Annotated in this window: 53 protein-coding genes and 1 pseudogene (1 of these 54 cut by a window edge); 38 read left to right on the top strand and 16 right to left on the bottom strand. The window is 64.6% G+C overall.

Going from position 1 to position 54,960, the window contains the following annotated elements; genetic code table 11:
* From SE92_RS16105 to SE92_RS16095, 3 genes and pseudogenes are all read left to right on the top strand, one after another.
* Window positions 1–290, top strand: a pseudogene (locus SE92_RS16105) (FAD binding domain-containing protein); the annotation flags it as partial.
* Between the two features lie 2 nt (window positions 291–292).
* Complete coding sequence (locus SE92_RS16100; protein ID WP_063196645.1) at window positions 293–2,584, top strand: xanthine dehydrogenase family protein molybdopterin-binding subunit; 2,292 nt, start codon at window positions 293–295, stop codon at window positions 2,582–2,584.
* Between the two features lie 60 nt (window positions 2,585–2,644).
* Window positions 2,645–3,109, top strand: a complete 465-nt coding sequence (locus tag SE92_RS16095) for an FKBP-type peptidyl-prolyl cis-trans isomerase (RefSeq protein ID WP_036013901.1) — start codon at window positions 2,645–2,647, stop codon at window positions 3,107–3,109.
* 114 nt (window positions 3,110–3,223) lie between these two features.
* Here SE92_RS16095 and SE92_RS16090 read toward each other — a convergent pair whose 3' ends face one another.
* Window positions 3,224–3,442, bottom strand: coding sequence for a CsbD family protein (locus SE92_RS16090; protein ID WP_063196644.1), 219 nt, complete (start codon window positions 3,440–3,442; stop codon window positions 3,224–3,226).
* Window positions 3,443–3,570: 128 nt separating this feature from the next.
* On the opposite strand from SE92_RS16090, the gene SE92_RS16085 reads away from it, so the two are divergent.
* From SE92_RS16085 to SE92_RS16075, 3 genes are all read left to right on the top strand, one after another.
* On the top strand, window positions 3,571–4,083 hold the full coding sequence (locus SE92_RS16085; RefSeq protein WP_063196643.1) for a cupin domain-containing protein: 513 nt from the start codon (window positions 3,571–3,573) through the stop codon (window positions 4,081–4,083).
* 122 nt (window positions 4,084–4,205) lie between these two features.
* Complete coding sequence (locus tag SE92_RS16080) at window positions 4,206–4,634, top strand: VOC family protein (protein ID WP_063203564.1); 429 nt, start codon at window positions 4,206–4,208, stop codon at window positions 4,632–4,634.
* Window positions 4,635–4,675: 41 nt separating this feature from the next.
* Entirely contained in the window at window positions 4,676–5,164 is a 489-nt protein-coding gene (locus SE92_RS16075; protein WP_063196642.1) for a VOC family protein, read from the top strand.
* 154 nt (window positions 5,165–5,318) lie between these two features.
* Here the strand turns inward: SE92_RS16075 and SE92_RS16070 are convergent, their stop codons facing one another.
* Window positions 5,319–6,470 carry a hypothetical protein gene (locus SE92_RS16070; protein ID WP_063203563.1) on the bottom strand — a complete coding sequence of 384 codons (1,152 nt, stop codon included), beginning with the start codon at window positions 6,468–6,470 and terminating at the stop codon, window positions 5,319–5,321.
* A gap of 2 nt (window positions 6,471–6,472) precedes the next feature.
* Window positions 6,473–7,174 carry a FecR family protein gene (locus SE92_RS16065; protein WP_063196641.1) on the bottom strand — a complete coding sequence of 234 codons (702 nt, stop codon included), beginning with the start codon at window positions 7,172–7,174 and terminating at the stop codon, window positions 6,473–6,475.
* 51 nt (window positions 7,175–7,225) lie between these two features.
* Here SE92_RS16065 and SE92_RS16060 point away from each other — a divergent pair, with 51 nt between their 5' ends.
* Together SE92_RS16060 and SE92_RS16055 are read left to right on the top strand one after the other, a co-directional pair.
* Complete coding sequence (locus SE92_RS16060; RefSeq protein WP_063196640.1) at window positions 7,226–8,656, top strand: phospholipid carrier-dependent glycosyltransferase; 1,431 nt, start codon at window positions 7,226–7,228, stop codon at window positions 8,654–8,656.
* A 97-nt stretch (window positions 8,657–8,753) separates the two neighbouring features.
* Window positions 8,754–10,703, top strand: coding sequence for a hybrid sensor histidine kinase/response regulator (locus SE92_RS16055; protein WP_063196639.1), 1,950 nt, complete (start codon window positions 8,754–8,756; stop codon window positions 10,701–10,703).
* Window positions 10,704–10,751: 48 nt separating this feature from the next.
* Here the strand turns inward: SE92_RS16055 and SE92_RS16050 are convergent, their stop codons facing one another.
* Window positions 10,752–11,393, bottom strand: coding sequence for an OmpA family protein (locus SE92_RS16050; RefSeq protein WP_063196638.1), 642 nt, complete (start codon window positions 11,391–11,393; stop codon window positions 10,752–10,754).
* Window positions 11,394–11,822: 429 nt separating this feature from the next.
* Here SE92_RS16050 and SE92_RS16045 point away from each other — a divergent pair, with 429 nt between their 5' ends.
* Together SE92_RS16045 and SE92_RS16040 are read left to right on the top strand one after the other, a co-directional pair.
* Window positions 11,823–12,077, top strand: coding sequence for a hypothetical protein (locus SE92_RS16045; protein ID WP_063196637.1), 255 nt, complete (start codon window positions 11,823–11,825; stop codon window positions 12,075–12,077).
* Window positions 12,078–12,191: 114 nt separating this feature from the next.
* Complete coding sequence (locus SE92_RS16040) at window positions 12,192–13,358, top strand: winged helix-turn-helix domain-containing protein (protein WP_063196636.1); 1,167 nt, start codon at window positions 12,192–12,194, stop codon at window positions 13,356–13,358.
* A gap of 85 nt (window positions 13,359–13,443) precedes the next feature.
* Here SE92_RS16040 and SE92_RS16035 read toward each other — a convergent pair whose 3' ends face one another.
* Entirely contained in the window at window positions 13,444–13,872 is a 429-nt protein-coding gene (locus tag SE92_RS16035) for a ribosomal maturation YjgA family protein (protein ID WP_063196635.1), read from the bottom strand.
* Window positions 13,873–13,950: 78 nt separating this feature from the next.
* Between SE92_RS16035 and SE92_RS16030 the strand changes: the two genes are divergently transcribed.
* The 10 genes from SE92_RS16030 (at window position 13,951) to SE92_RS15985 (ending at window position 28,119) form a co-directional block, all read left to right on the top strand.
* Window positions 13,951–15,282, top strand: coding sequence for an MFS transporter (locus tag SE92_RS16030; RefSeq protein WP_063196634.1), 1,332 nt, complete (start codon window positions 13,951–13,953; stop codon window positions 15,280–15,282).
* A 242-nt stretch (window positions 15,283–15,524) separates the two neighbouring features.
* Window positions 15,525–16,631, top strand: coding sequence for an efflux RND transporter periplasmic adaptor subunit (locus SE92_RS16025; protein ID WP_063196633.1), 1,107 nt, complete (start codon window positions 15,525–15,527; stop codon window positions 16,629–16,631).
* Between the two features lie 178 nt (window positions 16,632–16,809).
* The gene (locus SE92_RS16020) at window positions 16,810–19,947 is read left to right on the top strand and encodes an efflux RND transporter permease subunit (protein WP_063196632.1); all 3,138 of its coding nucleotides are present in this window, start codon (window positions 16,810–16,812) and stop codon (window positions 19,945–19,947) included.
* Between the two features lie 34 nt (window positions 19,948–19,981).
* Window positions 19,982–20,581, top strand: coding sequence for a TetR/AcrR family transcriptional regulator (locus SE92_RS16015; RefSeq protein WP_063196631.1), 600 nt, complete (start codon window positions 19,982–19,984; stop codon window positions 20,579–20,581).
* 143 nt (window positions 20,582–20,724) lie between these two features.
* Window positions 20,725–21,348: a flavin reductase family protein gene (locus SE92_RS16010; protein ID WP_063196630.1), complete on the top strand. Its 624-nt coding sequence runs from the start codon at window positions 20,725–20,727 to the stop codon at window positions 21,346–21,348.
* Window positions 21,349–21,637: 289 nt separating this feature from the next.
* Window positions 21,638–23,905 carry an acyl-CoA dehydrogenase gene (locus SE92_RS16005; RefSeq protein WP_063196629.1) on the top strand — a complete coding sequence of 756 codons (2,268 nt, stop codon included), beginning with the start codon at window positions 21,638–21,640 and terminating at the stop codon, window positions 23,903–23,905.
* Window positions 23,905–25,188: an acetyl-CoA C-acetyltransferase gene (locus SE92_RS16000; protein ID WP_063196628.1), complete on the top strand. Its 1,284-nt coding sequence runs from the start codon at window positions 23,905–23,907 to the stop codon at window positions 25,186–25,188. Before SE92_RS16005 ends, SE92_RS16000 begins: the two co-directional genes overlap by 1 nt.
* A 2-nt stretch (window positions 25,189–25,190) precedes the next feature.
* Window positions 25,191–27,287, top strand: coding sequence for a 3-hydroxyacyl-CoA dehydrogenase NAD-binding domain-containing protein (locus tag SE92_RS15995; protein WP_063196627.1), 2,097 nt, complete (start codon window positions 25,191–25,193; stop codon window positions 27,285–27,287).
* Window positions 27,288–27,294: 7 nt separating this feature from the next.
* Window positions 27,295–27,705: an acyl-CoA thioesterase gene (locus tag SE92_RS15990; protein ID WP_063196626.1), complete on the top strand. Its 411-nt coding sequence runs from the start codon at window positions 27,295–27,297 to the stop codon at window positions 27,703–27,705.
* A 222-nt stretch (window positions 27,706–27,927) separates the two neighbouring features.
* Window positions 27,928–28,119, top strand: a complete 192-nt coding sequence (locus SE92_RS15985) for a hypothetical protein (RefSeq protein ID WP_063196625.1) — start codon at window positions 27,928–27,930, stop codon at window positions 28,117–28,119.
* Between the two features lie 126 nt (window positions 28,120–28,245).
* On the opposite strand, the gene SE92_RS15980 is transcribed toward SE92_RS15985, so the two are convergent.
* Both SE92_RS15980 and SE92_RS15975 read right to left on the bottom strand, forming a co-directional pair.
* On the bottom strand, window positions 28,246–28,638 hold the full coding sequence (locus SE92_RS15980) for a nuclear transport factor 2 family protein (protein WP_063196624.1): 393 nt from the start codon (window positions 28,636–28,638) through the stop codon (window positions 28,246–28,248).
* Between the two features lie 356 nt (window positions 28,639–28,994).
* Entirely contained in the window at window positions 28,995–29,447 is a 453-nt protein-coding gene (locus tag SE92_RS15975) for a nuclear transport factor 2 family protein (RefSeq protein ID WP_063203562.1), read from the bottom strand.
* A 154-nt stretch (window positions 29,448–29,601) separates the two neighbouring features.
* Here SE92_RS15975 and SE92_RS15970 point away from each other — a divergent pair, with 154 nt between their 5' ends.
* Together SE92_RS15970 and SE92_RS15965 are read left to right on the top strand one after the other, a co-directional pair.
* The gene (locus SE92_RS15970) at window positions 29,602–30,288 is read left to right on the top strand and encodes an HAD family hydrolase (protein ID WP_063196623.1); all 687 of its coding nucleotides are present in this window, start codon (window positions 29,602–29,604) and stop codon (window positions 30,286–30,288) included.
* A 91-nt stretch (window positions 30,289–30,379) separates the two neighbouring features.
* Entirely contained in the window at window positions 30,380–31,225 is an 846-nt protein-coding gene (locus tag SE92_RS15965) for a DeoR/GlpR family DNA-binding transcription regulator (protein ID WP_063196622.1), read from the top strand.
* Here the strand turns inward: SE92_RS15965 and SE92_RS15960 are convergent.
* Together SE92_RS15960 and SE92_RS15955 are read right to left on the bottom strand one after the other, a co-directional pair.
* On the bottom strand, window positions 31,222–31,644 hold the full coding sequence (locus SE92_RS15960) for a type II toxin-antitoxin system VapC family toxin (RefSeq protein ID WP_063196621.1): 423 nt from the start codon (window positions 31,642–31,644) through the stop codon (window positions 31,222–31,224). The genes SE92_RS15965 and SE92_RS15960 overlap by 4 nt on opposite strands.
* Window positions 31,644–31,895 carry a type II toxin-antitoxin system Phd/YefM family antitoxin gene (locus SE92_RS15955; protein ID WP_063196620.1) on the bottom strand — a complete coding sequence of 84 codons (252 nt, stop codon included), beginning with the start codon at window positions 31,893–31,895 and terminating at the stop codon, window positions 31,644–31,646. The genes SE92_RS15960 and SE92_RS15955 overlap by 1 nt, the downstream gene beginning before the upstream one ends.
* Window positions 31,896–32,183: 288 nt before the next feature.
* On the opposite strand from SE92_RS15955, the gene glpD reads away from it, so the two are divergent.
* The 7 genes from glpD (at window position 32,184) to SE92_RS15920 (ending at window position 39,828) form a co-directional block, all read left to right on the top strand.
* Window positions 32,184–33,734 (top strand): glycerol-3-phosphate dehydrogenase, encoded by a 1,551-nt coding sequence (gene glpD / locus SE92_RS15950; RefSeq protein ID WP_063196619.1) that lies wholly within the window; start codon window positions 32,184–32,186, stop codon window positions 33,732–33,734.
* Window positions 33,731–34,807 carry an ABC transporter ATP-binding protein gene (locus SE92_RS15945; RefSeq protein ID WP_063196618.1) on the top strand — a complete coding sequence of 359 codons (1,077 nt, stop codon included), beginning with the start codon at window positions 33,731–33,733 and terminating at the stop codon, window positions 34,805–34,807. The genes glpD and SE92_RS15945 overlap by 4 nt, the downstream gene beginning before the upstream one ends.
* Before the next feature lie 12 nt (window positions 34,808–34,819).
* Entirely contained in the window at window positions 34,820–35,905 is a 1,086-nt protein-coding gene (locus SE92_RS15940; protein WP_063196617.1) for an ABC transporter ATP-binding protein, read from the top strand.
* On the top strand, window positions 35,905–36,807 hold the full coding sequence (locus SE92_RS15935; protein ID WP_063196616.1) for a carbohydrate ABC transporter permease: 903 nt from the start codon (window positions 35,905–35,907) through the stop codon (window positions 36,805–36,807). Before SE92_RS15940 ends, SE92_RS15935 begins: the two co-directional genes overlap by 1 nt.
* Window positions 36,807–37,613: a carbohydrate ABC transporter permease gene (locus tag SE92_RS15930; protein WP_063203561.1), complete on the top strand. Its 807-nt coding sequence runs from the start codon at window positions 36,807–36,809 to the stop codon at window positions 37,611–37,613. The genes SE92_RS15935 and SE92_RS15930 overlap by 1 nt, the downstream gene beginning before the upstream one ends.
* 10 nt (window positions 37,614–37,623) lie before the next feature.
* Window positions 37,624–37,953: a DUF2160 domain-containing protein gene (locus tag SE92_RS15925; protein ID WP_063196615.1), complete on the top strand. Its 330-nt coding sequence runs from the start codon at window positions 37,624–37,626 to the stop codon at window positions 37,951–37,953.
* 132 nt (window positions 37,954–38,085) lie between these two features.
* Window positions 38,086–39,828: an ABC transporter substrate-binding protein gene (locus SE92_RS15920; protein ID WP_063203560.1), complete on the top strand. Its 1,743-nt coding sequence runs from the start codon at window positions 38,086–38,088 to the stop codon at window positions 39,826–39,828.
* A 90-nt stretch (window positions 39,829–39,918) separates the two neighbouring features.
* Here the strand turns inward: SE92_RS15920 and SE92_RS15915 are convergent, their stop codons facing one another.
* The 3 genes from SE92_RS15915 to SE92_RS15905 form a co-directional block, all read right to left on the bottom strand.
* Complete coding sequence (locus SE92_RS15915; RefSeq protein ID WP_063196614.1) at window positions 39,919–41,019, bottom strand: alkene reductase; 1,101 nt, start codon at window positions 41,017–41,019, stop codon at window positions 39,919–39,921.
* Between the two features lie 179 nt (window positions 41,020–41,198).
* Window positions 41,199–41,702, bottom strand: coding sequence for a DUF1993 domain-containing protein (locus SE92_RS15910; protein ID WP_063196613.1), 504 nt, complete (start codon window positions 41,700–41,702; stop codon window positions 41,199–41,201).
* 171 nt (window positions 41,703–41,873) lie between these two features.
* The gene (locus tag SE92_RS15905) at window positions 41,874–43,175 is read right to left on the bottom strand and encodes a lytic murein transglycosylase (RefSeq protein ID WP_063196612.1); all 1,302 of its coding nucleotides are present in this window, start codon (window positions 43,173–43,175) and stop codon (window positions 41,874–41,876) included.
* Window positions 43,176–43,361: 186 nt separating this feature from the next.
* On the opposite strand from SE92_RS15905, the gene htpX reads away from it, so the two are divergent.
* Entirely contained in the window at window positions 43,362–44,309 is a 948-nt protein-coding gene (gene htpX, locus SE92_RS15900) for a zinc metalloprotease HtpX (RefSeq protein WP_063196611.1), read from the top strand.
* A gap of 135 nt (window positions 44,310–44,444) precedes the next feature.
* Complete coding sequence (locus SE92_RS15895) at window positions 44,445–45,086, top strand: tetratricopeptide repeat protein (protein WP_198172653.1); 642 nt, start codon at window positions 44,445–44,447, stop codon at window positions 45,084–45,086.
* Between the two features lie 171 nt (window positions 45,087–45,257).
* On the opposite strand, the gene SE92_RS15890 is transcribed toward SE92_RS15895, so the two are convergent.
* Window positions 45,258–45,611 (bottom strand): hypothetical protein, encoded by a 354-nt coding sequence (locus SE92_RS15890; RefSeq protein WP_063196609.1) that lies wholly within the window; start codon window positions 45,609–45,611, stop codon window positions 45,258–45,260.
* A gap of 164 nt (window positions 45,612–45,775) precedes the next feature.
* Window positions 45,776–46,576, bottom strand: a complete 801-nt coding sequence (locus tag SE92_RS15885) for a hypothetical protein (protein WP_063196608.1) — start codon at window positions 46,574–46,576, stop codon at window positions 45,776–45,778.
* A gap of 382 nt (window positions 46,577–46,958) precedes the next feature.
* Here SE92_RS15885 and SE92_RS36665 point away from each other — a divergent pair, with 382 nt between their 5' ends.
* The gene (locus SE92_RS36665; RefSeq protein ID WP_027575542.1) at window positions 46,959–47,252 is read left to right on the top strand and encodes an antibiotic biosynthesis monooxygenase; all 294 of its coding nucleotides are present in this window, start codon (window positions 46,959–46,961) and stop codon (window positions 47,250–47,252) included.
* A gap of 178 nt (window positions 47,253–47,430) precedes the next feature.
* Here the strand turns inward: SE92_RS36665 and SE92_RS15875 are convergent, their stop codons facing one another.
* A complete protein-coding gene (locus SE92_RS15875; protein ID WP_063196607.1) occupies window positions 47,431–48,876 on the bottom strand; it encodes a helix-turn-helix domain-containing protein in 1,446 nt (481 codons plus the stop codon).
* A 231-nt stretch (window positions 48,877–49,107) separates the two neighbouring features.
* Here SE92_RS15875 and SE92_RS15870 point away from each other — a divergent pair, with 231 nt between their 5' ends.
* The 3 genes from SE92_RS15870 (at window position 49,108) to SE92_RS15860 (ending at window position 51,731) form a co-directional block, all read left to right on the top strand.
* The gene (locus SE92_RS15870) at window positions 49,108–50,742 is read left to right on the top strand and encodes an isocitrate lyase (RefSeq protein WP_063196606.1); all 1,635 of its coding nucleotides are present in this window, start codon (window positions 49,108–49,110) and stop codon (window positions 50,740–50,742) included.
* Window positions 50,743–50,771: 29 nt separating this feature from the next.
* The gene (locus SE92_RS15865; RefSeq protein WP_036013800.1) at window positions 50,772–50,981 is read left to right on the top strand and encodes a DUF4170 domain-containing protein; all 210 of its coding nucleotides are present in this window, start codon (window positions 50,772–50,774) and stop codon (window positions 50,979–50,981) included.
* A gap of 195 nt (window positions 50,982–51,176) precedes the next feature.
* Entirely contained in the window at window positions 51,177–51,731 is a 555-nt protein-coding gene (locus SE92_RS15860; RefSeq protein WP_063196605.1) for a hypothetical protein, read from the top strand.
* A gap of 165 nt (window positions 51,732–51,896) precedes the next feature.
* Here the strand turns inward: SE92_RS15860 and SE92_RS15855 are convergent, their stop codons facing one another.
* Window positions 51,897–52,793, bottom strand: coding sequence for a metallophosphoesterase family protein (locus SE92_RS15855; protein ID WP_063196604.1), 897 nt, complete (start codon window positions 52,791–52,793; stop codon window positions 51,897–51,899).
* 92 nt (window positions 52,794–52,885) lie between these two features.
* Here SE92_RS15855 and SE92_RS15850 point away from each other — a divergent pair, with 92 nt between their 5' ends.
* The 3 genes from SE92_RS15850 to SE92_RS15840 form a co-directional block, all read left to right on the top strand.
* Window positions 52,886–53,377, top strand: coding sequence for an NUDIX domain-containing protein (locus SE92_RS15850; RefSeq protein ID WP_063196603.1), 492 nt, complete (start codon window positions 52,886–52,888; stop codon window positions 53,375–53,377).
* A gap of 200 nt (window positions 53,378–53,577) precedes the next feature.
* Window positions 53,578–54,513, top strand: a complete 936-nt coding sequence (locus SE92_RS15845; protein ID WP_063196602.1) for a glycosyltransferase family 2 protein — start codon at window positions 53,578–53,580, stop codon at window positions 54,511–54,513.
* A 56-nt stretch (window positions 54,514–54,569) separates the two neighbouring features.
* Window positions 54,570–54,960, top strand: partial view of a GNAT family N-acetyltransferase gene (locus SE92_RS15840; RefSeq protein ID WP_063196601.1) — the 5' portion only. Its footprint extends 128 nt past the window's final position; only the first 391 of its 519 coding nucleotides appear in the window; it begins with the start codon at window positions 54,570–54,572; the stop codon falls past the right edge of the window.

The raw sequence follows: 54,960 nt of genomic DNA, 5'->3' as shown, positions 1-54,960 counted from the left end.
GGCAGTCCTATGAGTTCGCGCTGTCGTCGGCTGCGGTCGCCCTCGACGTGCAGGACGGCGCGGTCAGGGACGCGCGGATCGCCCTGGGCGGCGTCGCCACCGTGCCCTGGCGGGCGCGCGAGGCGGAGGCGGTGTTGAAGGGGCAGAAGTTCGATGACGGCCTCGCACAGCGGGTTGCCGACGCCGCGTTTGCGGACGCCAGGGGACGCCGGCACAACAGCTTCAAGATCGCGCTCGGCAAGCGTGTGGTGGCGCGCGCGCTCCAGCAGGCCGTAACGATGGAGATCTGATCATGACCGCTGCAGCTCCCGAGCCGAAGACGAACATGGGCCAGCCGGTGCCGCGCTATGACGCGGCTGCAAAGGTAACGGGGCGCGCCACCTATGCGTCCGACATGCCGCTGGACAATCCGGCCTATGCATTCCTGGTCACCAGTGCGATCGCCAAAGGTCGCATCGACAGTTTCGATCTCGATGGCGCCAAGCGTGTCCGCGGCGTGATCGACATCGTCACCCACGAGAATGCGCCGGAACTGAAGGAGTCGAAGCTGTTCAGCAATGGCGGTTATGCGGGCACGACGATCCAGCCGCTGAAGTCGGCCGAGATCGCCCATGACGGAGAGATTATCGCTGTTGTCGTTGCGGAAAGCTATGAGGCTGCGCGCGAGGCGGCCAACCGGGTCAAGGTCAGCTACACCGCCACGGCCCCGAGCGCGACTTTCGACTCGCCCGGCACCACCACGGCGGCGGCGAAGGGGCAGAATGCCCAGTTCAAGGAAGACCCTGAAGTCGGCGATTTCGCCAAGGCGTTCGAGGAAGCCGAGGTCAAGCTGACCGCCGCCTACGAAACGCCGGCGCAGCACCACAATCCGATGGAGCTGTTCTCGACGAGCTGCGTGTGGATGGGCGACAACCTCGTCATCTACGAGGGGAGCCAGTTCGTCCATGGGCTGAAGCACGGCGTTGCCGAGCAGCTCGGCATCGATGCCGACAAGGTGCGCGTGGTCAATCCTTACGTCGGCGGCGGCTTTGGGTCTCGCGGCTCGATGACGCCGCGGACCGCGATCATCGCCGGCATTGCCAGGCGCTTGAACCGTCCGATCAAGCTCGTCCCGACCCGCGATCAGGGCTTCACCATCGCGACCTATCGCGCCGAGACTCGGCACGAGATGAAGCTCGGCGCGAGCCGGGACGGTAAATTGGTGGCGCTCAGGCATGAGGGGGCCGAGATCTCCTCTCGCGCGGACGCCTATTGCGTCGGCGGCACCAAGACGACGGCGCGCCTCTATGCCTGTCCGAACGTCGCCAGCCTGGTGTCGATCGTGCGTGCGGATCGCAGCACCCCCGGCTTCATGCGCTCGCCGCCGGAGGTGCCGTATCTGTTCGCGCTGGAGAGCGCGATGGACGAGCTCGCGGTGAAGCTGAACTTGGACCCGGTCGAGCTGCGCCGCCTCAACGACACCACCAACGAGCCGATCGGCGGCAAGCCCTATACGTCCCGCTCGCTGATGGCCTGTTTCGATGAGGCCGCCAAGGCGTTCGGCTGGGCCCGGCGCTCGCCTCAGCCGAAATCGATGTCGGAAGGCGACTGGCTGATCGGCTATGGCTGTGCCGCCACCTGCTACCCGACGCAGATGGGGCCGTCTGCTGCGCGCGTGCGCCTGCAGCGTGACGGCCGTACCCGGGTCGAGATCGCCGGTCACGAGATCGGCACCGGTGCCTACACGGTGATCGCGCAGACCGCGGCCGAGCGGCTCGGCGTGCCGCTCGAGAAAGTCGCCGTCTTCATGGGCGATAGTGATCTGCCGCCGGCGCCGGTTGCCGGCGGATCGAATTCGACCGCGAGCACTTGTTCGGCGGTGATGATGGTATGCGATCAGATTCGCCAGCGCCTGTTCAAGGCGGTGATGCCGAGCCAAAGCCTGACCGACCGGGCCAAGGAGACCGTGGGTCTTGGCCAGACGCCGGCAACGCAAGCGGCGAAGGGCGACCGTCCGCTCGACCTGGAGAAGGCATTTGATGCGCTCGGGGTCGGCGTCGTCGAGGAATATGGTGAGTGGAAGCCGGAAGGCGCGCCGCTGGATTCCTTCCGCGCCATGCACAAGGGGCAGGTGCGGCTGGTCGGCGGTCATGCCATGAAGGATCAGATCGCCTACGCCTTCGGTGCCGAGTTCGTCGAAATCCGCGTCAACCGCTTCACGCACGAGATCCGCTGCCCCCGTCTGGTCGGCGCCTTTGCGGCAGGCCGCATCATGAACCCGCGCACCGCGCGCAGCCAGCTGATGGGCGGCCTGATCTGGGGCATGTCGTCGGCGCTGCTGGAGGCCACGGAAATCGACGAGCGCAATGCGCGGTACGTCAACGACAATCTGGCCGACTATCTTTTGCCTGTGAATGCGGACGTCGCCGGCGTCGAGGTGATCATGCTCTCCGAGCAGGACGATCGCATCAACCCGATGGGCGTCAAAGGGCTCGGCGAGCTTGCAAATGTCGGCACCAATGCCGCGATCTGCAACGCGATTTATCACGCCACTGGTCAGCGCATCCGCAAGCTCCCGGTCCGGCTGGAAAATATCGAGGTGTGAGGGGTGGAAACGGCGACGGCGTTGCGCTAGACACCTCCCGCCTCAAACGGAAGGTGTTTTATGCAGCGTTTTCAGCGCGCACTCCTCGCCCTGATGTCGGCACTCGCGATCACCGTGATCGCCAGCGTGTCGCATTTCGTTTCCACCACGGCCTCGGCCCAGACCGCAGGAAAGACCATGACCACAGCTTCAGGCTTGCAGATCATCGACTCCACCGTCGGCACCGGCGCCTCGCCGCAGCCGGGCCAGATCTGCGTAATGCACTATACCGGCTGGCTCTATGAGAACGGCCAGAAGGGCAAGAAATTCGATAGCTCCGTCGATCGCAAGGAGCCGTTCGAATTCCCGATCGGCAAGGGCCGCGTCATCGCCGGCTGGGACGAGGGCGTTGCCTCCATGAAAGTCGGCGGCAAGCGCACGCTGATCATCCCGCCGCAGCTCGGCTACGGAGCTCGCGGCGCCGGCGGCGTGATTCCGCCGAATGCGACGCTGATGTTCGACGTGGAATTGCTCGCGGTGAAGTGACGGCGCAGCCGACATCTTCTTGCCTGGCCAAGCCCGGCCATGACGGATAGAGGTCGATCCAAACAAAAAGACCGGCCTTGCGGCCGGTCTTTTCGCATTTCGATCTTGCTCGCGTCATTCCGTCGCGCGCTTGGCCGCCGCCGCGGCGCGATCGATCGCTTCCTTCGCGGCGTCCTTGGCATCGCCCATGGCCTGCTGGCCCTTGCCCTTGACTTCCTGGACGACGCCTTCGCCCTTCAAGCGCTCGGAACCGGTGGCTTCACCGATGCCCTGCTTGGCCTTGCCGATTGCTTCGTTCGCGTTGCCCTTGATCTTGTCGGTGGTGCTGCCCATGAAACTCTCCTTTTCATCTGGTCGTGTAGTCAACGTCCCGGGGCTACGAGGGTTCCAATTTTGGTATGGCTCGCGGGCGCGGCTTCGGGTTAGTTTGCCGCGCACGGAACCAACAGAAAGCAAGTCCCATGACCGGCCATGACCATTCGCATTCTCACCATGACCACGATCATGACGATCGCTGGAAACATGACGGCGTGCGCGTCATTCCCGGCAACCAGCTCGATACCAACGTGCCCTCGACGGCAGGCATGGACCGCGCGGCCGCGATCAATTTCGCACGCGTCGGCGCGCAGAAATTGTGGGCGGGCACTGTCAGCATCAAGCCGGATGCCAAGACCGGCGCGCATCACCACGGCCATCTCGAAAGCGTCATCTATGTCGTGAAGGGCAAGGCGCGGATGCGCTGGGGCGAGAGCCTGCAATTCACGGCGGAGGCAGGCCCCGGCGATTTCATTTTCGTCCCGCCTTACGTGCCCCACCAGGAGATCAACGCCAGTCCGGACGAGGTGCTGGAATGCGTGCTGGTGCGCAGCGACGGCGAGGCGGTGGCGATCAACCTCGACATCGAGCCAATCGAGAAGCCCGAGACCGTGCTGTGGATCGACCCGGTGCACCGGGACCCGAACGAGAAGAAGTAAGGCTGCCTCAAGGGGCGGTGCGACCGAACCCCGCAGATCGGGGGCCAAAATATAGTCGGAAGCCGTGTCGGGTGGCCGTCGGGCCATACGTCCTTGGGCAGAACCCGCCCAAGGAGCTGCCGATGCCCAGGATGATTTTCCTCAATCTGCCCGTGACCGACCTCAAGCGTGCGACCGCCTTCTATGAGGCGGTCGGCGGGATCAGAAATCCGCAATTCAGCGACGACACGGCGAGTTGCATGGTCTTTTCCGAGACCATCTACGTGATGCTGGCGACCCACGACAAATTCCGCCAGTTCACGCCGAAGCCGATTGCGGATGCCAAGACCTCGAACCAGGCGCTGTTCTGCCTGTCCGCCGACAGCCGGAACGAGGTGGACGATCTTGTCGGCAGGGCCGCGGCCGCGGGCGGGGTCGCCGATCCCGGTCCGAAGGACGAATACAGCTTCATGTACGGCCGCAGCTTCGAGGATCCGGATGGCCACATGTGGGGTGTGAACTGGCTGGACATGGCAGCGGTGCCCACGCAGCCCTGCATGACGAACGCCTGATCGAAGCCCGCCAACATTGAAAGCTGAAGAGGAGACGCTCCATGCCCAAGCTCGTGCCCTGCATGTGGTTCAACGGCGATGCCGAGGACGCCGCGAAGTTCTACACCTCGCTCGTGCCGAATTCCGAAATCTCGCATGTTCAGCGCAATGTGTCGGACGGCCCGTCCGGCAAGACGGGCTCCGTGCTCGTCGTCGAGTTCACGGTGGCCGGCCAGCCTCTGGTCGCGCTCAACGGCGGGATGAAGATGGAATACACCCACGCCATCTCGCTGATGATTCATTGCGACGACCAGGCACAGGTCGATCACGTCTGGAATGCCTTCCTCGCTGATGGCGGCAAGGCAGAGCAGTGCGGCTGGCTCAGGGATCGCTGGGGCGTGGCCTGGCAGGTGGTGCCGAAGGTGATGTTCGAGTTTCTCACCAGCCCCGACAAGGCCGCCGCCGCGCGCGCGATGCAGGCGATGATGAAGATGGTGAAGCTGGATGTCGCCGAACTGCGTCGGGCGTTCGAAGGCAAGTCGGCGGCGTAACGCCGACACCGGTGCCGTAGGGTGGGCAAGGGCGCTCTTGCGCCGTGCCCACGATCTGTTTCCGATTGCGAGAGGTCGTGGGCACGCTTCCGCCTTCGCTCTTCGAGCTACGGCGGACAAGTCGCTTTGCCCACCTACGAGACTACGCCCGCCGCTAATAATTGATCCGCAACCCCACGCCGCCATGAATGGTGTTGCCGACAGGCTGCGGGCCCAGCGTGCCGTTGGCGAACAGATCGACGATCCAGCCCTTCTGCACGCGGAAGCCGAGGCGGCCGCCATATTCGAACCAGCCCTGGTTGCCCATGGTCGGGACCACCATGCCCTGGCCGGTCACGGTGGCGACGATGCCGCTGCGGCTCGCGAACGACTGCACCCAGCCGCCGTTGATGTTGGTCTCGATGTTGCTGCCGAACAGATGTGTCCATTGCCCGCCGATCTTGACGAGGCTGGTGCGGTCGGTGCCGGTCGCGATGCTGGCGTCGAACGGATTGAACGCCACGGCGCTATCGGTATAGCCCGACACGCGTTGCCAGAGCTGCCAGACCTCGATCGAGGCTGCGACCTCGTCGCGCGGTGACACGCGGCTCATCCAGCCGGCGCGGCCGTAGACCGCGTAGTTCGAGGCGTTGGTCGAACTCGTCACGCTCACCGGACCGAGACTGGTGTTGTAGCTGCGGGTGTAGCGCGCCTTTTCCCACGGTGTCAGGATGGTGCCGACGTCGAAGAACGGGCGCGAGGAGCCCCAATCGGTGAAGTCGTAGCGCAGCGCGAAGGCGCCGATCGGCGCGCTCGTGATCTTGTAGCCGCCCTCGTTGTACTGCGTGTAGGCGATGCCGGCGAGCAGCGACAGATTGTTGGTGAGCTCCTTGCGGCCGTGGATGCCCGCCGAGAACGAGCCGGCCGAGCCGAACGCGCTGATGCAATCGCTGCAATTGACCTGCTCGTTGACACCTAGCAGCACCGTGCCGAGCACCCGGTTGGTGATCATCTGGTTGAAGCGCTGGCCCGCGAGCCCGCCGATCGAATTGCCGCTGGAATCGGCGCCGGTCGGTGTCGGACTCGACGACGGATAAGGACTGGGCGAGGGATAGGGGCTCGGGGAAGGGGACGGCGTCGGGGTGGGTGACGGATAGGGCGACGGGGAATAGGTCGGGGAGGGAGAGGGATTGGGTTCACCGCACCCGGACTCGCACTCCGCCGCCTGCGCCGCCGCCGGCCGCGCATTGAATGTGACAAGCGCAAGCGCTGCGGTAGCGCTCAGCGTAGCGGCAAGGATGAGGCGCTTGACGTCGAACTTCGCCATCGTCAGCGCCCGCACAACATGCCGTCGTCATGGACGGCGGGCGTGATGGTCGGCGAGGCGTCGGCGTACTGGTTGACCGCGCACAGTCCGGCACTGGCGGCGCAGTTGGCGGCGAATGTCCAGGACGGCGTGTTGGTCTTGGTGATGCTGACCTTGCCGCCGGTCGAGGTGATGATCGCGGTGTCGCCCGGCTGGGTCAATTGCACGCATTGAGAGTTCGTCGTGCAGACGCTGGCCGCGCCGTCCTGCAGCACGACCACGGAGCGGCCGCGCTGCGAGAGGATGTCGAGCGTGGTACCGCGCACGCCGATGGTCGCAAGCGGCGTCGTGATCTTGTAGGCGGTCTTCTCGGAATGTCCGGTGACGAAACGGAATGCGCCCGTGGTCATGCGGATCGCGACATCGCGATAGCTGTGTTCGTCGTTGAAGACGGTGCGGTCGAGCTTCAGCGTGGCCCTGGGGCCGAGCGACAGATTGGTGCTGTCGGCCATCACGAAGCGCGCCGCGCTGTCGGCGCCGGTGCGCACGGTCTCGTCGCGCAACATGCTGTCGCCGACACTGATCGGCGTCGAGGTCGCGGCGACGCGCACCACTTCGTTCTGGATCACGACGGCTTCGCCAACGCGCGTCTGTGCCTGCGCGCAAGGCGCCGCGCACAGAGCGGCCGACAGCAGTGTGGGGAAAAGCAGGAAACGCAAATTCATTTCGCAACCGATCGATATGTCCCTGATCGTACCGGATCGCGCGCGCTTCTGATGTGGCGGAATTATCACAAGCGGCGCAGGACGTGCGCTAAGCTTAGTGACAGTTGCGGCAGAATGCGTTCAATGAAAATCGCGATCTGTTTTTTTGTCCGCGGTGACGCAAATTTGCCACGCAAAACATCCCCACAGCAGCCGCTTGAATCCGCAGCGGTTCCGAAGATGTCGCGGAGCGCAGTCATTGCTGTCGCAATTTTCCTGGTTGCCCATCTCGCGCTGCTGATCGGACTGACGACGCCGGACAAGTTCGTCTTCGACGAGGTGCATTACGTGCCGGCGGCGCGGCAGATGCTGGCACCAATGATGTCGCAGCCGATGCTCAATCCGATGCATCCGCCGCTGGCCAAGGAGCTGATCGCGGCCTCGATCGCGACGTTCGGCGACAACGCGCTCGGCTGGCGCTATCCCGCGACATTGTTCGGCGCTTTGGCGATCGTCGCGATCTATCTGTGCGGCCTCGCGCTGTTCTCCGCGCAAGGGCCTGCCATCGCGGCGGCGCTGATCGCCGGGTTGAACCAGATGCTGTATGTGCAGGCGCGCATCGCCATGCTCGATATCTTTGCGCTCGGTTTCGGTCTGCTCGCGATCGCCGCTTTCATGCACGGTTTTCGACGGGAACGGCCGCAGCCGCTGTTCGCGCTCGCGGGCGGCCTGTTCGGTCTCGCCGCGGCCTGCAAATGGAGCGGCCTATTTCCGCTCGGCGTCTGCATCGTCATCGTCGCGGTGATCCGTCTGATGCAGGGCTGGCGCACGCTGTTCGCCGACGCCAAGCCGGACGACTGGTATCGGCCGGACCTGTGGCCCGGCTTCAAGCTGCATCATGTCGTGCTGTGCTTCGCCGTCTTGCCGGCGGTGACGTATCTTGCCGCCTTCGTTCCGCTCTACGGCGCGTCGCTGCCGGACCTGATCGAGGCGCAGCGCCGGATCTTCGCCGACAACACGACGACCGCAATTGCCGGCCACACCTATATGAGTTCGTGGCCGTCCTGGCCGCTGCTCGCCCGTCCCGTCTGGTTCCTGTTCGACAAGAGCGCTGAGGATAACGTCTCCGCGATCGTCTTTCTCGGCAATCCGCTGGTGTTGTGGCCGGCGCTGATTGCGCTCGCCGTGGTGCTGCGCGACTTCATGGTGGCGCGACGCTGGGATGCCTTCCTGATCGCGGCGTTCTATTTCGGGCCCTGGCTCGCCTGGGCGTTGCTGCCCCGCACACTCGGCTTCATCTACTACTACCTGCCGGCGGCGACCGCGGCGTCGCTCGCCCTGGTCTATGTGCTGCGCCGGGACGGCCTGCCGCGCTGGCTGTTGTGGGCCTATGTCGGTGTCGCTGCGGCCGGCTTCGTGGTCATGCTGCCGGTCTCCGCAGCCTTCGTCGGCACCACGATGCGGACCTTTGGCCGCCTGATGCTGTTCCAGAACTGGATCTAGTGCCCGCTGGCGTGCATACGCTTGGTCGAAATGTCTTGCCTGAATCAATCAGTGCGTGTGGACTGGCCCGACTCGATCAGACTCGGAGCGTCCACCGTTGAACACGGAAGACCGCAGCGCCAGGCCGGGCCATCCCAACGCCGACTGGCTGCGTGCCGTCGTCGACACCGCAGTGGACGGCGTGATCCTGATCGATGCGCGCGGCGGTGTCCTGATGTTCAACCCGGCCTGCGAGAAGCTGTTCGGCTATGCCGCCGACGAGGTCATCGGCCGGAACGTCAAGATGCTGATGCCGTCGTCCCACCGCGACGCCCATGATGGATATCTTCAGAATTACCACCTCAGCGGCGAACGCAAGATCATCGGCATAGGCCGAGAAGTGGTGGGCCGGCGCAAGGACGGCTCGACGTTTCTGATGCATTTGTCGGTCGGCGAGAGCAAGCAGGTCGCCGGTGATTCGATCTTCGCCGGCATCATTCACGATCTCACCGAACGCGAGCGCGTCGAGCGCGAGCTGCGCGAGAGCGCTGCGCGGTTGCGGGCGGTAGTCGACACCGCCGTTGACGGCGTGATCCTGATCGATTCCGACGGCATCATCCTGAAATTCAATCCGGCCTGCGAAAGGCTGTTCAAATACGAGGCCGACGAGGTGCTCGGACGGAACGTTCGGGTGCTGATGCCGGAGCCCTACCGTTCCGAGCATGACGGCTATCTCCGTAATTTCATCGCGACCGGCGACAAGAAGATCATCGGCATCGGCCGCGAAGTGCTGGGCCGGCGCAAGGACGGCACGACCTTCCCGATGGACCTTTCGGTCGGCGAGGCCAAGCAGGACGGCTCGTCGATCTTCGTCGGCATGATCCACGATCTGAGCGACCGCAAGCGTACCGAGGCGCAGCTCATGCAAGCCCAGAAGATGGAGGCGGTCGGGCAGCTCTCCGGCGGCATCGCCCACGACTTCAACAATCTCCTCACCGTGATCGTCGGCAATGCCGAATTTCTGGCCGAGCAATTGGTGGGGCGCGGGGACCTGAAACGCCTCGCTGACGACATCTGTAGCGCCGGCGAACGCGGCGCCGAGCTGACGCAGCGCCTGCTCGCCTTCAGCCGCAAGCAACTGCTGCGGCCGGTCGAGACCCAATGCGACAAGCTCGTCGAATCCATGCATAAGCTATTGCGGCGGACGCTGCGTGAGGACATCGAAATCGCCACGCAGGCCGATCCCACGCTACGGCCCGCTTTTGCCGATCCCGCGCAGCTCGAATCGGCGCTGCTCAATCTCGCGCTGAACGCCCAGGATGCGATGGCGTCAGGGGGACGCCTGACCATTTCGGCCGCCAATGCCTCGCTCGATACGGGTGACCACAACCTGCATCCCGACGTCGGGCCAGGTGAATATGTCGTGATCGCCGTGACTGACACCGGCTCGGGCATGCCGAAGCGGGTGCTGGAACACGCGTTCGAACCCTTCTTCACCACCAAGGAGGTCGGCAAGGGCAGTGGGCTCGGGCTCAGCATGGTCTACGGCTTCGTCAAGCAATCCAACGGCCATGTTACGATCTACAGCGAGCCGGGCTTGGGAACGACCGTGCGGATCTATCTTCCGGCCATGCTGACCAAGTCGCAGGGCGTGCCGCTGGCGGTCGAGAAGGAGGTGCCACAGAGCGGTTCGGAAATCGTGCTGGTCGTCGAGGACGATCCGTTCGTCCGGTCCTATGCGGTCATGAGCCTGGAGAGCCTGGGCTACAAGGTGATTTCCGCCGTCGACGGCAAGGAGGCCTTGCAGACGCTTGCCGCAACGCCGCATGTCGACCTGCTGTTCACCGACGTCGTCATGCCCGGAGGCGTCAACGGATGGGAACTCGCCGGCCTCGCCCGCAAGGAGAGGCCCGCGCTGCACGTGCTGCTGACCTCCGGCTACGCCCTCGAAACGCTGGCCGCGAACGGCCACGTCCGACAGGGGGCCCTGATTCTGGAAAAGCCCTACCGCAAGGCCGAGCTCGCGCGGCTGGTCCGGGAGGCGCTCGCCGGGCCGGTGCCGGTTTGAGCGACGGTCCGCCTGCCGGAGAGACGGCAGGCGGTGGTCGTCATCAGATCATTTCGACGCGGTCTTGGTGTCCATGTTCACGACCTGGACGCGGCGGTTGATCGGGTCGGCGCCGTTGGCGGTATCCTTCAGCTTGGTCTCGCCATAGCCGACGGTGACGAGGTCGGTGCCGTTCAGGCCGTAATTCTGCACCAGATACTTCTTGATGGTGTCGGCGCGCCGTTCGGAGAGGCCTTGATTGTACTCTTCTCCACCGGTCGCGTCGGTATGGCCGGCGACCACGAAGGTCGAGCCCTTGAGCGCCGGATCGGACAGGGCCTTGCCGAGCGCCTGCACCGAGGCCATCGAGGTCTTGGCGATATCGGCCGAGTTGTAGTCGAACTGGATCTCCAGGTCGATCTTCGGCTTGGTCGCGGCGAGCTCGGCGATCTGCTCGCGCTCGCCGGTCGAGAGCGACCGGGTCGAGCGGTTGCGCACGGTATTCAGGAAGGTCGCTTCCTTGGCCTGCACGGTCGTGTCGGCCTGCGGACCGACGGACAGGCCGCGGGTTGCCGGCTTCGGCTTCAGTGCATCCAGGATCTGGCCAGTGGTGACATTGCTGTCGCCGGCCAGAGCCAGGCCCGCCGTCATCGACAGCGCGGCGGAAAGGGTTATCGCTTTCAGTCCAAAGAATTTATCGAAACGGGTCATTGTCGTATCCTCGCTGTTACGCCTGATAGCGATTTGATGCTGCGAGCATAGGTCGGGTTCAAAAGCCCCGATGTGATCTTGGTCACGCTGGCTAAAGCGCTTTCAGGCTCGTTTTCGCGTATTTCCCGGCGTTCCGGGCGCGGACCGGCGCGATTTGCGGCCGCTCCGGCGGCGGCGCTGATCGTCCCAATAGCAGTGGTCGCAGTCTCCGCGGGATAGGTTCACACGGCGGCGGGCCTGGTGTGTCCTGGATCACGTTGAGGTGCACGGGCTCGCACCGAAACCTCTGCGAACGGATCGTCGCGCTGAAGCGCCCTTCACTGCATCGCAGCAAGAAAATTGTCTTCTCCGCGAAACGCCGACGCGAGAGAATACGTAATTGCGAAGGCCGGCATGACGCCGGTTTCGTTTTACGGAGGAGACTTTTCGATGAAGATCTTGCTCACCGCCGCAGCCTTTGTCGCGTTCACCCTTTCGCTGTCCCCGGCGTCCGCTGCGATGATGGCGTGCACCAAGGACAACATGATGAAGTCCGCCGCGATGATGGGCGGCACGCCCGACACCCCGGCCAAGATGGCGTCGAACAAGGAAATGGCCATGGCCAACACCGACATGAGCAATGGCAAGATGAAGAGCGCCTGTATGCACTACATGAAGTCGCAGAAGGCCATGATGGCGAAGTAGGCCTCGGCGACATCGAACGGCCGCGCTGTCAGCAGATGGCAGCGCGGCTTTTTCTTTGCCGGTTCCGGTCGACAGCTTTCTCCCGGCGCGAATCCCGCTACATTGCATTCTGCAATGTCACGCACGCCCAAGCCTGTTCCCCTCACCACGACACGAGCCCGGCAGATCTGGCTACGCGCCCAGCGGCTGGACGAACGTACTCCGTTCGGCGAGGGCGCGCAGGCCGTCGCGGACGCGGTCGCCCATCTCGGTTATGTGCAGATCGACACCATCAACGTCATCGAGCGCTGCCATCACCATATCCTGTTCAGCCGCATCCCCTCCTACCGCCGCGCCGATCTGCGCCACGCCCAGAGCGTCGACAAGCGCGTGTTCGAATATTGGACGCACGCGCTCTCTTACGTTCCGGCTGACGATTTCCGTTTCTTCCGGCCGGCGATGCGCGAGCATCAGCGCGAGGGGCACAAATGGTTCGCCTCGGTGAAGCCCGCCGACATGCGCAAGGTGATGCGGCTGGTGCGCGCCGGGCCGCTGACAATCCGCGACATCGAGGATGACGTGCTCACCGAGAAGGAGCATTTGTGGCAGAGCCGCAAGCCCTCGAAGCGGGCGTTGCAGCTCGCCTTCTATACCGGCGCCGTGACCATCAGCGAGCGGCAGGGGATGCTCAAGACCTACGAGCTGATGACGCGTCATTTCGGCTGGGACAAGCTGCCGAGGCCGGCCTCGGCCAGGGAGATCACGGCCTATCTGCTCGACCGCGCATTACGCTCGCAAGGCGTGGTGAGCCTCGATTCGATCTGTCATCTCGATGCGCCGCGCAAGAAGGCGGTGGCCGGCCTCGTCGCCGCGCGCGTCCGCCGCGGCGAGCTCGTGCCTGTTGCGATCGATGGCGCCGGCAAGCAGGAGCATTGGGCCGCCCCGGCCTCGCTCGAGCCGAGCGGTGAAGCGGTCCCGCCCGATCTCGTCCACATCCTCTCGCCGTTCGATCCCCTGATCATCCAGCGCAAGCGCACCAATCTCATCTTCGGCTACAATCATCTGTTCGAAGCCTATGTGCCGAAGGCCAAGCGCAAGCTCGGCTATTTCGCGCTGCCGGTCTTGGTCGGCGACGAGATCGTCGCCGCGCTCGACCTGAAGACCGACCGGCAGGCCGGGAAGCTCCTGGTGCAGAAATGGACCTGGGTCGGGCAGGGCAAGAAGACGGCAGGGCGCAAGGAGCTCAAGCAGAAGATCGAGGACGAGCTCGGTCGCTTCGAGCGGTTTCAGCTGGCGGAGTAGCTGCGACTTCGTAGGGCGGGATTAGCCGAAGGCGTCATCCGCCAGGGCTGTCGCAGCGAAGGGAGCAGAGGCGGATTACGCTCCGCTAATCCGCCCTACGCATCGCGATCATCCGATCGATCCAGACGCCGAGCCCGATCCCGATCGCATAGGCCACCAGATTCCACAGCGAGAAGATGCGTCCCAGCAGCAGCGCGCCGGATGTGGTGAGCCGGAACGCATCGAGCCAGGGCGTGTGCACCAGCCGGGAGAATTCCACGACGATGGCGATGATGGCCGCGACGGCTGCAATCTGCGTCCGCGTGAGTCGCGGCAGCAAAGCTCCGGCCAGCAGAAACACCATCGTGGCCCACAAGAGCGAGCCGCCATACTTCACCACGAAGGCGGGCAGGCCGAGTGGAAAGCCGTACCAGCGCAGCGACAATCCGCAGGCAATGACGACCAGCGCGAGGGCGGCACGGATCAGCGATGTCCGGAGCGGCGCAATGGCTTGATCCGGCTGCGTCCCGTGCATTGCTCGCTCCATTGACTCTTTGCCCGCGATGCTCAAAACCGCCCATCAGCCCACAAGAACAACAAACCGGGGGAAGCCATGAGCCAGACCACCACCTATGCCGGTTCCGCCGGCGCCTCCAAGTCGGAGATCGAGACCTCGACCATCCGCGCCATCTCCTGGCGCCTGATTCCGTTCCTGGTGCTGGCCTACTTCTTCTCCTATCTCGACCGCGTCAATCTCGGCTTCGCCGCGCTGACCATGAATGCCGAGCTGAAATTCACGCCGCTGATCTTCTCCTGGGGCGCCGGCATCTTCTTCATCGGCTATTTCATCTTCGAGGTGCCGAGCAATCTGGCGCTGGAGAAATTCGGCGCCAGCCGCTGGATCGCCCGCATCATGGTGACCTGGGGCATCATCTCCGCCCTGATGGCGGTGGTCAGCGGCGTGACGAGCTTTTACGTGCTGCGCTTCCTGCTCGGTGTCGCCGAAGCCGGCTTCTTCCCCGGCATCATCCTCTATCTCACCTATTGGTATCCGGCCGAATATCGCGCCCGCTTCCTGGCGGCCTTCGCCATCGCGGTGCCGGTCTCGACCGTGATCGGCGCGCCGATCTCCGGCCTCTTGCTCGGGCTCGACGGCATGATGGGCCTGAAGGGCTGGCAGTGGCTGTTCATCATCGAGGGTATCCCCTCCGTGCTGCTCGGCATCGTCACCTGGTTCTATCTCACCGACAAGCCGGAGAAGGCGGACTGGCTCTCGGCCGAGCAGAAGGCCTGGCTCAAGGCGAAGCTCGATTCGGAAATCGCGGCCAAGCAGGCCGTGAAGCATGTCTCGCTCGGCGAAGCGCTGTCCTCGCCGAAGGTGATCGCGCTCAGCCTGATCTATTTCGGCTTCGTCGGGGCGCTCTATGGCATGCAGTTCTGGCTGCCGCAGATCGTCAAGGCGTTCGGGCTGACCAACGCGCAGACCGGCTTCGTCACCGCGATCCCCTATCTGTTCGGCACCATCGCCATGATCCTGTGGGCGCGGCACTCCGATGCCACGCGCGAGCGCGTCATGCATGTCGGTGCGCCGCTGCTGCTCACCGCCGTCGCGCTCGCCGTCTCCAGCTACCTCACCGATCCCACCATGACGATGGTGGTGCTGACGGTGGCCGCGATCGGCGTGTTCTGCTGCTTCGGCGTGTTCTGGACCCTGCCGACCGCCTGGCTCTCCGGTACTGCCGCCGCCGGCGGCATCGCCCTGATCAACTCGATCGGCAACCTCGCCGGCTTCGGCGGGCCGTATCTGATCGGCTGGGTCAAGGAAGCCACGGGACAGACCTCGACCGGCCTCCTGGTGCTCGCCGTGCTGCCGCTGCTCGCCGGCATCCTGGTGTTCGTGGGCGGACACGAGACCAAGCACGAGTTTGTCGAGCAGGGGCGGTAAGGGAAGCCTTGTAGGGTGGGCAAGGCGCGCCCTTCGCGCGCCGTGCCCACGTCTCTCCTCATGCTGGTCAGTTTGGTGGGCACCCTCCGTTTTGCCCACCCTACAATCACACCTCCCTCGCAACCGTTGTCCCAATCCTCACCACCGCTTAACGATCACGCATTCCTGATGACTGACGATTATTGACTTTCATCAGTGATTAGTCGACATTCCTCTCATTCGAGCTGCAGGAGTGTCCTTCAATGTTCGTTCGGTCCGTTTTGTCGAGCTATTCCAGGCTGTTGGCAGGTGTGTCGCTGGCCCTGATGGCTGCCAGCCTGGCCGGGTGCAATGACACCGTCGCCGAGAAAGCCGAGCCGCCGCGGCCGGTCCTGGTCGCAACCGCGCATTATGATGCCGAGACGCCGGAACGGAGCTTCGTCGGCACCGTCAGGCCCCGGATCGAGAGCGATCTCGGCTTCCGCGTGGCCGGTAAGGTCGCCAAGCGCCTGGTGGAAGTCGGTCAGACCGTCGAAATCGGCCAGCCGCTCGCAACCCTCGACGAGGTCGATCTGAAGCTCCAGGCCGAGCAGGCCGCCGCCGAACAGACCGCCGCGACCGGCGTGCTGGCCCAGGCCGCCGCCGCCGAGCAGCGCGCCAAGGATTTGAAGGCCAAGGGCTGGACCACGGACGCGCAGATGGATTCGAGCCGCGCCGCCGCGGACGAAGCCCGCGCGCGCTTGAACCGCGCCGAGCGCGCGCTCGAATTGAGCAAGAATTCCCTTTCCTACGCGACGCTCAACGCCGACGCCCGGGGCGTCGTCACCGCAACGCTGATCGAGCCCGGCCAGGTGGTCGCCGCGGGCCAGGCTTCGATCCGCGTCGCCCGCTTTGCCGAAAAGGAAGCGGTCGTCGCGATCCCTGAGACGCTGGTCGGACGCGCCAAGTCGGGCGTCGCCAGCGTCACTCTTTGGTCCGAGCCGAACAAGAAATACGCCGCCAAGCTGCGCGAGATCGCGCCGGCGGCGGATCCCGCCACGCGCACCTATCTGGCAAAATTCTCGCTGCCCGAGGCCGACGACAAGGTCTCGCTCGGCATGACCGCGACGCTGACGCTATCGGACGCCGCGACCGAGCGCGTCGCGCGGCTGCCGCTGTCGGCGCTGTTCAATGAGGGCGGCAAGCCGTCCTTCTACGTCGTCGATGACAACGGCGCGCTCACCTTGAAGCCGGTGACGGTGAAGGCCTACGAGAGCAACGACGTGATCATCACCAGCGGCGTGGAAGAGGGCGCCAAGATCGTCGCCCTCGGTGTGCAGAAGCTCGATCCGGGCCAGCGGGTGCGGGTCGTGTCGTCACTGTCCTTCTGAGCTTTCTTTAGAGTTACGTCGTGTGAGGTGAGTTTCGGCCTTTGTCCCTAAGCAAAGGCTGAAGCGGCGAAGCGATCCAGAACCTGCCCAGCCCCCTGGATTGCTTCGCTGCCTCGCGACGACGGTTTGAACAGAGCGGCTGTCGTTTTTGCAACTGGATCGTCTTTCGGAGAGAGCGATGAAGCGCTTCAACCTTTCGGCCTGGGCCGTCAGCCATCCGACGCTGGTTCTCTTCCTGATGATCATTCTCGGCGTCGCCGGATTCTTCTCCTATGAGAAGCTCGGCCGCGCCGAAGATCCCTTCTTCACGGTGAAGGTGGTCAACGTCTCCGTGATCTGGCCGGGCGCGACCGCGCAGGAGATGCAGGAGCAGGTCGCCGATCCCATCGAGAAGAAGATCCAGGAGCTGCCCTATTTCGAGAAGGTGCAGACCTATTCCAAGCCAGCCTTCACCGCGCTCCAGGTGACCTTCCGCGATTCCACGCCGCCGAAGGACGTGCCTTATCTCTTTTATCTCTTGCGCAAGAAGCTGGTCGACGTGCAGGGCCAGCTGCCGTCGGGCATTCTCGGACCCGTCGTCAACGACGAGTTCTCCGACGTCGATTCCATTCTCTACATGATGACCGGCGACGGCGCCGATTACGCCCAGCTCAAGAAGGTGTCGGAAGGCTTCCGCCAGCGCCTCCTTAAAGTTCCCGGCGTGACCAAGGTCGACATGTACGGCAATCAGGACGAGCGCATCTTCGTCGAGTTCAGCCACGCCAAGCTCGCCACGCTCGGCATCACGCCGCAGGCGCTGTTCGATTCGCTCGCCAAGCAGAACAACGTGACGCCCGCCGGTACGGTCGAGACCTCCTCGCAGCGCGTGCCGCTGCGTGTCACCGGTGCGCTCGACGGTGCCAAGGCCGTCGCCGAAACGCCGGTCGAGAGCAACGGCCGCGTCTTCCGCCTCGGCGATATCGCCACCGTCACCCACGGTTATGTCGATCCGCCGAGCTTCGTCGTCCGTCAGGAAGGCAAGGCCGCGATCGGCATCGGCGTCGTCACCGCCAAGGGCGCCAACATCCTCGAGCTCGGCAAGGAGGTCGAGAAGGCGACGGCCGACTTCATGAAGGCGGTCCCGCAGGGCATCGACGTCAAGCTGATCGCCGACCAGCCCAAGGTGGTCGAGCACGCCGTCGGCGAGTTCGTGCACTCCTTCATGGAAGCGCTCGTCATCGTGCTGTTCGTCTCGTTCCTGGCACTGGGCTGGCGCACCGGCATCGTTGTCGCGCTCTCGGTGCCGCTGGTGCTCGGCATCGTCTTCGTCGTCATGAACATGATGTCGCTCGATCTGCACCGCATCACGCTGGGTGCGCTGATCATCGCGCTCGGCCTGCTCGTCGACGACGCCATCATCGCGGTCGAGATGATGGTGGTGAAGATGGAGCAGGGCTGGGACCGCATGCGAGCAGCGTCCTTTGCCTGGGAATCTACTGCGTTTCCGATGCTCACGGGAACGCTGGTCACGGCCGCTGGCTTCCTCCCCATCGGCTTTGCCAATTCGGCGGTCGGCGAATATGCCGGCAGCATCTTCTGGATCGTGGCGATCGCACTGGTCGCCTCCTGGTTCGTGGCGGTGATCTTCACGCCCTATATCGGCGTCAAGCTGCTGCCGGAGATCAAGGTGCACCACAACCACGATCCGCACGCGGTCTACGAGACCCGCATGTACCGGGGCTTGCGCGCCATCGTGCAATGGTGCGTCAACCATCGCATCACGGTGGTGGTTGCGACCGTCGGCGTCTTCGTGGCCTCGATCGTCGGCTTCGGCCACGTCCAGCAGCAGTTCTTCCCGCTGTCGGAGCGGCCCGAGCTATTCCTCCAGCTGCGCCTGCCGGAGGGCACCGCCTTCAACGTGACCGAAAAGTCGGTGAAGAAGGCCGAGACGCTGCTGAAGGACGACAAGGACATCGAGACCTATACGTCCTATGTCGGCCAGGGTTCGCCGCGCTTCTGGCTCGGGCTCAATCCGCAGCTGCCGAACGAGGCCTTTGCCGAGATCGTCATCGTCGCCAAGGGGGTCGAGGCGCGCGAGCGCATCAAGGCCAAGATCGAGAACGCGGCTGCCGAGGGCTTCCTGTCCGAAGCGCGCGTGCGCGTCGACCGCTTCAATTTCGGTCCGCCCGTCGGTTTCCCCGTCCAGTTCCGCGTGATCGGCCCCGACGCCAACAAGGTGCGCGAGATCGCCTACCAGGTTCGCGACGTCATGCGGCAGAACAAGAGCGTCAAGGACGTCCAGCTCGACTGGAACGAGCAATCGCCTTACCTGAAGCTCGTCGTCGATCAGGACCGCGCCCGCGCCATGGGCCTGACCCCGCAGGACGTCTCACAGGCGCTCGCGATGCTGATCTCGGGCTCGCAGGTCACGACCGTGCGCGACGGCATCGAGAAGGTCGGCGTGGTCGCCCGTGCGGTCTCGTCCGAACGTCTCGATCTCGGTGGCGTCGGTGATCTCACCATCACTTCGCGCAATGGCGTTGCCGTGCCGCTGCAGCAGATCGCCAAGATCGAATACGACCACGAGGAGCCGATCATGTGGCGGCGTAACCGCGACATGGCCATCACCGTGCGCTCCGATGTCGTCGACGGCGTCCAGGCTCCCGACGTCACGGGCCAGATCACGCCGAAGCTCAAGCCGATCATCGACCACCTCGAGCCGGCCTACCGCATCGAGCCGGGCGGCGCGTTCGAGGAATCCGCCAAGGGCAACGCCTCGATCTTCATCCTCTTCCCGCTGATGGTCATGGTGATGCTGACGCTGCTGATGATTCAGCTGCAGAGCTTCTCGCGCCTGATCCTGGTGTTCCTGACCGCGCCGCTCGGCATCGTCGGCGCCTCCTTCGGCCTCAACGTCGCCAATGCCCCGTTCGGCTTCGTGGCGCTGCTCGGCCTGATCGCGCTTGCCGGCATGATCATGCGCAATACGGTCATCCTGGTCGATCAGATCGAGACCGACGTCTCCCACGGCCTGACCCGGCGCGAGGCGATCGTGGAAGCGACCGTCCGCCGCGCTCGTCCGGTGGTGCTGACGGCGCTCGCCGCGATCCTGGCCATGATCCCGCTGTCGCGCTCGGCCTTCTGGGGACCGATGGCGATCACCATCATGGGCGGCCTGTTCGTCGCGACATTCCTGACGCTCCTGTACCTGCCGGGCCTCTATGCACTCTGGTTCCGGAAGAGCCTGGACGAGGCGGGTACTCCCGAGCAGTCTGCCGCGCCGCAGCATGGCAGCGATGAACATCCGGCAATTCCGCTTGCTGAAGCGGCTGAATAAGTGAGATGAAGGTCTGACGAACGAGTCCTGATTGATGGCCCTTATTTCGGAACATATCGAAGGCGACACCCGGGATCGTATCCTCGAGGTGGCCGAGCGGCTGTTCCGCCAGATCGGCTATCAGAAGACCACGGTCGGCGACATCGCCAAGGAGCTCAGGATGAGCCCCGCCAACGTGTATCGCTTCTTCGAATCGAAGAAGGCGATCCATCAGGCGGTGGCGCGCGGCCTGATGGGCGAGGTCGAGCTCGAAGCGCAGCGGATCGTGGCAAGGCCGGGGCCCGTGCTGGACCGCTTCCGCGAGCTCCTCACCACCATCCATCGCATGAACACCGAGCGCTATGTCGGCGACAACAAGCTGCATGAGATGGTCGAGATCGCCATGCAGGAGGACTGGGACGTCTGCGTCAACCACATGGAATGCGTCGCCGGAATGGTCGGCCAGATGATCGCGCAAGGCGTTGCCACCGGTGAGTTCGAGGCGCCCGACCTGCAACTGGCCGCGCTCTGCTCGTGCACCGCGATGATGCGCTTCTTCCACCCCCAGATGATCGCCCAGTGCGCCACCAAGCCGGGTCCGAACATCGACCAGATGATCGATTTCGTCATCGCGGGTCTGTCGCCGCGGCACTGACAGGGCGGGCAAATCTTTCCTATAAGCAAGCTGACGTAGCCCGGATGGAGCGAAGCGCAATCCGGGATGGTTCAGCGTTGCGCTGGCGGACCCGGATTACGCTTCGCTCCATCCGGGCTACCAGGACCAGGAAAGATTCCGCGGTGACGGACAAAGACCTTTACTTCTACGAGCCCTCCAAGGGCCACGGCCTCAAGCATGATCCCTTCAACGCCATCATCGCGCCGCGGCCGATCGGCTGGATCTCCTCCCGCGATACGAAGGGCCACGTCAATCTGGCGCCCTACAGCTTTTTCAATGCGTTCTGCTACGTGCCGCCAATCATCGGCTTCTCTTCCACCAACTGGAAGGACACGGTCGAGAACATCCAGCAGACCGGTGAGTTCGTCTGGAATCTCGCCACGATGGACCTCGCCAGGCACATGAACGCGACCGCCGCCCACGTCGCGCCCGAGGTCGACGAGTTCGAGGTCGCGGGCCTCACCGCGGTGCCCGGCAAGCTCGTCAACGTGCCGCGCGTCGGCGAAAGCCCGGTCGCCTTCGAATGCAAGGTGTCCGACATCGTCCGCCTCAAGGGCGCTGACGGCAAGGAGGCCGATGCCTGGCTGACGCTGGGCGAGGTGGTCGCCGTGCACATCGACAAGGCCATGATCAAAGACGGCGTCTACCAGACCGCCGCCGCCCGCCCGATCGTCCGCGCCGGCCGCCGCGGCGATTATTTCGAGATCAAGCCCGAAAACATGTTCGAGATGGTGCGGCCGGATTAGGCCGGCCGTATTCTCTCCACGCCGTCATTCCGGGGCGACGCGCAGCGTCGAGCCCGGAATCCATTCATCCACCGACGCTGTCGCACGATGGATTCCGGGTTCGCGCTTCGCGCGCCCCGGAATGACAGCGGGGCATTCGGCCCCATTCCCCTCCCGGAACTGCCCGCGCGCCCTGGCCGTTATGGTCTGGGGCCGCCCGGCCGCGTCAATTTTACAGCCGAACCCTTCACCGCCGTCGGCCACTTTCCGCTAAAATAACCGCCAACCGCGCCGATGCATGAGGTCAGCCATGAGCTTCCGCCGCGACAACATCACCAAGCCGATCTTCTCCTGGGCGCGCGGCGTGCTGCCGGCGATGTCCGACACCGAGCGCGAGGCGCTGGAGGCAGGCGACGTCTGGTGGGACGCCGATCTCTTCACCGGCAATCCGGACTGGTCGAAACTGCTGAAAATTGCGCCAGCCAAATTGACGGAGGAGGAGCAGGCCTTCCTCAACGGTCCCGTCGACGAGCTCTGCGCCATGCTCGACGAGTGGAAGATCTTCTGGGAATGGCGCGACCTGCCGCCGGACGTCTGGCACTTCGTCAAGCGCGAGAAATTCTTCGGCATGATCATCCCGAAGGAATTCGGCGGTCTCGGCTTCTCGCCCTATGCCCATTCGGAAGTGGTGCGCAAGATCTCGACCCGCTCGATCGCGGCCGCCGTCACCGTGATGGTGCCGAACTCGCTCGGCCCCGGCGAGCTCCTGATGCGCTTCGGCACGAAGGACCAGCAGGCGCGTTGGCTGCCGCGCCTTGCCGACGGCCGCGACATTCCCTGCTTCGGCCTCACCAGCCCCGAAGCCGGCTCTGATGCAGCCTCGATGATCGACACCGGCATCATCTGCAAGGGCGAATTCGAGGGCCGCGAGGTGATCGGCCTCCGGCTCAACTGGCACAAGCGCTACATCACGCTCGGCCCCGTTGCGACGCTGCTGGGCCTTGCCTTCAAGGCCTATGATCCCGACCACCTCGTCGGCCACCAGGAAGAGCTGGGCATCACCGTCGCGTTGATCCCGACCGATCTGCCCGGCGTCGAGATCGGCCATCGCCATCTGCCGTCGATGCAGGTGTTCCAGAACGGCCCGAATTGGGGCCGCGACGTCTTCATCCCGCTCGATTACGTCATCGGCGGCCAGGAGCGGCTGGGGCAGGGATGGAAGATGCTGATGACGGCGCTCGCCGCCGGCCGCGGCATCTCGCTGCCATCGCTCTCTGCCGCGGGTGCCGTCTATGCGGCGCGCACCACCGGCGCTTATGCCCGCATCCGCGAGCAGTTCGGCATCTCCATCTCGAAATTCGAAGGCGTGGAAGAGCCGCTCGCGCGCATCGTCGGCACCGCCTATCAGCTGGATGCGGCGCGGCGGCTGACCTGCGCGGCGCTGAATGCCGGCGTTCATCCCGCCGTCATCTCCGGCATCATGAAGCTGCATGCGACCGAGCGGATGCGCACCGCGATAGACGACGCCATGGACATCCACGGCGGCAAGGCCGTGATCGACGGCCCGCAAAACTATCTCGGCAATCTGCACCGCGCGGTACCCGTCGGCATCACCGTCGAGGGCGCCAACATCCTGACGCGCAATCTCATCGTGTTCGGGCAGGGCGCGATCCGCGCGCATCCCTATTTGCTCGACGAGATGAATGCGCTCGCTGACACCGATCGCGAGCGCGGACTTACGGCCTTCGACAAGGCGTTCTGGAAGCACGTCGGCCACAGTTTCCGGACGCTCGTCCGCGCCTTCGGCCGGAGCTGGACTTTTGGTGCTTTCGCCCTGGCGTCCGATGCGGGCGACGCCACGCCGTTCTATCGCCAGCTCTCGCGCTATTCGGCGGCGTTCGCGCTCTGCGCCGACATGGCGCTGCTGACGCTCGGCGGCGCGCTCAAGCGCAAGGAGATGTTGTCGGCGCGCTTCGGCGACATCCTGTCCGAGCTGTATCTGCTCTCGGCCGCGCTAAAACGCTGGCAGGACGAGGGCCGGCAGAAGGAGGACTTTGCCGCGCTGGAATGGTGCATGGCGACGGGTTTTCGGACCATCGAGAACCGGCTTGCCGAGATCCTCGCCAACCTGCCGAACCGCTTCGTCGCGGCCTTTCTGAAGCTCGTGGTCCAGCCGTTCGGCGCCCGTGTGCTCGGCCCCTCCGACCGCGTCGTACATCAATGTGCAAGCATCGTGCTGGAGCCGTCGGCCGCGCGTGAGCGCCTCACGCCGGATCTGGCCCATGTCGACGACGACGGCGGCTTTGCCCGGCTGGAGCGTGCCTTCAAGCTGGTCACCGGTACTGAGGCCATCGCCAAGCGCATGCGCGCGGCGCATGTCCGCGACTGGAAGGACGCAGTCGCCAAAGGCGTGATCACGCAGGCTGAGGGTGAGCAAATCTCTTCTGCCCGCAAAGCCGTCGCCGAAGTGATCGAGGTCGACGATTTTGCGCCGGAAACGCTGTCGCCGATTTACAAGAAAACCGGCGACGTGCATCAGTTCTTCCAGGAACTCGGTGAACAGAGGGCGGCGAGCTGATGGCACGACCGGTATTCATCGTCGACGGCAGCCGGACGCCGTTCTTGAAGGCGCGCTCGGGGCCCGGGCCGTTCACGCCTGTCGATCTCGCCGTGCAATGCGGCCGGCCGCTGCTGGCGCGCCAGCCGTTTTCGCCCGACAGCTTCGACCAGGTCATCCTCGGCTGCGTCAACGTGATTGCCGACGAGATGAACCCGGCCCGTGTCGCCGCGCTTCGGCTCGGCATGGGCGAGGACATGGTCGCCTTCACCGTGCAGATCAATTGCGGCTCCGGCATGCAGTCGATCGACACCGCCTACCGCTACATCCGCGAAGGCCATGCCGACTTGATTTTGGCGGGCGGCACCGAGGCGCTGAGCCACGCGCCGCTGGTCTGGCCGAATTCCGGCGTGCGCTGGTTCGCCGGTCTTGCCACCGCCAAGGGCGTGGCGGCGAAGCTCGCCGCTGCCTTCAAATTGCGGCCGAGCTACCTCAAGCCGATCATCGGCCTGGAGCGCGGCCTGACCGACCCCGTCACCGATCTGAACATGGGCCAGACCGCCGAGGTCGTGGGCCATCTCTTCGGCATCACCCGCGCCCAGTCGGATGCCTATGCGGCAGAGAGCCACCGCCGGCTCGCGCATGCGCAAGGCGCGGGTTTTCTCAAGGGCGAGGTCGAGACCGCGTTCTCGCGTGACGGCAAATTCTTCGACCATGACGACGGCGTGCGCCCGGACTCCACGGCGGAGTCGCTGGCAAAGCTCCGGCCGGTGTTCGAGCGCCCTTGGGGGCAAGTCACCGCCGGCAATTCCTCGCAGATCACCGACGGCGCGTCCTGGGTGATCCTGGCCTCCGACGCGGCCGTCGCCAAGCACAAGCTGACGCCAAAGGCCGCCATCGTCGACAGCAACTGGGCCGCGCTCGATCCCAGCATCATGGGGCTAGGTCCGGTGATGTCAGCAACGCCGCTGCTCCAGCGCAACGGCCTCACGGTGCAGGATGTCGAGACCTGGGAGCTGAACGAGGCTTTTGCCACCCAGGTGCTGGGCTGCCTGGCTGCCTGGAACGACGACAAATTCTGCCGCGAGATTTTGGGCCTCGATGGTGCGGCCGGCGAGATCGACCGCGAAAGGCTCAACGTCGATGGCGGCGCCATCTCGCTCGGCCATCCCGTCGGCACCTCCGGCAACCGCATCGTGCTGCATCTCGTCAACGCGATGAAGCGGCTCGGCACGCGGCGTGGCGTCGCGACCGAGTGCATCGGCGGCGGGCTCGGCGGCGCCATGTTGATCGAGGCGGTGTGACCATGGATTCCAGGATCATGACCGCGCTCGGCGACCGCATCCTCGAGCTGGGACCCAAGCCGGCGACCGACAATCCGTACAAGCACTTCAAGCTGACGCGCGACGCCGACGGCGTCGCCTGGCTGCTGTTCGACCGCGCTGACGCCAGCGCCAATACGTTGTCCTCCGACGTAATGGAGGAGTTCGACGCGGTGCTCGCAGCGATCGAGACCGAGCGTCCCGCCGGGCTCGTACTCCGCTCGGCGAAACCATCCGGCTTCATCGCGGGCGCCGACGTCAACGAATTCCGCGGCGCTAGCGATCCGGAGATGGTGGAGACGCGCATCCGCGCCGCGCATGCGGCGATCGACCATCTGGAAGCCTTGAAGCTGCCGACGGTTACGGTCATCCACGGCTTCTGTCTCGGCGGCGGGCTCGAGGTTGCGCTCGCCTGCCAGTCGCGCATCGCGATCGACGGCGCGCGCTTCGGCTTCCCGGAGGTGATGCTGGGCCTGCATCCCGGCCTCGGTGGCACTGCGCGTTTCACCGCGCTGGTCAATCCCACCCAGTCGATGGCCTTGATGCTGACCGGCCGCACCATCGATGCGCGGCGGGCCAAGGCGATCGGCCTCGTCGATACCGTCACGCAGGAGCGCCATGTCCGGGGCGCGGTGAAGGATGCGCTGTTCGGCCGGCTGAAGCGGGCGCGCCCGGGCCTTCTGACGCGCGCGGCCAATTTCGGCCCGGTGCGCGGGCTGCTCGCAAAGCGCATGCGCTCGGAGGCGGCGAAGGCCGCGTCTCGCGAGCACTATCCCTCATCCTATGCGCTGATCGACCTCTGGGAAACCCATGGCGGCAGCAAGGCCGCGATGCTGAAGGCGGAGCAGACGTCCTTCGCCAAGCTGATGGTGACGCCGACCGCGCAGAATCTGATCCGCGTCTTCTTCCTGCGCGAGCAGATGAAGAAGGCGGCAGGCAGCGGCAACACCATCAAGCATGTCCACGTCATCGGCGCCGGCGCAATGGGCGGCGACATCGCGGCTTGGGTGGCCGGGCAGGGACTGCGTGTCTCGCTGGCCGACATGAAGGCCGAGCCGATCGCGGGCGCGGTGAAGCGCGCCGCCGAGCTCTACGGCAAGATCATCCGCAAGCCGACCGAGGTGCGCGACGCGCTCGATCGCCTAATCCCCGACATGGACGGCGAGGGCGTGCGCAACGCGGATCTCATCATCGAGGCCGTGCCGGAAAAGCTCGAGCTGAAGCAGAAGGTCTATGCCGGGCTCGAGCCGCGGATGAAGCCCGGCGCGATCCTCGCGACCAACACGTCGAGCATCCCGCTTCAGGATCTCCGCACCACGCTGGCGCGGCCGGAACGGCTGGTCGGCCTGCATTTCTTCAATCCGGTCTCGCGGCTGCAATTGGTCGAAGTCGTCAGTCACGATGGCAACGATGCGCAGGTGCTGAAGGATGCGCTTGCTTTCGTCGGTGCGATCGACCGCCTGCCTCTGGCTGTGAAGAGCTCGCCCGGCTTCCTCGTCAACCGCGCGCTGACGCCCTACATGCTGGAAGCGATGGTGATGCTGGACGAGAAGATCGACCAGCGCCTGATCGACGCCGCAGCCGAGCAGTTCGGCATGCCGATGGGGCCGATCGAGCTCGCCGACCAGGTCGGGCTCGACATCTGCCTTGACGTCGGGGACATGCTGCGGACGAAATTCGGCGACCTGCTGCCGCCGACGCCGGCCTGGCTGCGCGACAAGGTCGCCAAAGGCGAGCTCGGTCGCAAGACCGGCAAGGGCTTTTACACCTGGAAGGACGGCAAGGCGGAGAAGGCACAGCTTCCCGAGACCGGTCCGCGCGTCACCGACCAGATGATCGATCGCCTGGTACTGCCGATGTCGAACGTTTGCGTTGCGGCGCTGCGCGAAGGCATCGTCGATGACCCCGATATGGTTGACGGCGCGATGATCTTCGGCACCGGCTACGCGCCGTTCCGCGGCGGACCGTTGAATTATGCGCGCACGCGCGGCGTGGAAAACATTGTATCGACGCTGCGTGCGCTGGCCGAGCGATTCGGCGGCCGCTTCGCGCCCGACCCGGGCTGGGACACTTTCAAGTGAGAGACAGATGACCGAAAAGTCCGACACCGCGCCGCGCGGCGATCTCTGCATCCGTACGCTCGCGATGCCCGCCGACACCAACGCCAATGGCGACATTTTTGGCGGTTGGCTGCTCAGCCAGATGGACGTCGGCGGCGGCGTGTTTGCATCGAAAGCCGCGAAGTCGCGCACCGTGACGGTTGCGATCGAAGCGATGAATTTTCGCAAGGCGGTCTATGTGGGCGATCTTGTCTCGGTCTATGCCAACCTCGTCCGCGTCGGCCGCACTTCGATGACCGTGCATCTCGAGGCGTGGGCGTTGCGGCGCGGGGAGGAGCATCCGTTTCTCGTCACCGACGGGAATTTTACCTACGTCTCGATCGACGAGCATGGCCGCCCTCAGGAAGTTCGCCCGACCGACGCGCCCATTGCGACGTGACCGCGCGCGGCTGTCCGTCTCATCTCGCGAAGCTTGCAGCCGATGAAACGCGGCGCTGATGTGGGTCGACGCGTCGCGGCTTTGCCAAGAACGGGTCATAAAACGGATGAGGTCCCGGCGTACTGAATTGAACGTCGATTCGGGTCAGAAACGGTTGATTTGCCTTCAGGAACCTTTGGGCGGAGATGCCGTTATTTGCCCGCACTGAGGAATCTACGGGCCATGCCGGACAGCTACATCATCGAAGTCAACTCGCAGACCGCGGGAATCGTCGTTCGCAGCCAGGGCGGCTACTGCTTTTTCGCCTCGTCCCACCAGTTCAATCGTCTCGAAGGCCAGCTCTTCCGCAACGCCCGCGAAGCCGAGCGCGCCGCGCGCAAGCTGGTGAACGGCGATGTGAAAGAAGCGGCTTAGGCGCCGCTGTCATTCCGGGGCGCGCGGAGCGCAGGTCGGAATCTTTTTCCGAGGACTCTGCTCTTGTGCGTCGCCGTTGCGTGGCGAGCCGCCCTCTCCCGCCAGGGGAGAGGATAGGTCGTCGCATCACAGTTTTGTCGCGGAGCGCGACAACAGCTTCCAATCGTCGCCCTGCTTCAGCCAGTTCATCAGGATATGAAGGCTGTTTGCCACTTTCTGTCCGCCGGTCATCATCTCGGCCAGCCAATGGAAGCGCACGATCGCGGCAGGGCCGACGATCTTGATGGTCGGGTCCTTGTACGTAATCGACAGAAACTGCGTCTTGCCGTCGGTGGCGTTGGCGACGAAGGCTGCCTTGTCTTCGAGGAAGCCGTTGGAGTGGCTGTAGCTCAGATCATCCGCGCAGAGCGCGCTCAGCGCCTTCGGGTCGGCCGCGATCTGGGCGAGACGAAATGCCTCGACGTTCCTTGCCACCGCCTCGTGGTCCGTCGTGGCAGCATGATCGCGATCCAGTGTCATGGTATCCTCATTTCTTGATCTTGCGCGAACTGTTGCAGTCGCATTGATTTTGTCGGGCGGCAGGTCGCAACACACTGCGTCGCGCCAGCAGCGGCGAATTCTGACGCGCAAAGCATGGTCGGAATTTTTTGCCGCCCTTGATGGAGCTGCCTTTTCCTTCTCCCTTGCGGGTGAAGATGGCGTAGGTCGCCTCCGGCGACCATCCTTAAGAGAACGCTGAAGCAAAGCTTCGGATATGGCGCGCTTCTAATGGAAATGAGTTCTGGGAGACATACCCATTCACCCCTCCTGCCGCTGCGCGGCGAGCCACCCTCTCCCCTTGTGGGGCCCGCAAGGGGAGAGGGCAAGAGTCGTCATCACAACTTCGTTGCTGCCCGCGACAGCAGCTTCCACTCGTCGCCCTGCTTCTGCCAGTTCATCAGGATGTGAAGGTTGGTCGACACTTTCTTCCCATCGGCCGCCATCTCCTGCTCGCCCAGCCAGTGGAAGCGCACGATCGCTGCTGGACCGACGACCTTGATGGTCGGGTCCTTGTACTCGATCGACAGGAATTTCGACTTGCCGTCGGTCGCATTGGCGATGAAGGTGGCTTTGTCCTCGACCTTGCCGCTGGAATGGCTGTAGCTGAGATCGTCCCAGCACAGCGCGCCGAGTGCCTTCGGATCGGCCGCGATCTGGGCGAGGCGGAAGGCCTCGACCTTCTTCGCCACGGCATCCTCGTCCACTGATGCGGCGAGCGCCGGTGTCGTGAGCGCAAGCGTGGAGACGGCAAGAGCCGAGAGAGCCAGATCGCGTCGGTTGATCGTCATCGTTTCCTCCTTTTTGATCTTGCACCGAGTGTTGCAGCCGCGCGCGACTTTGTCGAGTGTCACATCGATGCCATGTGCATGCGTCATTGCGCGGTTGAAGCCATATTGATACGTCTCGCGCATCGATGCGCCGCGGATTTGGGAAAGTACGGAAATGATCGAAGCCACAACGGAAGCGACGGGCAGGGCATTGCTGTTCGACATCGACGGCACGCTTGCCGACACCGACCCGCTGCACTTGAAGGCGTTCAACCAGGTCCTCGGTCCGCACGGTCATGTCTTCGACCACGCGCGCTTCTCAAGGGAGCTGCAAGGCTTCGCCAATGTTGCGATCGGCGAGCGCTTTCTGTCCCACGAGGCGCCGGAGCGGCGTGCCCTGATCCTCGACGAGAAAGAGGAGGTCTTCCGTACGCTGGTGGCCGGGCAGATCGTGCCGCTCCCGGGCCTGATGGCGCTGCTCGACCGGGCGGACGTGGCCGGCATTCCCATGGTGGCCGTGACCAATGCGCCGCGTCTCAACGCCGAGCTGTTGCTCTCCGGCCTCGGCATCGCGCATCGCTTCAAGGCGCTCGTGATCGGCGCCGAGCTGCCGCACGGCAAGCCGCATCCGTTGCCCTATCAGGAAGGGCTGCGTTTCGTCGGCGCGAGGGCGGAGGCTTCGATCGCCTTCGAGGACTCCCGCACCGGCGTGCAATCGGCCGCGGCGGCCGGCATTCCGACCATCGGCGTCCGGACCAGCCTCGGTCATGCCGACCTCGTTGCGGCCGGCGCGGTCGCTTCCGCCAGCGCCTTCGACGATCCGGACCTGCTGGCGCGTCTCGCAAGCGTCATGGAATGGTGAGAGCTTTCATCCGTTAACCGTGATCGGTGTGCGGATTGACCGCAACCGTGAACCGCCGCACCATACAGCATTCTGATTTGAGGCCGTTGCCGTGACCGGACTGACCCATCGCCAAGCCGAAATCCTCAACATCGCGCGTGCCTCCGGCCGTGTCATGGTCGAGGAGCTCGCGCGCCGGTTCGAGGTTTCGGCGCAGACCATCCGCAAGGATCTCAACGATCTCTGCGAGCGGAGATCGCTGACCCGCATCCATGGCGGCGCCATCATCGCCTCCGGCGTCGAAAACCTCGCCTACGAGGCGCGCCGCTTTGTCGCCGCTGACGAGAAGAAGGCGATTGGAGCTGCCGCCGCATCGCTGATCCCGAACGGTTGCTCGCTGTTCATCAACATCGGCACCACGACCGAGGAGGTCGCGAGCGCGCTGACCTCGCACGAGGATTTGCTCGTCATCACCAACAATCTCAACGTCGCCATGCTGCTCTACCGCCATCCCCGCATCGAGGTGGTGGTGGCCGGCGGCACGGTGCGGCGCGCCGACGGCGCCGTGGTCGGCTCGACCGCGACGCAGCTGATCGGCCAGTTCAAGGTGGACTATGCCATCATCGGCGCGTCCGCGATCGACGAGGAGGGCGCGTTGCTCGACTTCGACTATCGCGAGGTGCAGGTCGCACAGGCCATCATCGCCAATGCCCGCAGCGTGATGCTGGTTGCAGATTCCACCAAGCTGCGCCGCAGCGCGCCGGTCCGCATCGCGCATATCACGCAGATCCAGACCTTCGTCACCGACCAGGAGCTGCCTGAGCGCCTCGCCACCATCTGCCACAGCAAGGGGATCGAGGTGATGGCGGCAATGCCGAAGGGCGCGGAGATCGACGATGCGCCGGCCGAGGTACAGGATGCGGCCCCTGAAGCCGCGCCAGTGGTAAGGCTGCGCTAGGGCTCAAGCGCCTCCCATGGGTTGAGCAATGTCACGCCTGTTGGTTCGAAATCCGCCACACTACGCGTAACGACCGTCAAACTGTGAACAAGCGCGGTCGCGGCAATGAGGGCGTCGCGCTCAGCCCGTGGGTTGGGAACGTGCAATTGCGCGCAACGCTGTGCCACGACCGTATCGATCGCCAGGATTCGTCCCTCGAAGCGGGCCAGAATATGATCATCGATCCAGTCGCGCAGGATCGCACCTTGCACGGCGTCCTTACGAGCGATCAGACGCGCGCCAACCTCAATTTCAAGAATCGAGATAGCTGACACGAAGAAACTCGCAGCGGGCACTGCATTGGCCCAAGCGAGGACGTTGCGGTCAGCCTTATCCGGTCGCCTCAGTTCTGAGACAACATTGGTGTCCAACAGAAACATCAGTCGAGATCGGCGGGCCTGGAGATTCCACCGCTGATGCGGGGCGGATCGAACTCGAAGTCCGCGTTCGGCTGCGCCAGAGCTTCGGCGAGGCTCATGTGTCCGCCGCTCAGGCGCAGATAATCTTCGATGCTCAGCAGGACATGTGCCGGACGGCCGCGGTCGGTGATGAAGACAGGCCCCTTCGAGGCCGCCTTCTTGGCGCCGCTTGTATCCTGGTTGAACTCTCGGCTGGTCAGGGTGGTCACCATCCTCTGTACTTTCTTGCGGCCACAATGCTTCGGGTAGATGATATGTAGAGAAGTTTCTACTTTCAAGTGCTAACCGGCCGACGGAGAGGAGCCAAACGGCTCTTGCCGCGCAACCGAACCATTTGCCTTCAAACTTGCCCTCGCTTCTGCCTTTTCCCTCGCCGAATTGCCCCCAAAAATGTTCCTCTTTCGCTTTCCTTCGCCCCTCTTTCATCTTGCTTTCGTTTTTCGGTGTGATCTAATCAAAAACGAAAGTAACCGCTCGAAGGAACGAGCGGCGTTCGGGGGATGCGTCTGTTGGAGCGTATTTTCGACCTCGCCATCATTGGAGGCGGTGTGAACGGTTGCGGCATCGCGCGTGATGCCGTGGGCCGCGGCAATTCCGTTTTCCTGTGCGAAATGAACGATCTGGCGAGCGGGACATCGTCCTGGTCGACCAAGCTGGTGCATGGCGGCCTGCGCTATCTCGAATATTACGAGTTTCGGCTGGTCCGCGAGGCACTGATCGAACGCGAGATCCTCTGGGGCATCGCGCCCCACATCATCCGCCCCCTGCGTTTCGTCTTGCCGCATCACGCCGGTCTTCGGCCGGCCTGGCTGCTGCGTCTCGGCCTCTTCCTCTATGACCACATCGGCGGCCGTCACCTGCTGCCCGCCACGCGCTCGGTCGATCTTGGCCGCGACGAGGTCGGCAAGCCGCTGATCCCGAATCGCTACAGCCGGGCCTTCGAATATTCCGACTGCTTCGTCGATGACGCCCGTCTCGTCGTGCTCAACGCACGTGATGCCGCCGACAAGGGCGCCGAGATCCGTACCCGCACCCGCGCCACCGAGATCCGCCAGGCCAATGGTCTGTGGACCGTCGGCATGGTCAACACGCTGACCGGCGAGCGCTCGCAGATCCAGGCGAAGGCGCTGGTCAATGCCGGCGGCCCCTGGGTCGAGGACGTGCTCGGCCGCGGCGCCGGCGTCAACGCGAAGGCCAAGGTGCGACTGGTGCAGGGCTCGCACATCGTGGTCCGAAAGCTCTACGCCCACGACCGCGCCTACATGTTCCAGAACGCGGACGGCCGCATCATCTTCGTGATCCCGTACCAGGACGACTTTACGCTGATCGGCACCACGGATCGCGACTATGACGGCGATCCCGCCAAGGTGAAGGCGACGCAGGAGGAGATCCAGTATCTCTGCACCGCTGCGAGCGAATATCTGGCGAAGCCCGTGACGCAGGACGACGTGGTCTGGACCTATTCCGGTGTGCGGCCGCTCTATGACGACGGCGCCAGCGAAGCCAAGGCGGCGACGCGGGACTACGTGTTCGAACTCGACACGCCCGGCGGCGTGCCGCTGCTGTCGATCTACGGCGGCAAGATCACCACCTATCGCCGCCTCGCCGAGGAGGCGCTGGAGCGGCTCGCGCCCTATCTTCGCAGCGCAAAAGCGCGGGAGGGCTGGACCGGAAAATGGCCGTTGCCCGGCGGCGACATGAATGTGTCCGACATCGACGGCCTGATCGCCGAGCTGCAGCGCGGCTATCCCTTCCTCGGCCACGAGCACGCCAGGCGGCTCGCGCGCGCCTATGGCACCAAGGCCATCAAGCTGCTCGGCGACGCCAAATCATCGGACGATCTCGGCCAGGCCTTTGGCGCGACGTTGACCGAGCGCGAGGTCCGCTACCTCATGGCCAATGAATGGGCCGTGACCGCCGAGGACGTCGTCTGGCGCCGTTCCAAGCTCGGCCTGCGACTATCTGCCGATGAGATCGCTGCGCTTGACGACTGGATTGCAACCCACGCTGTGCCGCAAAGTCCCCTGCTGGAAGCGGGAGGACGCTCATGACCGTGACACTCGATCACGTGACCCGGACCGTCGAGGGGGTCCAGCATATCCGCGACGTCTCGCTGACGCTCGAGAGCGGCACGCTGAACGTCCTGCTCGGGCCGACGCTGTCGGGCAAGACCTCGATCATGCGGCTGCTCGCCGGCCTCGACAAGCCGACATCGGGCAAGGTGCTGGTCAACGGCAAGGACGTCACCGGCGTCGACGTACGCAAGCGTTCGGTCGCGATGGTCTATCAGCAGTTCATCAACTATCCCTCGCTCACGGTCTACGAGAACATCGCTTCGCCCCTGCGCGTGCAGGGCAAGCCGCGCGACGAGATCGAGGCGCGCGTGGCCGAAGCCGCAAGACTGCTGCGGCTCGAGCCGTTCCTGAAACGTACGCCGCTCCAGCTTTCCGGCGGCCAGCAGCAGCGCACCGCGATGGCGCGTGCGCTGGTCAAGGGCGCCGACCTCGTCCTGCTCGACGAGCCGCTCGCCAATCTCGACTACAAGCTGCGCGAGGAGCTGCGCGCCGAGCTGCCGCGCATCTTCGAGGCCTCCGGCGCGATCTTCGTCTATGCCACCACCGAGCCGACCGAGGCGCTTCTGCTCGGCGGCAACACGGTCTGCATGTGGGAAGGCCAGGCGCTCCAGATCGGCGAGACCCCCAACGTCTATCGCCGGCCGCAGACGCTGCGCGTCGCCCAGGTGTTCTCCGATCCGCCACTCAACCTCGTCGGCATCGAGAAGAAGAACGGCTCCGTGCAATATGCAGGCGGCATCGCCGCGCCTGCCTCCGGCCTCTATTCGTCGCTGGCCGACGGCGCCTATCGCGTCGGCTTCCGGGCGCACCAGCTTGCGCTCGCCAATGGCGAGGCCGACCGGCACGCCTTCCACGCCACGGTCACGGTGACCGAGATCACCGGTTCGGAGAGTTTCGTGCATCTGACCCGCGACGGATCGAACTGGGTGGCGGTGCTGCACGGCGTGCACGAGTTCGAGCCGGGCCAGACGCTCGATGCGGTGCTCGATCCCAACGACGTTTTCGTGTTCGACGCGGCCGACCGCTTGGTCGCCGCTCCCGGCTCTTGAGGGGAGCGCGACATGGCCCGCATTGATCTCGTCGATCTCGCCCATTCCTACGGCGGCAACGATGCGCCGCAGGACAGCTTTGCGCTGAAGCCGGTGACCATGACCTGGCGGCAGGGCGGCGCCTATGCCCTGCTCGGCCCAAGCGGCTGCGGCAAGACCACGCTGCTCAACGTCATCTCCGGCATCATCACGCCGTCGCGCGGGAAAATCCTGTTCGACGGCCAGGACATCACACCGCTGTCAACCCAGAAGCGCAACATCGCCCAGGTGTTCCAGTTTCCGGTGATCTACGACACCATGACGGTCGGACAGAATTTGGCTTTTCCGCTGAAGAACCGCGGCGTGCCGAAGGCCGAGATCGACAAGCGCGTTGCCGAGATCGGCCGCCTGCTCGATCTCGAACCCTATCTGAACCGCAAGGCGACGCGGCTCACGGCGGACGCCAAGCAGAAGATCTCGCTCGGCCGCGGTCTCGTCCGCTCCGACGTTGCCGCCGTGCTGTTCGACGAGCCGCTGACGGTGATCGATCCCGAGCTGAAATGGCAGCTGCGCTCGAAGCTGAAGGCGCTGCATCGCGAGCTCGACCTCACGATGATCTACGTCACCCACGACCAGACCGAGGCGCTGACCTTCGCCGACACCGTCGTCGTCATGCATGACGGCCGCGTGGTGCAGAGCGGCACCCCGGCCGAGCTGTTCGACAAGCCGGCGCACACCTTCGTCGGCTATTTCATCGGCTCGCCCGGCATGAACATCCTGCCGGCGGAGGTGAGGGGACGCGAGGCGCGCATCGACGGCCACGTCATCGCGCTCAACCGCAGCTATGACAACCTTCCGGCAGGTGCGAAGATCGAAATCGGCGTGCGTCCCGAATTCGTCGACGCCGTCACGCCGGCACCGGGCCTGCTCACGTCGAAGATCGAGCGTGTCGACGATCTCGGCCGTATCCGCTTCGCGCGCGTCCGCGTCGGCGAGGCCAAGCTGGCCGCGCGCGCGCCTGCCGGCTTCACGTCATCCGACGGCATGGCCGGACTGAAATTCGATCCGTCGCATGTTCACGTCTATGCCGACAGCCTTCTGGTCGAGGGAGCCGTCTGATGGACAAGACCGTCAACCAAAAAGCCTGGTTCCTGGTGCTGCCGGTGTTCCTGGTCGTCGCCTTCTCGGCGGTGCTGCCGCTGATGACGGTGGTGAACTATTCGATGCAGGACACTTTCGGCAACAACCAGTTCTTCTGGAACGGCGTCGGCTGGTTCAAGGAATTGCTCGATCCCTCGACCGATCTCGGCGGCCGCTTCCTCGCTTCGCTCGGCCGCAATCTGTTCTTCTCGCTCGTCATCCTCGCGATCGAGGTGCCGCTCGGCATTGTCATCGCGTTGTCGATGCCGCGCCAGGGCTGGACCGTGGCGGCCTGCCTCGTCATCCTCGCGCTGCCGCTGCTGATTCCGTGGAACGTGGTCGGCACGATCTGGCAGATCTTCGGCCGCCCCGACATCGGCCTGCTGGGCTACGTTCTCAATGCCATCGGCATTGACTACAATTACGTCTCCAACGAGATCGATGCCTGGGTCACCGTCATCGTGATGGACGTGTGGCACTGGACCAGCCTCGTCGCGCTGCTTTGCTATGCCGGCCTGAAGTCGATTCCGGAAGCCTATTACCAGGCCGCCCAGATCGACGGCGCGTCGCGCTGGGCCGTGTTCAAGGCGATCCAGCTGCCGAAGATGAACCGCGTGCTGTTGATCGCGGTGCTGCTGCGCTTCATGGACAGCTTCATGATCTACACCGAGCCGTTCGTCGTCACCGGCGGCGGCCCCGGCAACTCAACGACCTTCGTGTCGATCGAGCTCGTCAAGATCGCGCTCGGCCAGTTCGACCTCGGCAAGGCCGCGGCGCTGTCGCTGGTCTACAATCTGATCATCCTGATCGTCTGCTGGATCTTCTACACCGTCATGACCAATGCGGGCGCCGAGCGAAAGCCCCAGGAAGGAGCCGCGTGATGCACTCGATCCCCGGCCGCCGCCTCATCATGGGGCTGTTCCTGATCTTCCTGCTGTTGCCGATCTACTGGCTCGTCAACATGAGCTTCAAGACCAATGCCGAGATCGTCTCGACGATGACGCTGTGGCCGCACACGCCGACGCTGCAGCACTACAAGCGCATCTTCACCGACGAGAGCTGGTATTCCGGCTACATCAATTCGCTGGAATACGTCGTCCTCAACACCATCATCTCGATCTCGGTGGCGCTGCCTGCGGCCTACGCGTTCTCGCGCTACCGCTTCCTCGGCGACAAGCACCTGTTCTTCTGGCTGCTGTCGAACCGCATGGCGCCGGCTGCGGTCTATGCGCTGCCGTTCTTCAACCTCTATTCGGCGATCGGCCTGTTCGATACGCCCTGGGCCGTCGCGCTCGCGCACTGCATCTTCAACGTGCCGCTGGCGGTGTGGATCCTCGAAGGCTTCGTCTCCGGCGTGCCGCGCGAGATCGACGAGACCGCGTTCCTGGACGGCTATTCCTTCCCGCGCTTCTTCATCAAGATCCTGGTGCCACTGATTGCGAGCGGCATCGGCGTCGCCGCCTTCTTCTGCTTCATGTTCTCCTGGGTCGAACTCTTGCTCGCGCGCACGCTGACCTCGGTGTCGGCCAAGCCGATCGCCGCGATCATGACCCGCACGGTCTCGGCCGCCGGAATGGATTGGGGTCTGCTGGCCGCAGCCGGCGTGCTCACCATCATTCCGGGCGCGCTGGTGATCTGGTTCGTCCGCAACTACATCGCGAGCGGTTTCGCGCTCGGTCGCGTCTAGGGAGGCATCAATGGAATCCATCGCATGGATGGCCTGGACGCCGCCGACGGCGATCTTCTTCGCTGCGTTGGCGGGTACGCTGGCTGTCATGACATGGCTCGCTGCGGTCTATCCCGAAGCCGAGCGCGTCGGCGTACTGCGGATCCCAACCACGCGCGGCGATCGCCTGTTCATTTCGCTGATCGCGGCCGCCGTCATCCATCTGGTCTGGATCGGTCTCGTTGGGACCGACGTGATCGCAACCTTGCCGATCGGCGAGGAGGGTTTCGAAATTTCGAGCCTGTGGCTCGCAAGTGGAATTTCGCTGGCCACGGCCGTGCTCATTTTTCGCACGGTCTGACGCTTCGCGAAGGGACGGCCAGATCCGGGATCTAAACCCGGGCCTGTGAAAATTTTGTCGCTGCAACGGAGGAACAACATGCGACAGTTTAGGAGAAGGAAAGGCCCATTGACCAAGAGCAGTTTTCTGACGATGTCCAGCGCCGCCGCCATCATGGCGGTGTCGCTCGCCGTCTCGGCGCCGGTTCGTGCCGCCGACGACGCCACGATCCAGAAGTGGATTACCGAATTCCAGCCCTCGACGCTGTCGAAGGACGATCAGAAGAAGGAGCTGGAGTGGTTCGCGAAGGCCGCCGAGCCTTTCAAGGGTATGGAGATCAACGTCGTCTCCGAGACCATCACGACCCACGAATACGAGGCGCAGACGCTGGCCAAGGCGTTCTCCGAGCTCACCGGAATCAAGCTCAAGCACGACCTCATCCAGGAAGGTGACGTCGTCGAGAAGCTGCAGACCCAGATGCAGTCCGGCAAGAACGTGTATGACGGCTGGATCAACGATTCCGACCTGATCGGCACGCACTTCCGCTACGGACAGACCATCGCGCTGTCGGACTACATGACCGGCGAGGGCAAGGACGTCACCGACCCCATGCTCGACGTCAACGACTTCATCGGCAAGTCGTTCGGCACGGGGCCTGACGGCAAGCTCTATCAACTGCCCGACCAGCAGTTCGCCAACCTCTATTGGTTCCGCTACGACTGGTTCACCAATCCGGACTACAAGGCCAAGTTCAAGGCCAAGTATGGCTACGAGCTCGGCGTGCCCGTGAACTGGTCGGCCTATGAGGATATCGCCGAGTTCTTCACCAACGACATCAAGGAGATCAACGGCGTCAAGGTCTACGGCCATATGGACTATGGTAAGAAGGACCCCTCGCTCGGCTGGCGCTTCACCGACGCGTGGCTCTCGATGGCCGGCAACGGCGACAAGGGCATCCCGAACGGTCTGCCGGTCGACGAATGGGGCATCCGCATGGAAGGCTGCCGTCCGGTCGGCTCGTCGATCGAACGCGGCGGCGACACCAATGGTCCCGCTGCAGTCTACTCGATCACCAAGTACCTCGAGTGGATGAAGAAGTATGCCCCGCCGCAGGCGCAGGGCATGACCTTCTCGGAATCCGGTCCAGTGCCGGCGCAGGGCAACATCGCCCAGCAGATGTTCTGGTACACCGCCTTCACCGCCGACATGGTGAAGCCGGGCATTGCCGTGATGAACGCGGACGGTACGCCGAAATGGCGTATGGCGCCCTCGCCGCACGGCGCGTACTGGAAGGAAGGCATGAAGCTCGGCTACCAGGATGCCGGCTCCCTCACGCTGCTGAAGTCGACCCCGGCGGATCGCCGCAAGGCGGCCTGGCTGTATCTCCAGTTCATCGTCTCCAAGACGGTGTCGCTGAAGAAGAGCCATGTCGGTCTCACGTTCATCCGTGAATCCGACATCTGGGACAAGTCGTTCACCGAGCGCGCGCCGAAGCTCGGCGGCCTGATCGAGTTCTACCGCTCGCCCGCGCGCGTGCAGTGGACCCCGACCGGCAACAACGTGCCCGACTATCCGAAGCTGGCCCAGCTGTGGTGGCAGAACATCGGCGATGCGTCGTCCGGTGCGAAGACGCCGCAAGCCGCGATGGATGCCCTCGCGGCGGCTCAGGACTCCGTCATGGAGCGCCTGGAGAAGTCCAACGTGCAGGGCGCCTGCGGTCCGAAGCTCCACAAGAAGGAGAAGCCGGAGTACTGGTTCGCGAAGGCTGAGAAGGACGGCACCATCGCGCCCCAGCGCAAGCTCGCCAACGAGAAGCCGAAGGGCGAGACGGTCGACTACGACACCCTGATCAAGTCGTGGCCGGCGACCCCCCCGAAGCGCGCGGAAGCCAAGTAAGCGGCGAATAGCGTCACCGAATGCGAAAGGCCGGGAGCGATCCCGGCCTTTTTTCTTCGCCTCGCCCCGCTTGCGGGGAGAGGGAGAAGATCACTCCGCCGGCTCGGCCGCCAGCGTCGGGTAGTCCGTGTAGCCCTTGGCGCCGCCGCCGTAGAAGGTGTTCTTGTCCCAGTCGTTCAGCGCGGCGCCCTGCTTCAACCGCTCGACGAGGTCGGGGTTGGAGATGAACGGCTTGCCGAAGGCGATGAGATCGGCCGCGTTCGCGTCCAGCACCTTGGTGGCGAGATCGAAATCGTAGCCGTTGTTGGCGACGTAGGCGCCGGCGAAGCGCTTGCGCAAGGACGCATAGTCGAACGGCGCGAAGTCGCGCGGGCCGCCGGTGGCGCCTTCGACGACATGGAGATAGACCAGCTTCAGCGCGCTGAGACCGTCGACGATGTGATCGAACAGGGCTTGCGGATTGCTGTCGGAGACGTCGTTGGCCGGCGTCACCGGCGAGATGCGGATGCCGGTGCGATCGGCGCCGGCTTCAGTCGCGACGGCCTTGGACACTTCGAGCATCAGCCGGGCGCGGTTCTCGATCGAGCCGCCATAGGCATCGGTGCGCTTGTTGGCGCCATCCTTGGCGAACTGGTCGAGCAGATAGCCGTTGGCGCCGTGGATCTCGACGCCGTCGAAGCCGGCCTCCAGCGCGTTCTTCGTGGCGCGCTTGAAATCGTCGATAATCCCGGGAATTTCGGAGAGCTCGAGCGCACGCGGCTCGGAGACGTCGGCGAAGCCGCCGTTCACGAAGGTCTTGCCCTTGGCGCGGATTGCGCTCGGCGCCACCGGGGCCGCGCCATTCGCCTGGAGATCGACATGCGAGATGCGGCCGACATGCCAGAGCTGGATGAAGATCTTGCCGCCACGTTCATGCACGCGATCGGTGACCTTGCGCCAACCGGCGACCTGGTCCTTGCTGTAGATGCCGGGGGTGTCCTGGTAGCCTTGGCCCTGTTGTGAGACCTGGCTCGCTTCGGTGATCAGAAGCCCCGCGGAGGCGCGCTGGCCGTAATACTCGGCGGCGAGCGCGCCGGGTACGAAGGTGCCAGGGACGGCGCGGTTGCGCGTCAGCGGCGCCATCACGAGGCGGTTGGCCAGCGTGATCGGGCCGAGCTTGTAGGTCTCAAACAATTTGGTCGAACGGCTCATGAGGGGTGTTCCAGACGGTGAAAGGTCAGGGACACTTGTGCATCGCGCCATAGAGCGCAAGGGAGGAGCCATACGGAAAGTGCAGGCGAGCTACGCGGCAACGGCCGCGTAGCATAATTCATGTGCAATATCGGCTGCGACGATGGAGTCCGCCTATCGTCGCCGTGCGATCTGACAAATCAGTTCGTGCCCATGAAGTCGCGCTTGCCGATCTCGACGCCGTTGTGGCGCAACAGGCCGTGGGCGGTTGCGCAGTGGAAATAGAAGTTCGGCAGCGAGAACGCGCTCAGGAATTGCTGGCCCTTCATCGTGATGGATTTGTCCGGTCCGGCCGGGAACGTGACGTCCTTGGTATCGGCACCCTCGAATTGCTCCGGCTTGAACGACTTCACATAGTCGATGGTCTTCGCCAGCCGCTGCTTCAATTCCGCAAAACTCGTCTCGGTGTCGGGCGTCGAGGGGACTTCGCTGTGCGTCAGCCGGGCGCAGCCCTTGGCGGCGAAATCGCTGACGAGCTGGATCTGCTTCGACAGCGGCAGCATGTCCGGGAAGAGGCGCGAGCCGAGCAGGACGCTGGGGTCGATCTTCTTGGCCGCGCAATGCGCCTCGGCTTTGGTGAGCAGCCCGGTCATGCTGTTCAGCATCTGCAAATAGGCGGGGACGACGGCGTCGTAGAAGGACATGTGATGCTCGCTTGTGAATGGGAAATCTCAGGAGAAAACCTGAGCCACTCACATGGGAGCCTCATGGAAAATTACAATCGCGCAAAGCGCTTGTGCGATGCGAAAATTCTACGGTGCTGGCTCGCGGTGCCATGCCACATAGTCCCTCGCGGGGAATGACGGATAGACGATCTACCGCACCATTCCCGTCGGCTGCGCCTGTGCCGTGCCGCCGCGCATGCGCGCGAGCAGCTCGGCGGTCGGCCAGGAATCGGCGGGCAGGCCGAACTTGATCTGCATCGCCTTGACGGCGGCGCGGCTCTGCTGACCCAGCACGCCGTCGACCTTGCCGACATTGAAGCCGGCGCGCACCAGCAACTGCTGCAATTCCTTGAGCTCGTTGAACGGCAGCTGCGGCACCGGTTGGGCCGGCTTGCGCATGGGAGCGGCGCCCGCGATGCGCGAGGCGAGATAGCCCGCGGTGGTCGAATAGATCAGCGAGTTATTCCACTCGGTGTAGGCCGCGAAATTCGCGTAAGCCATGAAGGCTGGGCCGAAGCGTCCCATCGGCAGCAGCACGGAGGCCGGCAAATTGTCGCTCGGCAGGGGACGGCCGTCGGGATAGGTGACCCCCAGCTGCGCCCAGGTCGAGCGCGGCTCCTTCACCGTGAGATCGGTCTTCTCCCACGGCAGGTTCGGCGGCACCTTGATCTCTTCCAGCCACGGCTCGCCGCGCCGCCACTTCAGGCCGTTGGCGATGTAGTTGGCGGTCGAGCCGATCACGTCGGCGCCCGAGCGCAACAGGTCACGCCGTCCGTCGCCGTCATAGTCGACGGCGTAATTGGCGTAATGCACCGGCAGGAACTGGGTCTGACCGAGCTCGCCGGCCCAGGAGCCGATCATCTCGTCGGGATGCAGATCGCCGCGGTCGATGATCTTCAGTGCGGCGATGGTCTCGTTCACGAACATCTCGGAGCGGCGGCAGTCATAGGCCAGCGACACCAGCGATTTCAGCGTCGGCAGATTGCCCATGTTGGCGCCGAAGTCGCTCTCCAATCCCCAGAACGCGGCGATCACCGCCGGCGGCACGCCATATTCTTTTTCCGCGCGTGCAAATGCGGCCGCGTATTGCTTGATGTGCTGCTGGCCGTTCTGCATGCGATAGGGCGCGGCCATGCGGCCGGCGAATTCGGTGAAGAGCTGGCCGAACACGCGCTGGCCGCGGTCACGATTGACGATGCCCTGGTCGTAGACGAGATAGGGCGAAGCCTCTGCGATCGTCCGCTGCGACACGCCGGCGGCGACCGCCTGTTGCTTCACCTCAGTCAGGAAGCGATCGAAGCTCGCGCCATTGTGGCACGAAGCGGCGCGCGGCGAGGGCGCGGTCGCCTTGGGGGTAGCGGGCTTGGCGGGCGGCGGCGAAAGCTGGGCGAAGGCGGGAGCGGACAGCGCGGCGAGAGCAAGGGCCGCGATCGCAAATCGGGTCTGGAGCATGGATTATCCGGCGGGGAGGGGACGCTTGGATTCTGGACGAAGTTTAATGGAAGTAGGGTACGCAAACCAGTGCCGCGGCTCCGCGACGCACCTTGAAACCTTGCACTCCGGCCGGGGTCATCCCTACCTCATGCCTGCCGGCCTGCTGGCGCTTCCAGCCTGCCGCGGCCGGCCCGGGAGACGACCATGAACTATCTTCGTACCGCAATGCTGCTCGCAGGCCTCACCGCCCTGTTCATGGGCGTCGGCTATCTGATCGGCGGAGCCGCCGGTGCCGTGATCGCGCTGGCCATTGCCGCTGCGACCAATCTCTTCACCTACTGGAACTCCGACCGCATGGTGCTGTCGATGTACGGCGCCCATGAGGTCGACCGTAGAAGCGCGCCGGAACTGGTCGGGCTCGTCGCCGAGCTCGCGGGCCGCGCCGGCTTGCCGATGCCGCGGGTGTTCCTGATGGATGAGCCGCAGCCCAACGCGTTCGCGACCGGACGAAATCCCGAAAACGCCGCGGTCGCCGTCACCACCGGCCTGATGAACCAGCTCAGCCGCGAGGAGCTCGCCGGCGTGGTCGCGCACGAGCTCGCCCATATCAAGAATCACGACACGCTGCTGATGACGATCACCGCGACCATCGCCGGCGCGATCTCCATGCTGGCGCAGTTCGGCATGTTCTTCGGCGGCAATCGCGACAACAACAATGGTCTCGGCATCGTCGGCTCGATCCTGATGATGATCCTCGCCCCGCTCGGCGCCATGTTGGTGCAGATGGCGATCAGCCGCACCCGCGAATATGCCGCGGACGATCTCGGCGCGCGCATCGCGGGGCAGCCGATGTGGCTAGCCTCGGCGCTGGTGAAGATCGAGGGCGCCGCGCACAAGGTGCCAAACTATGAGGCCGAGCGAAATCCCGCGACCGCGCATATGTTCATCATCAATCCGTTGTCGGGCCACGGCGTCGACAATCTGTTCGCCACCCATCCCTCGACGCAGAACCGCATCGCGGCGCTCCAGCAGCTCGCGGCCGAGCTCGGCGCGCGGGCCGCGCCGTCGGTCGGGGCCAACGAGAACTATCCGCCTCGGGGCCCTTGGGGGCGCTCCTCATCTTCAGGCCGCTCACGCGGTCCTTGGGGCTGACGGAATCGCCTCGGATTTGTCGCCCGCTTTGTGACCTGGCGCACACAGGATCGTGCGCGCCGGTGTTAACACCCCGGCGAAATGATTGCTTCGAAAGGGGATGCGTGGCCGGCCCTCCGCCTGCCACCGTCGAAGATGACCAGAACCGCCGTACCATTGCTGATCGTCATGGGCGTCCTCGTCGGCCTGTCCACGCACATGGTCGTCAATTGCGGTGACGAGGACGAGCCCGACGTCTGCTCGGCGGTGATCGGCTTCTCGCCGCTGCGCGGCTCGCTGATCGCCTTTGCCTATGAGGGGCGAGGACGGATCGCGCTGCGCCATGGCGACTTCAAGCGGGCGATCGCCGATTTCGACGAGGCCATTCACCTCAATCCCAACCGCGCTGCGCTCTATCGTGACCGCGCGCTCGCGCGTCGTCAGAATGGCGACCTCGAGCTCGCCATCGCCGACTATGACGAGGCGATCGCGCATGATCCCAAGCTTGCTGCGCCCTATCACCAGCGCGGTCTCGCGCTCGCCGCCACCGGCGATCTCGATCGTGCCATCCTGAGCTACAACACGGCGATCCGTCTCGATCCCCGGGATGCCGAGGCCCGGCTCGACCGGGGCCTCGCGTTCCTCGCCCGCGGCCAGGCCGATGACGCGCGCGCCGATTTCGAGGCGGCGCTGGCGCTGCCATCAGGCAAGGACGGCCATGCGCGCGAGGCCGCGCGCGCCAAGCTCGCCGAGCTCGCGAGCGCCGAGCCGACGCAGGTAGCGGTGCCAAGGCGATAGATATCAGGGCTGCATGCGCTACCCCTCTCCCCTTGTGGGAGAGGGTGGCTCGCCGCGTAGCGGCGAGACGGGTGAGGGGTATCTCTCCTCACGAACGATGTAGCGCGTGGAAAGAACCCCTCATCCGGCGCTTCGCGCCACCTTCTCCCGCAAGGGGAGAAGGAAGAAGCCTTACTTCCCCTTCTTGGCTTTCGCCTTCTTTGCCTTGGCGGCCTTCTTCGCCGGCTTCTCGTCCTTCGCCTTCTCCACCTTCACCGCAACGGGTGTGCTGGCGGCAATCCGCATCGACCGTGCGTAGCTGTCGGCGACGTTGTCGGCGGACATCTGCAGGCGCTTGGCGGCGGCGGTGGCCTGCTCCAGGGTGGCCTTGGCCATCATCTTGAAGCGGTCGGCGGTCTCCTTGCTCTTGGCCTTGGTCGCCAGGCCGTTGAAGCGATCCCGACGCTCCTTGGCGCGGGTCATCAGGCCCGTATGCAGCTGTCTGGCCAGTTGCCGGATCACGACATCCAGGTCGGCGTCCGCCATGTTGTTCTATCCTCTTGAAATCAGGTATCGATGCGGGCGGGACTATGCAGATCGGGCCCCGCCTTGGCAATTCCCGGCTGGGCGTCATCCGCAGCTTCCGGTTAGCAAAACAAAAAAGCCGCGCATTTTGCGCGGCTCTTGTCTGTCCTGGCGGTGTTTCCGCCTCACTTCAGCGAGGCAACCGGGCCGTTCGCTGCCGCCGGCTCGGGGTCGAATCCGAACACGCCGACCAGGTATTTGTAGTAGTCCGGCATCTTCTCCTTGAGCGCCTCGCGCGACTTCGGGTCGTGGAATTCGCTCTTTCCGGAGAGGAAGATGCTGGCGGTTACGGCAAAGAACTCCATGGGATTCTTCATCGCATAGGAGTCCTTGGGTAACTGATCCTTGGACTTGGCCAGGGCGTAGTAGGCGATCAAGCCCTTGTTGGCGTAGCCGTCCGGCAGCAGCCGCGCGTGATAGGCGTGCAGCAATTCATGCAGCAGCACGGCCTCCTTCTCGTAGCGCATCATGTCTGGGCGCAGCATGATCACGCCGAGCCCGGAATCGACCGCGAGGTCGACGGCGTTGGGATTGGTCCAGCGCTGCTTGTTCGGGTCCCACACCGTCAGCGTCCGCGGCGCGGTGCGGCGAATGTCGGGCGTGACCCGGCCGTAGCACGCGGTTGCGGCGCCTTCGTCGAGGCAGGCGAGCTCGCTCGCGACGATCGGCACAGTGTGGAAAAAGCGCAGCACACGCGGCGAGAGGCCGGCGCCTTCGACGAGGTCGATCTGCTGCTTCAGATTGTCGGTGAGCTTTTCGACGTCCTTGCGGTCGGAATTCTCCGTGAGGTCGAACATGTAGCCGCGGTAGCTTTGGAAGCCCGGCGGCAGCGGCTGCGCCGCGTCGGCGTCGAGCGATCCGGCACGAGATGGGCCGGCGAAAAGCGCGCCGACGATGGTTGCGGTCAGCAGCAACGCAATGCGCATGATGAACCCCCTGATGTCACGTCGCCCGGCAGAATAAGCCGCCGTTGTTTGCGAAAAGTGAGTGCGGCGAGCCTAAGGCGCCGATGTTGAGGCGTGCTTAACCGTTGGTTGCAGAACGCCGCAGCGGATTAGGGACGGATTAACCAAGGCCTATCGCGGCGAGCGCAGGCCTGTGACCGTCACCCTGAGGTGGCCGCTTCTTCAGCGGCCCTCGAAGGGCGACAGCTCGGCTCCGGCAGCGGGGCCGTACATCCTTCGAGACTCCCGGCGCGATGCGTTTGCATCGCGCCACTCGCACCTCAGGATGACGGGATGGACACTGAGGGTGTAGACTCACCCGAGGGCAACAAGCCCCTCATCACAAGCCGGAAGGGAGGATGCCATGTATGCCGCCATCCGTCAGGCCAAGGCGAAAAGCGGAAGCGCGGAGGAGCTGGCGCGCCGCATCAAGGACGGCGCCGTTCCGATCATCAGCGACGTCGACGGCTTCCGCGCCTATTACGTCGTCTATGCCGGCGACGACACGGTCACTGCGATCTCGATCTTCGACAAGTTCGAGCAGGCCGAGGAGGCGAACAAGCGCGCGATCGCCTGGATCGAAAAGGATCTCGGCCCGTTGCTCGCCGGGCATGCGAGCGCCGCCGCGGGTCCCGTGATCGTGCACACGCTGGCGTAGGGTGGTCTCGTGCCCCGGACGCAGCGCAGCGCCCCGGGCGATGCGAAGCATCGTCCGGTCCGGTGCGCTGCAGAGCCGGGGCCCACACGGCGCGGCATGCGTGGCTCGTTGGGTCCCGGCTCTGCGCAGCACCGCAAGAGCGCTGCAGCGCGTCCGGGACACGAGAGCTGAATAACCCTCACAGCTCCCTTGCATTCGAGAACGCGAAGCTCGACACCCGCCGCGTCGTCTCGTCCAGAATCAGCGTGCGGGTGATTGGCGGCTCGGCGCGCTGGGCGCAGTTTTCTCGCTCGCAAAGACGGCAATTGACCCCGATCGGCGTGCCCTCGGTCTTCTCCAGGTCCATGCCCGCGGCGTAGGTCAGGCGCGCGGCGTGACGGATCTCGCAGCCGAGGCCGATGGCGAAGCGCGGTTGCGGCAGCGGGTGCGGCGCGACGGGGCGGCGCACCATCTGCGCGATCGAGAAATAGCGCGTGCCGTCGGACAGCTCGATCACCTGCTTGAGCAGGCGATCGGGCGTGTCGAAAGTCGAGTGCACGTTCCACAAAGGGCAGGTGCCGCCAAACTTCGAGAACGGGAAGGTGCCGGAGGAGAAACGCTTGGAGACGTTGCCGGCATTGTCGACGCGCAGCAGGAAGAACGGAATGCCGCGCGCATTCGGCCGCTGCAGCGTCGTGAGCCGGTGGCAGACCTGCTCGAACCCGGAATTGAAGCGCTGTGCCAGCACGTGGATGTCGTAGTTGAGCGCTTCGGCGGCCGCGAGGAATGCGGGGTAGGGCATCATCACGGCAGCAGCAAAGTAATTGCCAAGCGTGATGCGGAACAGGCGGCGCGGTGCGTCGTCGAGCGGTCCGGCACGGCCGATGATGGTCTCCAGCGCCTGCGTGCATTCACCCAAGCCGAGCTGGAAGGCGAGCTGGAACGCGCGGCCGGGCGGATCGACCAACTCGGAGATCAGGAGCTGGCGGCGGTGGCGGTCGAAGCGCCGCAGCGTCTCCCGCATCACGTCGACCGGCATGACCCGGGTCTGGATCGAATGCTTTTCGCGCAGCCGCGCCGCGAGCGCCGCATAGAGTCCTTCGGCCGGGACGTTCAGCTCGTCGCGAAGCGTTTCCGCGGCCTGCTCGAGTTCCGGAAAATAGTTGCGGTTGGCCTCGATCAGCTCGCGCACGCGCTCGACGGGGTTGGCCTCATAGCGCGTACCGACGTCGCGGTCGGCCATTTGCGCTGCGGCCAGCGTCTCGCCCTGGCGGGCCTCGGTATAGGCCGCATAGAGCCGCTGCAGCGCATGGGTGACGCCCGGACAGAGCTCGGCGAGGTCGCGCAGTTCCTGCTTGGGCACGTCGATCTGGCGGAACAGCGGATCGGAGAAGATCTCGTTGAGCTCGGCGAAGAAGCGGTCCTCGTCGGCGGTGGCGAGGTCGCGCAAATCGAGGTCATAGGTCTCCGCCAGCCGCAGCAGGATCTGCGCGGTCACCGGGCGCTGGTTGCGCTCGATCAGGTTGACGTAGCTCGGCGAGATCCCGAGCCCTTCGGCGATCTGGGTCTGCGATAGCCCCAATTGCTGCCGGATCCTCCGGAACCGCGGGCCGACGAAGAGTTTCTTGCCGGGATTGGCGGGCATGTCTCAGGTCTCCGTGCGCATCAAAGGACAGGCTTACTGACCTATAATTTTACAAGATTTACAAAATAACATCTATTACATGTTCTGATGTTACATGACATCACCAATAAGAAACAAGCCATCTATACGAAGTTTCTGTTTTCGCGTTTAGCTCCTGACACGCATCTCGCAATGCACTGTCAAGAATGTCGATGGCCAGCCATCGCCATCGTCAGCAAGAGGATCAGGCACATGAACTACCAGCCGCGCGGTATCAGCACCCTTCAGGGTCCGGGTTCGTATCAGGACGAGGTCAAGGCAGCCCAGGCGCTCCTCGAGACCCAGCCGACCTGGAACGGCGTGTCGGCCGAGGCCGTCGCGCGCATGCGCCTCCAGAACCGCTTCAAGACCGGCCTCGACGTCGCCCGCTACACCGCGGCGCTGATGCGGGCCGACATGGCCGCCTATGACAAGGACCCGACCAAGTACACCCAGTCGCTGGGCTGCTGGCACGGCTTCATCGCCCAGCAGAAGATGATCTCGGTCAAGAAGCATTTCGGCGGCAAGACCGATCGCACCTATCTGTACCTCTCGGGCTGGATGATCGCGGCGCTGCGCTCCGAGTTCGGCCCGCTGCCCGACCAGTCGATGCACGAGAAGACTTCGGTGCCGGCGCTGATCGAGGAGCTCTACACCTTCCTGCGTCAGGCGGACTCGCGTGAGCTCAACGACATCTTCCGTCTGCTCGACAAGGCGCGCAAGGAAGGCGACAAGACCCGCGAGAAGGAACTGATCGCGAAGATCGACAACTTCCAGACCCACGTCGTCCCTGTCATCGCCGACATTGACGCCGGCTTCGGCAACGCCGAGGCGACCTATCTGCTCGCCAAGAAGATGATCGAAGCGGGCGCCTGCGCGCTCCAGATCGAGAACCAGGTCTCGGACGAGAAGCAGTGCGGTCACCAGGACGGCAAGGTCACCGTGCCGCATGAGGTCTTCCTGGCGAAGATCCGTGCCTGCCGCCATGCGTTCCTCGAACTCGGCGTCGAAGACGGCATCATCGTGACCCGCACCGACTCGCTCGGCGCCGGCCTCACGCAGCAGATCGCCGTCAGCCACAAGCCCGGTGATATCGGCGACCAGTACAACAGCTTCCTCGATTGCGAAGAAGTGACCGCGGAGAACGCTCGCAACGGCGACGTCATCATCAACCGCAACGGCAAGATGATGCGTCCGAAGCGGCTGCCCTCCAACCTCTACCAGTTCCGTCCCGGCACTGGTGAGGACCGCTGCGTGCTCGACAGCATCACCTCGCTGCAGAACGGCGCCGATCTGCTCTGGATCGAGACCGAGAAGCCGCATATCGAGCAGATCGCCAAGATGGTGGACCGCATCCGCAAGGTCGTTCCGAACGCCAAGCTGGCCTACAACAACTCGCCGTCCTTCAACTGGACGCTGAACTTCCGTTGGCAGGTCTACGATGCGATGAAGGAAGCCGGCAAGGACGTCAGCAAGTACAACCGTGCCGAGCTGATGAAGCCGGAATACGACGATACGCCGCTGGCGCAGGAAGCCGACGAGCGCATCCGTACCTTCCAGGCGGATTCGGCCAAGCGCGCCGGCATCTTCCACCACCTGATCACGCTGCCGACCTATCACACGGCCGCGCTGTCCACCGACAACCTCGCCAAGGAATATTTCGGCGAGCAGGGCATGCTCGGCTACGTCAAGAACGTGCAGCGCCAGGAAATCCGCCAGGGTATCGCCTGCGCCAAGCACCAGAACATGGCCGGCTCCGACATCGGCGATGACCACAAGGAGTACTTCGCGGGCGAAGCGGCTCTGAAGGCGGGCGGCGTCCACAACACGATGAACCAGTTCGGCTAACGAATCTCGACTTCGACAGGAGACTGACAATGACCAAAGGCAGCAATTTCTGGGTGATCGGCGGCGAGTTCGGTTCGATGAACTTCCACAAGCTCGTGGAAGGCTCGGCCCAGGTCAAAGGTCCGTTCAAGACCCGCAAGGAAGCCGAGGAGTGCTGGAAGGAAGTCTCGGAAGAGAGCCGACACAAGGCCGGCGTCCGCTTCTCGATCGTGGAAGAGCCGTCGCGGGTCTCGGCCTGAAGGGCCTGACTCCGACCTGAACTAAGAAGACGTCCAAGGACGGATGGTCCCATCCAGGCGCTGCCTGGGTGGGACCGTCTGTTTTTGGCACAGGTCAACGGCCTGTGGGCGCCGTAAGTCTCTGGAATTGTAGGCCTTTGCGGAGGGTGTGGTTGCTGATAGGTTAACGGCGGAAAGTCGAGGACGAGGCCGACAATGTCAGAGCCCGAGACCAGCGGGACCCATCCCGGCCAACCGCGGCCGGTGCGGCTGCGCGATGCCCTGCTGCGCGCGCGGATCGAGGCCGCCGACCGGACCGGGGTCGTCGTCGACTTGCGGGACGCCGAGGTGGCGCGGCTCGAGATCCTCAACGACGCGCTCGATCCGCTGTTCGCGCAGGTGCCCGACAAGATCGACCTGTTCGACCGCGGCATCAGCCAGGGCGATACGCCAAGACTGTGGATCGACGTCGTCGCCCACATCGTGATGGGGCGCGACAAGCGGATGTACCGCTTCGTCCAGGACACCCGCTTCGGCCGCATCGTGCTCGCCGAATCCCACGACACGTCCGTGATCGTCGGGGCCGTCACCGACTACGTCGCGCGCCGCATGGTGGAGCGCGAGCACGCGATGGTGGTCCCGCCCGAGCCGCAAGCCCCCGCCGCCGCACCGCCGCGCCGCTCGCGCTTCTGGCCGTTCGTGCTCGGATTCGTGCTCGGCGCCGCCGCACTGTTTGGGGTTGCCGTGGTGGCGGCGTTGCGGAGCTGGTGACGACGGTTCTCGTAGCCCGGATGGAGCGAAGCGCAATCCGGGAAACCTGTCCCCGGTTATCGTGTCTCACGATAGGGGTGCACTCCAGGGGTGCACTCCACATGCGCTGTCCCGGATTACGCTGCGCTCCATCCGGGCTACCGCTCGCTCGCAATGACAGCGGGTCTAGATCAACCTCACATGCTTGATCTGCCCGATCTGGTATCCCGACCCCAGCGCCCGCACTGTCTGCTCGCAGCGCCAGCCCGCATTGTCCTTCTCGACCGTGAACAGATTATACGCCGCCGCCGGGTAGTGCCCGTGCGCGAGCGCGGAGGCCGAGGGGACGCCGAGCACGGGAATGTTGCCGTTGGGGCCGTCGATCCACATCGTCGAATGAACGTGGTCGTGCCCGTGCAGGACCAGCTCGACGCCATGGCGCTTGAGCAGCGCCAGCAGCGCGGGCGCGTCGGTCATTCGCTTCTGCCGCGCATCGGACTTCAGGGGATGATGCACCAGCAGCACGCGGAAAACGTCTTCAGTCGCGAGCCGTTCGAGCACCTGTGCGAGCGAGGCGAGCTGATCGCGCCCGAGCGTGCCCGTCGCCATCAGCGGCAGGGTCGGCACCGCCGTGGACAGACTGATCAGCGCGAGCGGCCCGCGCCGGCGCACCGAGGGAAAACCGATGCGGCCGTCATCGCCGGCAAGATAGGGCGCAAAGGTCTCGCCGAAGCGATGCGCGGTGGCGCGGACATAGGCGTCGTGATTGCCGGGAATCGTGGTGACGCGGTCGGGCGGACCGACGCCGTCGAGCCAGGCGCGGGCGGGTGCGAACTCGGCTTCCAGCGCGAGGTTGACGAGATCGCCCGTCACCGCGACGTGGTCGGGCGCCTGCGCCTTCATGTCGGCGACCAGCGCGTCGAGCACCTCGCGGCGCTGGTATTTGTGGCGGTTGCGCGTCCAGTTGACATAGCCGAGCGCGCGCTTGCCGGCGAGCTCGATCAGCCGAGGCTTCGGCAAGGGCGCCAGATGCGGATCGGACAGATGGGCGAGCGTGAAGGGGGCCGGCGTGTTGGGAGACATGGCGCGCGATTGCCTCGCTATTGCTCCACTGTAATGGCAAGGTCGCAGGCAACGTGCAAGCGGGGCCGGGACTGCGGCCTCATGGGAGCCTGATGGGAGATCGTCTGAACAGCATTCGCAGAAAATTCGAGCCGCTGCTGCGGCGAATTTTCCACGCCTATTTCCTCGTCGTCCGCGGCATGACGCTCGGCGTCCGCGCCGTGGTGCTGGATGCCGAGAACCGGGTGTTCCTGGTCCGGCACAGCTACGTCAGCGGCTGGTATCTGCCCGGCGGCGGCGTCGACCACGGCGAGACCATGGACCAGGCGATGCGGCGCGAGCTCAAGGAGGAGGGCGATATCGACCTCACCGGAGCAGCCAGCCTGCACGGCATCTTTCTCAACAGCCACGTCTCCCGCCGCGACCACGTCGCGGTCTACGTCGTCAGGCGGTTCAGGCAGGAGCGCCTGCCCGAGCCCAACCGCGAGATCGTCGAATGCGGGTTCTTCGCGACCACGGCGCTGCCGGAGGGCACCACGCCCGGCACCCGGCTGCGGATCGCGGAAGTCCTGGACGGCCGGCCGTTGATTGCGACGTGGCGCTGAGGGCAGCCTGTGCTAGTAACCGGTCCTGACGGATGCCACGGACGCCGGATGACGATTGCCAAATTCCCCTTCGGTCTGATCTGCCTTGCGATCCCCGCCAGCAACATCGTCACGATGTCACGCCGGAGCGATGCGCGCATGCCGTCGCTGCAGGCCGCGCCGCTCGGGCGCGGGCCGGCAGGCCTCGGAGCGCCGTCGCGATGACGTCGCCCCAACTTCGCATCGCGGTGCTGGTGCCCTGCTACAACGAGGAAGCGGCGGTTGCGACCGTCGTTGCCGATTTCCGCAAGGCGCTGCCCTCGGCCGAGATCTACGTCTACGACAACAATTCGCGCGACCGCACCGCGGCGCTCGCGCGCGAGGCGGGCGCGATCGTGCGCAGCGAGCGGCGGCAGGGCAAGGGTCACGTCGTGCGGCGCATGTTCGCCGACGTCGAGGCCGACGTCTATGTGCTGGTCGACGGCGATGCCACCTACGATGCGCCGAGCGCGCCGCGCATGATCGACAGGCTGCTCGACGATCATCTCGACATGGTGGTCGGCCTTCGCGTCGATCAGGTCCATGCCGCCTACCGGCTCGGCCACCGCACCGGCAATCGTATGCTGACCGGCTTCCTCGCCTCGACCTTCGGTCACGCCTTCAAGGACATCCTGTCCGGCTACCGCGTGTTCTCGCGCCGCTTCGTCAAATCCTTCCCCGTCCTCTCCGACGGCTTCGAGATCGAGACCGAGCTCGCGGTCTATGCGCTGGAATTGTCGCTGCCGGTCGCCGAGATCGAGACGCCCTATTACGCGCGCCCCGAAGGCTCGTTCTCCAAGCTCAACACCTGGCGCGACGGGTTTCGCATCCTCGGCACCATGCTGAAGCTCTATCGTTCGGAGCGGCCGTTGCGTTTCTTCACGGCGATCGGAATCCTGCTGGCGGTGGCCTCGGTGATCCTCGCGATTCCGATCGTGATCACCTTCATCGAGACCGGCCTCGTGCCGCGCCTGCCTACCGCTGTGCTGGCGATGGGCCTGATGATCATGGCCCTGCTCTCGGTGTCGTCGGGACTCGTGCTCGACACCGTGACGCGCGGGCGGCGGGAAATGAAGATGCTGGCCTACCTGTCCCAACCGACCTTGAAAAGGAGTTGAACGCCGCCGCTGCCCGATGGACCGCGCTGCGTTCAGGTGCTATCCCGCGAATTGACATGACCGATCTCTCCCTGACCATCCTTCCCGAGGCCGCCGGCGACGCCCAGTCGATCGAGCGGCTGCATGAACGTACCTTCGGTCCCGGCCGTTTCGTGCTCAGTGCCTACCGCATCCGCGAGCACGTCGACCATCTGCTCGAATTGTCCTTCACCGCCCGCATCGGCACGCTGCTGGTCGGCTCGGTCAGGCAATTGCCGGTGCTGGTCGGCGAGACGCCGGCGCTGCTGCTTGGCCCGCTGACGGTCGAGCCGCCGTTCCGCGGCCGCGGTGTCGGCCGTCTGTTGATGGAGCGTGCGCTCAAGGACGCCAAGGCGAAAGGCCACCGCCTCGTGCTGCTGGTCGGCGACGAGCCCTATTACAGCCGCGTCGGCTTCAAGCCGGTCCCCA

The sequence above is a fragment of the Bradyrhizobium sp. AT1 genome (genome assembly GCF_001590795.1).
In the GTDB taxonomy this organism is placed as follows: Bacteria; Pseudomonadota; Alphaproteobacteria; order Rhizobiales; family Xanthobacteraceae; genus Bradyrhizobium.
Note: the sequence above shows the minus strand (reverse complement) of the source record. Positions and strands in the feature narration are given on the sequence as shown.

Coding starts and splice junctions, on each gene's coding strand:
- SE92_RS16005 (WP_063196629.1), top strand. CDS start 21,638: ATGAGCTTCCGCCGCGACAACATCACCAAGCCGATCTTCTCCTGGGCG.
- SE92_RS16085 (WP_063196643.1), top strand. CDS start 3,571: ATGACCGGCCATGACCATTCGCATTCTCACCATGACCACGATCATGAC.
- SE92_RS15855 (WP_063196604.1), bottom strand. CDS start 52,793: ATGTCTCCCAACACGCCGGCCCCCTTCACGCTCGCCCATCTGTCCGAT.
- SE92_RS16100 (WP_063196645.1), top strand. CDS start 293: ATGACCGCTGCAGCTCCCGAGCCGAAGACGAACATGGGCCAGCCGGTG.
- SE92_RS16025 (WP_063196633.1), top strand. CDS start 15,525: ATGTTCGTTCGGTCCGTTTTGTCGAGCTATTCCAGGCTGTTGGCAGGT.
- SE92_RS16050 (WP_063196638.1), bottom strand. CDS start 11,393: ATGACCCGTTTCGATAAATTCTTTGGACTGAAAGCGATAACCCTTTCC.
- SE92_RS16030 (WP_063196634.1), top strand. CDS start 13,951: ATGAGCCAGACCACCACCTATGCCGGTTCCGCCGGCGCCTCCAAGTCG.
- SE92_RS15885 (WP_063196608.1), bottom strand. CDS start 46,576: ATGCGCATTGCGTTGCTGCTGACCGCAACCATCGTCGGCGCGCTTTTC.
- SE92_RS15865 (WP_036013800.1), top strand. CDS start 50,772: ATGACCAAAGGCAGCAATTTCTGGGTGATCGGCGGCGAGTTCGGTTCG.
- SE92_RS15995 (WP_063196627.1), top strand. CDS start 25,191: ATGGATTCCAGGATCATGACCGCGCTCGGCGACCGCATCCTCGAGCTG.
- glpD (WP_063196619.1), top strand. CDS start 32,184: ATGCGTCTGTTGGAGCGTATTTTCGACCTCGCCATCATTGGAGGCGGT.
- SE92_RS15945 (WP_063196618.1), top strand. CDS start 33,731: ATGACCGTGACACTCGATCACGTGACCCGGACCGTCGAGGGGGTCCAG.
- SE92_RS15870 (WP_063196606.1), top strand. CDS start 49,108: ATGAACTACCAGCCGCGCGGTATCAGCACCCTTCAGGGTCCGGGTTCG.
- SE92_RS15890 (WP_063196609.1), bottom strand. CDS start 45,611: ATGGCGGACGCCGACCTGGATGTCGTGATCCGGCAACTGGCCAGACAG.
- SE92_RS15915 (WP_063196614.1), bottom strand. CDS start 41,019: ATGAGCCGTTCGACCAAATTGTTTGAGACCTACAAGCTCGGCCCGATC.
- SE92_RS16075 (WP_063196642.1), top strand. CDS start 4,676: ATGCCCAAGCTCGTGCCCTGCATGTGGTTCAACGGCGATGCCGAGGAC.
- SE92_RS16000 (WP_063196628.1), top strand. CDS start 23,905: ATGGCACGACCGGTATTCATCGTCGACGGCAGCCGGACGCCGTTCTTG.
- SE92_RS16095 (WP_036013901.1), top strand. CDS start 2,645: ATGCAGCGTTTTCAGCGCGCACTCCTCGCCCTGATGTCGGCACTCGCG.
- SE92_RS15990 (WP_063196626.1), top strand. CDS start 27,295: ATGACCGAAAAGTCCGACACCGCGCCGCGCGGCGATCTCTGCATCCGT.
- htpX (WP_063196611.1), top strand. CDS start 43,362: ATGAACTATCTTCGTACCGCAATGCTGCTCGCAGGCCTCACCGCCCTG.
- SE92_RS16065 (WP_063196641.1), bottom strand. CDS start 7,174: ATGAATTTGCGTTTCCTGCTTTTCCCCACACTGCTGTCGGCCGCTCTG.
- SE92_RS15850 (WP_063196603.1), top strand. CDS start 52,886: ATGGGAGATCGTCTGAACAGCATTCGCAGAAAATTCGAGCCGCTGCTG.
- SE92_RS15845 (WP_063196602.1), top strand. CDS start 53,578: ATGACGTCGCCCCAACTTCGCATCGCGGTGCTGGTGCCCTGCTACAAC.
- SE92_RS15985 (WP_063196625.1), top strand. CDS start 27,928: ATGCCGGACAGCTACATCATCGAAGTCAACTCGCAGACCGCGGGAATC.
- SE92_RS16015 (WP_063196631.1), top strand. CDS start 19,982: ATGGCCCTTATTTCGGAACATATCGAAGGCGACACCCGGGATCGTATC.
- SE92_RS15925 (WP_063196615.1), top strand. CDS start 37,624: ATGGAATCCATCGCATGGATGGCCTGGACGCCGCCGACGGCGATCTTC.
- SE92_RS15875 (WP_063196607.1), bottom strand. CDS start 48,876: ATGCCCGCCAATCCCGGCAAGAAACTCTTCGTCGGCCCGCGGTTCCGG.
- SE92_RS15955 (WP_063196620.1), bottom strand. CDS start 31,895: ATGGTGACCACCCTGACCAGCCGAGAGTTCAACCAGGATACAAGCGGC.
- SE92_RS15940 (WP_063196617.1), top strand. CDS start 34,820: ATGGCCCGCATTGATCTCGTCGATCTCGCCCATTCCTACGGCGGCAAC.
- SE92_RS15895 (WP_198172653.1), top strand. CDS start 44,445: ATGACCAGAACCGCCGTACCATTGCTGATCGTCATGGGCGTCCTCGTC.
- SE92_RS16080 (WP_063203564.1), top strand. CDS start 4,206: ATGCCCAGGATGATTTTCCTCAATCTGCCCGTGACCGACCTCAAGCGT.
- SE92_RS15920 (WP_063203560.1), top strand. CDS start 38,086: ATGTCCAGCGCCGCCGCCATCATGGCGGTGTCGCTCGCCGTCTCGGCG.
- SE92_RS15935 (WP_063196616.1), top strand. CDS start 35,905: ATGGACAAGACCGTCAACCAAAAAGCCTGGTTCCTGGTGCTGCCGGTG.
- SE92_RS15930 (WP_063203561.1), top strand. CDS start 36,807: ATGCACTCGATCCCCGGCCGCCGCCTCATCATGGGGCTGTTCCTGATC.
- SE92_RS15975 (WP_063203562.1), bottom strand. CDS start 29,447: ATGACGATCAACCGACGCGATCTGGCTCTCTCGGCTCTTGCCGTCTCC.
- SE92_RS16090 (WP_063196644.1), bottom strand. CDS start 3,442: ATGGGCAGCACCACCGACAAGATCAAGGGCAACGCGAACGAAGCAATC.
- SE92_RS15910 (WP_063196613.1), bottom strand. CDS start 41,702: ATGTCCTTCTACGACGCCGTCGTCCCCGCCTATTTGCAGATGCTGAAC.
- SE92_RS16070 (WP_063203563.1), bottom strand. CDS start 6,470: ATGGCGAAGTTCGACGTCAAGCGCCTCATCCTTGCCGCTACGCTGAGC.
- SE92_RS16040 (WP_063196636.1), top strand. CDS start 12,192: ATGTCACGCACGCCCAAGCCTGTTCCCCTCACCACGACACGAGCCCGG.
- SE92_RS15860 (WP_063196605.1), top strand. CDS start 51,177: ATGTCAGAGCCCGAGACCAGCGGGACCCATCCCGGCCAACCGCGGCCG.
- SE92_RS15980 (WP_063196624.1), bottom strand. CDS start 28,638: ATGACACTGGATCGCGATCATGCTGCCACGACGGACCACGAGGCGGTG.
- SE92_RS16045 (WP_063196637.1), top strand. CDS start 11,823: ATGAAGATCTTGCTCACCGCCGCAGCCTTTGTCGCGTTCACCCTTTCG.
- SE92_RS36665 (WP_027575542.1), top strand. CDS start 46,959: ATGTATGCCGCCATCCGTCAGGCCAAGGCGAAAAGCGGAAGCGCGGAG.
- SE92_RS16060 (WP_063196640.1), top strand. CDS start 7,226: ATGTGGCGGAATTATCACAAGCGGCGCAGGACGTGCGCTAAGCTTAGT.
- SE92_RS16035 (WP_063196635.1), bottom strand. CDS start 13,872: ATGCACGGGACGCAGCCGGATCAAGCCATTGCGCCGCTCCGGACATCG.
- SE92_RS15905 (WP_063196612.1), bottom strand. CDS start 43,175: ATGCTCCAGACCCGATTTGCGATCGCGGCCCTTGCTCTCGCCGCGCTG.
- SE92_RS15960 (WP_063196621.1), bottom strand. CDS start 31,644: ATGTTTCTGTTGGACACCAATGTTGTCTCAGAACTGAGGCGACCGGAT.
- SE92_RS16020 (WP_063196632.1), top strand. CDS start 16,810: ATGAAGCGCTTCAACCTTTCGGCCTGGGCCGTCAGCCATCCGACGCTG.
- SE92_RS15970 (WP_063196623.1), top strand. CDS start 29,602: ATGATCGAAGCCACAACGGAAGCGACGGGCAGGGCATTGCTGTTCGAC.